Source organism: Pontibacter pamirensis (genome assembly GCF_010015475.1).
Lineage (GTDB): Bacteria > Bacteroidota > Bacteroidia > Cytophagales > Hymenobacteraceae > Pontibacter > Pontibacter pamirensis.
In genome coordinates, this window is record NZ_SSNI01000035.1 from 1 (window position 1) to 57,671 (window position 57,671).

40 protein-coding genes, 1 tRNA gene and 1 pseudogene (1 of these 42 running past the window's edge) are annotated in these 57,671 nt (G+C 49.2%); 30 read left to right on the forward strand and 12 right to left on the reverse strand.

The window, feature by feature from the left end:
- Nucleotides 1-548 precede the first annotated feature (548 nt).
- On the forward strand, nt 549-1,343 hold the full coding sequence (locus E1919_RS21255; RefSeq protein WP_162055437.1) for a DUF5602 domain-containing protein: 795 nt from the start codon (nt 549-551) through the stop codon (nt 1,341-1,343).
- Between the two features lie 419 nt (nt 1,344-1,762).
- Here the strand turns inward: E1919_RS21255 and E1919_RS21260 are convergent, their stop codons facing one another.
- Entirely contained in the window at nt 1,763-2,395 is a 633-nt protein-coding gene (locus E1919_RS21260; RefSeq protein ID WP_162055438.1) for a DUF2911 domain-containing protein, read from the reverse strand.
- A gap of 353 nt (nt 2,396-2,748) precedes the next feature.
- On the opposite strand from E1919_RS21260, the gene E1919_RS21265 reads away from it, so the two are divergent.
- Complete coding sequence (locus tag E1919_RS21265) at nt 2,749-4,872, forward strand: copper-translocating P-type ATPase (protein WP_202915964.1); 2,124 nt, start codon at nt 2,749-2,751, stop codon at nt 4,870-4,872.
- A 30-nt stretch (nt 4,873-4,902) separates the two neighbouring features.
- Nucleotides 4,903-6,285, forward strand: a complete 1,383-nt coding sequence (locus tag E1919_RS21270) for a TonB-dependent receptor (RefSeq protein WP_162055439.1) — start codon at nt 4,903-4,905, stop codon at nt 6,283-6,285.
- A gap of 361 nt (nt 6,286-6,646) precedes the next feature.
- Here the strand turns inward: E1919_RS21270 and E1919_RS21275 are convergent.
- Together E1919_RS21275 and E1919_RS21280 are read right to left on the reverse strand one after the other, a co-directional pair.
- A pseudogene (locus tag E1919_RS21275) lies at nt 6,647-7,632 on the reverse strand (IS481 family transposase).
- A gap of 227 nt (nt 7,633-7,859) precedes the next feature.
- Nucleotides 7,860-8,189 carry a hypothetical protein gene (locus E1919_RS21280; RefSeq protein ID WP_162055440.1) on the reverse strand — a complete coding sequence of 110 codons (330 nt, stop codon included), beginning with the start codon at nt 8,187-8,189 and terminating at the stop codon, nt 7,860-7,862.
- Nucleotides 8,190-8,697: 508 nt separating this feature from the next.
- On the opposite strand from E1919_RS21280, the gene E1919_RS21285 reads away from it, so the two are divergent.
- From E1919_RS21285 to creD, 5 genes are all read left to right on the forward strand, one after another.
- Nucleotides 8,698-10,008, forward strand: a complete 1,311-nt coding sequence (locus E1919_RS21285; RefSeq protein ID WP_162055441.1) for a site-specific integrase — start codon at nt 8,698-8,700, stop codon at nt 10,006-10,008.
- 163 nt (nt 10,009-10,171) lie between these two features.
- Entirely contained in the window at nt 10,172-11,176 is a 1,005-nt protein-coding gene (locus E1919_RS21290; protein ID WP_162055442.1) for a type IV toxin-antitoxin system AbiEi family antitoxin, read from the forward strand.
- The gene (locus E1919_RS21295; RefSeq protein ID WP_162055443.1) at nt 11,151-12,017 is read left to right on the forward strand and encodes a nucleotidyl transferase AbiEii/AbiGii toxin family protein; all 867 of its coding nucleotides are present in this window, start codon (nt 11,151-11,153) and stop codon (nt 12,015-12,017) included. Before E1919_RS21290 ends, E1919_RS21295 begins: the two co-directional genes overlap by 26 nt.
- Before the next feature lie 356 nt (nt 12,018-12,373).
- A complete protein-coding gene (locus tag E1919_RS21300) occupies nt 12,374-12,844 on the forward strand; it encodes a JAB domain-containing protein (protein ID WP_162055444.1) in 471 nt (156 codons plus the stop codon).
- 478 nt (nt 12,845-13,322) lie between these two features.
- Nucleotides 13,323-14,648, forward strand: a complete 1,326-nt coding sequence (gene creD / locus E1919_RS21310) for a cell envelope integrity protein CreD (protein WP_162055446.1) — start codon at nt 13,323-13,325, stop codon at nt 14,646-14,648.
- Between the two features lie 407 nt (nt 14,649-15,055).
- On the opposite strand, the gene E1919_RS21315 is transcribed toward creD, so the two are convergent.
- From E1919_RS21315 to E1919_RS21325, 3 genes are all read right to left on the reverse strand, one after another.
- Complete coding sequence (locus E1919_RS21315) at nt 15,056-16,159, reverse strand: Fic family protein (protein ID WP_162055447.1); 1,104 nt, start codon at nt 16,157-16,159, stop codon at nt 15,056-15,058.
- Nucleotides 16,160-16,422: 263 nt separating this feature from the next.
- The gene (locus E1919_RS21320; protein ID WP_162055448.1) at nt 16,423-22,269 is read right to left on the reverse strand and encodes a carboxypeptidase-like regulatory domain-containing protein; all 5,847 of its coding nucleotides are present in this window, start codon (nt 22,267-22,269) and stop codon (nt 16,423-16,425) included.
- 39 nt (nt 22,270-22,308) lie between these two features.
- Complete coding sequence (locus E1919_RS21325) at nt 22,309-24,081, reverse strand: phytanoyl-CoA dioxygenase family protein (RefSeq protein WP_162055449.1); 1,773 nt, start codon at nt 24,079-24,081, stop codon at nt 22,309-22,311.
- A gap of 247 nt (nt 24,082-24,328) precedes the next feature.
- Between E1919_RS21325 and E1919_RS21330 the strand changes: the two genes are divergently transcribed.
- The 3 genes from E1919_RS21330 (at nt 24,329) to E1919_RS21340 (ending at nt 28,727) form a co-directional block, all read left to right on the forward strand.
- Nucleotides 24,329-24,739 (forward strand): hypothetical protein, encoded by a 411-nt coding sequence (locus E1919_RS21330; RefSeq protein WP_162055450.1) that lies wholly within the window; start codon nt 24,329-24,331, stop codon nt 24,737-24,739.
- A 136-nt stretch (nt 24,740-24,875) separates the two neighbouring features.
- Nucleotides 24,876-27,620: a DEAD/DEAH box helicase family protein gene (locus tag E1919_RS21335; RefSeq protein ID WP_202915965.1), complete on the forward strand. Its 2,745-nt coding sequence runs from the start codon at nt 24,876-24,878 to the stop codon at nt 27,618-27,620.
- Nucleotides 27,621-27,776: 156 nt separating this feature from the next.
- Nucleotides 27,777-28,727, forward strand: coding sequence for a hypothetical protein (locus E1919_RS21340; protein WP_162055451.1), 951 nt, complete (start codon nt 27,777-27,779; stop codon nt 28,725-28,727).
- A gap of 32 nt (nt 28,728-28,759) precedes the next feature.
- Here the strand turns inward: E1919_RS21340 and E1919_RS21345 are convergent, their stop codons facing one another.
- Together E1919_RS21345 and E1919_RS21350 are read right to left on the reverse strand one after the other, a co-directional pair.
- Nucleotides 28,760-29,923, reverse strand: coding sequence for a multinuclear nonheme iron-dependent oxidase (locus E1919_RS21345; RefSeq protein WP_237144733.1), 1,164 nt, complete (start codon nt 29,921-29,923; stop codon nt 28,760-28,762).
- 3 nt (nt 29,924-29,926) lie between these two features.
- Nucleotides 29,927-30,094 carry a chryseobasin-related MNIO class RiPP peptide gene (locus tag E1919_RS21350; protein ID WP_162055452.1) on the reverse strand — a complete coding sequence of 56 codons (168 nt, stop codon included), beginning with the start codon at nt 30,092-30,094 and terminating at the stop codon, nt 29,927-29,929.
- A 261-nt stretch (nt 30,095-30,355) separates the two neighbouring features.
- On the opposite strand from E1919_RS21350, the gene E1919_RS21355 reads away from it, so the two are divergent.
- From E1919_RS21355 to E1919_RS21365, 3 genes are read left to right on the forward strand one after another with little or no spacing between them, the layout of a single operon-like run.
- Nucleotides 30,356-31,117 (forward strand): nucleotidyltransferase domain-containing protein, encoded by a 762-nt coding sequence (locus E1919_RS21355; RefSeq protein ID WP_162055453.1) that lies wholly within the window; start codon nt 30,356-30,358, stop codon nt 31,115-31,117.
- Nucleotides 31,108-32,172: a nucleotidyltransferase domain-containing protein gene (locus E1919_RS21360; protein ID WP_162055454.1), complete on the forward strand. Its 1,065-nt coding sequence runs from the start codon at nt 31,108-31,110 to the stop codon at nt 32,170-32,172. The genes E1919_RS21355 and E1919_RS21360 overlap by 10 nt, the downstream gene beginning before the upstream one ends.
- Before the next feature lie 58 nt (nt 32,173-32,230).
- The gene (locus tag E1919_RS21365) at nt 32,231-33,649 is read left to right on the forward strand and encodes an RtcB family protein (protein ID WP_162055455.1); all 1,419 of its coding nucleotides are present in this window, start codon (nt 32,231-32,233) and stop codon (nt 33,647-33,649) included.
- Between the two features lie 376 nt (nt 33,650-34,025).
- Here the strand turns inward: E1919_RS21365 and E1919_RS21370 are convergent, their stop codons facing one another.
- Entirely contained in the window at nt 34,026-36,026 is a 2,001-nt protein-coding gene (locus E1919_RS21370) for a HEAT repeat domain-containing protein (RefSeq protein ID WP_162055456.1), read from the reverse strand.
- A gap of 83 nt (nt 36,027-36,109) precedes the next feature.
- Complete coding sequence (locus tag E1919_RS21375; RefSeq protein WP_162055457.1) at nt 36,110-37,333, reverse strand: DUF6438 domain-containing protein; 1,224 nt, start codon at nt 37,331-37,333, stop codon at nt 36,110-36,112.
- A 210-nt stretch (nt 37,334-37,543) separates the two neighbouring features.
- On the opposite strand from E1919_RS21375, the gene E1919_RS21380 reads away from it, so the two are divergent.
- The 14 genes from E1919_RS21380 to E1919_RS21445 all read left to right on the forward strand — a co-directional run bounded on the left by E1919_RS21380 (nt 37,544) and on the right by E1919_RS21445 (nt 51,150).
- The gene (locus tag E1919_RS21380) at nt 37,544-39,061 is read left to right on the forward strand and encodes a TROVE domain-containing protein (RefSeq protein WP_162055458.1); all 1,518 of its coding nucleotides are present in this window, start codon (nt 37,544-37,546) and stop codon (nt 39,059-39,061) included.
- A gap of 518 nt (nt 39,062-39,579) precedes the next feature.
- A tRNA-Lys gene (locus E1919_RS21385) sits at nt 39,580-39,654 on the forward strand.
- A 154-nt stretch (nt 39,655-39,808) separates the two neighbouring features.
- Nucleotides 39,809-41,185, forward strand: coding sequence for a 3' terminal RNA ribose 2'-O-methyltransferase Hen1 (locus E1919_RS21390; protein WP_162055459.1), 1,377 nt, complete (start codon nt 39,809-39,811; stop codon nt 41,183-41,185).
- The gene (locus E1919_RS21395) at nt 41,182-43,728 is read left to right on the forward strand and encodes a polynucleotide kinase-phosphatase (protein WP_162055460.1); all 2,547 of its coding nucleotides are present in this window, start codon (nt 41,182-41,184) and stop codon (nt 43,726-43,728) included. The genes E1919_RS21390 and E1919_RS21395 overlap by 4 nt, the downstream gene beginning before the upstream one ends.
- 171 nt (nt 43,729-43,899) lie before the next feature.
- Nucleotides 43,900-44,397, forward strand: a complete 498-nt coding sequence (locus E1919_RS21400) for a hypothetical protein (protein ID WP_162055461.1) — start codon at nt 43,900-43,902, stop codon at nt 44,395-44,397.
- Between the two features lie 24 nt (nt 44,398-44,421).
- Entirely contained in the window at nt 44,422-44,616 is a 195-nt protein-coding gene (locus tag E1919_RS21405) for a hypothetical protein (RefSeq protein ID WP_162055462.1), read from the forward strand.
- Nucleotides 44,613-44,855 (forward strand): hypothetical protein, encoded by a 243-nt coding sequence (locus E1919_RS21410; RefSeq protein WP_162055463.1) that lies wholly within the window; start codon nt 44,613-44,615, stop codon nt 44,853-44,855. Before E1919_RS21405 ends, E1919_RS21410 begins: the two co-directional genes overlap by 4 nt.
- A 435-nt stretch (nt 44,856-45,290) precedes the next feature.
- On the forward strand, nt 45,291-46,256 hold the full coding sequence (locus tag E1919_RS21415; protein WP_162055464.1) for a hypothetical protein: 966 nt from the start codon (nt 45,291-45,293) through the stop codon (nt 46,254-46,256).
- 86 nt (nt 46,257-46,342) lie between these two features.
- The gene (locus E1919_RS21420) at nt 46,343-46,678 is read left to right on the forward strand and encodes a helix-turn-helix domain-containing protein (protein WP_162055465.1); all 336 of its coding nucleotides are present in this window, start codon (nt 46,343-46,345) and stop codon (nt 46,676-46,678) included.
- A gap of 69 nt (nt 46,679-46,747) precedes the next feature.
- Nucleotides 46,748-47,926 carry a primase-helicase family protein gene (locus tag E1919_RS21425; RefSeq protein WP_202915966.1) on the forward strand — a complete coding sequence of 393 codons (1,179 nt, stop codon included), beginning with the start codon at nt 46,748-46,750 and terminating at the stop codon, nt 47,924-47,926.
- A 239-nt stretch (nt 47,927-48,165) separates the two neighbouring features.
- Entirely contained in the window at nt 48,166-49,098 is a 933-nt protein-coding gene (locus E1919_RS21430) for a toprim domain-containing protein (protein WP_162055467.1), read from the forward strand.
- A gap of 60 nt (nt 49,099-49,158) precedes the next feature.
- Nucleotides 49,159-49,647, forward strand: a complete 489-nt coding sequence (locus E1919_RS21435) for a plasmid mobilization protein (protein WP_162055468.1) — start codon at nt 49,159-49,161, stop codon at nt 49,645-49,647.
- Entirely contained in the window at nt 49,622-50,572 is a 951-nt protein-coding gene (locus E1919_RS21440; protein WP_162055469.1) for a relaxase/mobilization nuclease domain-containing protein, read from the forward strand. Before E1919_RS21435 ends, E1919_RS21440 begins: the two co-directional genes overlap by 26 nt.
- Entirely contained in the window at nt 50,569-51,150 is a 582-nt protein-coding gene (locus E1919_RS21445; protein WP_162055470.1) for a hypothetical protein, read from the forward strand. The genes E1919_RS21440 and E1919_RS21445 overlap by 4 nt, the downstream gene beginning before the upstream one ends.
- 337 nt (nt 51,151-51,487) lie before the next feature.
- On the opposite strand, the gene E1919_RS21450 is transcribed toward E1919_RS21445, so the two are convergent.
- Complete coding sequence (locus E1919_RS21450; RefSeq protein WP_162055471.1) at nt 51,488-52,552, reverse strand: hypothetical protein; 1,065 nt, start codon at nt 52,550-52,552, stop codon at nt 51,488-51,490.
- A complete protein-coding gene (locus E1919_RS21455; RefSeq protein WP_162055472.1) occupies nt 52,531-55,824 on the reverse strand; it encodes an NACHT domain-containing protein in 3,294 nt (1,097 codons plus the stop codon). Before E1919_RS21455 ends, E1919_RS21450 begins: the two co-directional genes overlap by 22 nt.
- A gap of 641 nt (nt 55,825-56,465) precedes the next feature.
- Here E1919_RS21455 and E1919_RS21460 point away from each other — a divergent pair.
- The gene (locus tag E1919_RS21460; RefSeq protein WP_162055473.1) at nt 56,466-56,657 is read left to right on the forward strand and encodes a hypothetical protein; all 192 of its coding nucleotides are present in this window, start codon (nt 56,466-56,468) and stop codon (nt 56,655-56,657) included.
- A 754-nt stretch (nt 56,658-57,411) separates the two neighbouring features.
- Nucleotides 57,412-57,671, forward strand: the 5' end (the start) of a protein-coding gene (locus tag E1919_RS21465) for a vanadium-dependent haloperoxidase (protein ID WP_317168254.1). It continues 730 nt past the right edge of the window; only the first 260 of its 990 coding nucleotides appear in the window; its start codon is at nt 57,412-57,414; the stop codon falls past the right edge of the window.

The window sequence follows — 57,671 nt, forward strand, 5'->3', positions numbered from 1 at the left end:
GGATTACCTGACCACGGACAACCTGTTTTATGCCACTAAAAGGGCGCTGGCCGCCGTGGGGAAGAATTTGTTTATTAGCTTCTCTGACTATAGGATGTAGTTTAATGTAATTTTGTCTCAGTACTTACTATAGATTGATAATAATGTATAATAAGTAGATGATTTTTAATTTTACTTTTAAAGTCAAATAAAAGAGATGATTGAAACTCCTCCCCGGTTTACTGGAAAAGGAGTTTCGCTTATACCTACTCTTATGTTAATTAGAACCGATTTCTAAGCATGGTGCCATTTTGAATAAATAAGGGGAGCAGGCTGTTAGAATAAGAATGCAGATCATTAAAACGCTGCAGGAAAGTCAACTCTAGGTAGTTATGGGTGCTTTAACTCCAGAAAATTATTAGTGAAGACCAGTTAAAACTTAGTATAATTATACACATTTTTTAATTACACTAAATATATTTACCTTTTATTCTGCCCTTGTCACTCCTGCTGCAGATCCCTTACAGCTGGCTTTACTCCTATTGTTAAACATTTAAACAAAAAAAACTATGATTAACTTAAAGAATTACAGCCATAGGCTGTTAGGGACATCTCTGCTGCTTTGTCTCCTGGCCATGTCAGGGTGCGAGCTTGAAGATTTTATACAGCCGGAGAAGCCAAGAAAAGTTGTCCATTACGGGCCTGCAACCACCCTGTTGGGGGGTACTGCCCGTACCTGGGTAGAAATGGTGAATGGCAAGCCTGCAGCGATTGGGGTTGAGATGTCTGAGGAGGTACTGCAAGACCTGCCGGAAGAGATGGGAATGTTTTTTCTTGAGCTGCCGGGACAGGCACACGCTACAGGAATAAAATCAGTTATGTTAGACTGGAACCCGATGGGGCATGAGCCGGCCGGGGTGTATACTGTTCCTCACTTCGACTTCCACTTCTTCAAAATCACAGAAGCGCAGGTTAAGCAAATACAGCCAGGTATTGACGAAGGGGCCTACAAACTGGTTGAAAGAGGAGTGTTCCCCTCTATCTATACCTTTGGCCCTGAGCCGTTTGCTGTTCCGAATATGGGTGTGCACTGGGTGGACGTAACCTCACCGGAGTATTCTCCTGCTGGGTTTAGCAAAACCTTCATCTACGGGTCTCACGGTGACAGAGTGCACTTCTTTGAGCCAATGATTACCCTTGCTTATTTTAATGACATGGAAGCAAATGAATCAGTGGAGACACCTATTCCGTCTCTACTCAAGCATGAAGAGGCTGGCTACTATCCTGAATCCTACACCATAAAGCATAGCGCGATGAAGGGGACTTATTCTGTTGCTCTGACTGACTTAGAGTGGCGTAACTGAGGCAAACAAGAAAGAGTTTCCTAGCCAGTTTGGGTAGGAAACTCTCTCCTCCTTTACATAACTTACGTTATATAACAAGGAATGCCCTTCCTAATGAGGGGCATTCCTTGTTATAGCCAAAATGCTACTCCATGATAATTAGAAGAAGCAAAAAGGTATAGGTGCCATACAGGCAAATTGGCTCTGCATGCTTCGCGCAGCTCAAATAGGTTGTTTAGGAAAAGTGGGTGTGGGCTGATGAGCTTTCTGCCCAAGTTACTTCCGCAGCACTGCCCCTCCACTCCATTGCAGGCTCTGTTTCTGCAAAGGCCTGTTCATTAAGAAAATTGAGCCTGTCAATACCGCAACCTGTTTTATAAGAGCAGGATTATCAGCAGCAAGAAAGGGCGTGCCCGAGCGCACAATAGGGTTTTTTTAGCCTAAACGCCCACCGGAAGCGACAGCTTCAGCTTATCCCATGTCATGACAACAGCCCCCTGTTCATTATTCTGGGGTACGATTTCATAACGCAGCCGCTCCTGGTGCTGCTCCACAGTTTCAGGTTTTACCGTAAAGCGAACCACGTCTTCTGCTTCCGAATAGTCATCTGCCAGGTGCTGCTCCCAGTTCTTGTTGATGATGACAGTCCACTCCTGCTCCCCCGGAATGGTGAACAGCGCATATTTCCCTGCCGGCAGCGGCTGTCCTCCAATCGTAATCGGCTGGTCCGTCTGCAGGCTGGTAGCCGAGTGCGCCCCCGTTACCCACACCTGGTTGTTGGCCACCAGGCCACCCCAGATCACTCTGCCGCGCACAGCAGGAGAATGGTAGGCAACCGTCAAATGGGCAGGCCCGATCCTCCCGTGCGCCTCGGCTTTCAAGCTGCCCTTCAGGGTATCAGGCTCGGACTGTGCCTGTATGGCCAACGCTCCATCCTGCGCTTCTGCCTCATGTGCGGTGGCATGGTGGTTTTCCTGTTCTGGAGTTTCCTGCTCTGCTACCTGCTCGCTGCAGGAAGCAAGTGTAACACTAAGGGCAACAGCGAAGAGGCCGCTGCGTAATTTGATTGTCATATAAGGTTTATCTCGATGTGTAGAAAGTCTTTTGTGCCAGCGAAATAACATCTAAACTGGCAATTTTAAAAGCGCTTATGGTCATGTTCTGCGAGCAGAGGCAGTTTGTCCCTATAAAATAGATGCCGGCATTTCTCTCTTCTCCTGCCACAACATACTGCTGCACATCGTCAAGCAGTTAAACATGTAACAACTACACGGAAATGTGTAACAGAATCCTGGCTTATTCCTGCTAATTTGCTTCAACATAAGCAGGACAAGCAATCACAGTGGTGCAGCTAAATCGTATAGATTGTAGTGTTGCCGCTAATGATTTACTTATTCTGCAGAACCTGAACCAAAAGTTTCAAGCCATGAAGGAACATCAGGAACACCACCACCAGCCTGCAAAGTCACAGGCGAAAAGCAAGGCCGGAAAGGTAGAGGAGCAGCTGGAGGAGAAAGCGCTGCATGGTCACAGGGAAGCCATGCCACATGGAGAAGGAACCCCACCGCCTCACGGGGAGCATGTAGGGCACGGTGGCGGAGGGCACGACCACCACCGCATGATGATTGAAGACTTCAAAAGGCGCTTTTGGATTTCGCTTGTGCTGTCGGCACCGGTGATTGTGCTCAGCCCGATGGTGCAGCACATTCTCGGGTACTCGCTCGATGTGCCCTACAGCATGTACATTGCCTTTGTCCTTTCCAGCATCATTTTCTTCTACGGCGGATGGCCTTTCCTCACGGGGCTGGCGGAGGAGGTAAAGAAAGGCGCTCCGGGTATGATGACGCTGATTGGCGTGGCCATCACGGTGGCTTATCTCTACAGCACGGCCGTCACTTTTGGCTTAGAAGGCATGGACTTCTTTTGGGAGCTGGCCACGCTGATAGTGGTGATGCTGCTGGGGCATTGGATAGAGATGAAGTCCGTGCTGGGTGCCTCTAAAGCGCTGGAGCTGCTGGTAAGTATGATGCCTGCCGAAGCGCAGGTGATTCGGAACGGGCAGCCAGTAACAGTAAGGGTGGAGGAATTGAAGCAGGGAGACATCATCTTGGTAAAGCCTGGCGAGAAAGTACCTGCCGATGGAGTGGTAGTGCAGGGGGAAAGCTACCTGAACGAGAGCATGCTGACGGGTGAGAGCAAACCTGTGCAGAAAGACAAAGACGACAAGGTAATTGGTGGCTCCATTAACGGCAACGGCTCGCTGCAGGTGCGCGTGGAGAGTACCGGCAAGGACAGCTACCTGAACAAGGTCATCACCCTGGTGCAGGAGGCGCAGAAGACAAAGTCTGAAACGCAGCGTCTCGCTGACAAAGCTGCCAAATGGCTGGCCTACCTGGCGCTGACGGCAGGCTTCGGCACACTGGCTGCCTGGCTTCTGGCTGGAGCCGAACTGAACTTTGCCCTGGAGCGCATGGTGACGGTGATGGTCATCTCCTGCCCGCATGCGCTCGGGTTGGCTATCCCGCTGGTGGTGGCTATTTCCACGGCCGTATCGGCAAACAACGGCCTGCTCATCCGCAACCGTACGGCTTTTGAAAACTCCCGCAACATCACCACTATTATTTTCGATAAGACCGGCACCCTGACCCAGGGCTCCCATGAGGTAGCGCAGGTAGTGGTGTTTCAGCAGACTGTAAACGAACAGGAGTTACTTAGATTGGCAGCTGGCGTGGAGCAGCACTCAGAGCATTATATCTCCCAGGGTATCCTCAAAAAAGCGAAGGCGGAGGGCATCACCGTACCTGCCTCCGAAAATTTTAACTACCTCCCCGGTAAAGGGCTGGAAGGCACGGTAGAGGGGCATGACGTGAAGGTGGTTGGCCCGAACTATATTAAGGAATATAATGTACAGGTGCCCCAAAGCCAGGCAGAGGAGGGCGTGGAGACGGTGGTGTATGTGCTGGTAGCCGGTCAGGTGGCAGGCTACATCACGCTCCGGGACCAGATACGCCCTGAGTCTGCAGAAGCCATCCGGGTGCTGAAGGCGAACGGCATCAAAAACCTGCTGCTGACCGGGGACAACGAGCGCGTGGCTAAAAGCGTGAGCGACAAACTGGGCATGGATGGCTACCTGGCTAACGTGCTGCCCCACCAGAAGCAGGAGAAGGTGAAGGAACTGCAGCAGCAGGGAGAGTTTGTGGCCATGACAGGAGACGGCGTGAACGACGCCCCTGCCCTGGCCCAGGCTGATGTAGGCATCGCCGTAGGCTCCGGCACAGACGTGGCGGCAGAGACAGCCGATATCATCCTGGTCAACAGCAACCCGCAGGACATCGCCTCCCTCATCCTCTTCGGAAAAGCCACCTACCGCAAGATGATACAGAACCTTATCTGGGCCACAGGATACAACATTATAGCACTTCCGCTGGCAGCAGGCGTACTATACAACCAGGGCATCATGATCTCCCCGGCTGTCGGTGCCGCGCTGATGAGCCTGAGCACCGTAATCGTAGCTATCAATGCACAACTACTGCGAAGGCAGATAAAGTAACTTATACAGAAACAGCATCTAACACAACCTATGAAAACAACCATAACCTTCCTGTGCTTCCTGGCCACAGCCGTTTTGGCGCTTCCAGCTAAAGCGCAGCACCAGGGGCACCAACAACAGCCCAAAGACACGGCGACCCATCAGATGGGGCAGCAGGACCATTCGCAGCACATGGGCATGCAGCACGGAAAGATGCAGATGCCCATGTCTCATGCCTTCTCCCGTAACCTGCCTATGAGCCGCAATGCCTCCGGCACAGGCTGGCTTCCTGATGAGTCACCCATGTACGGCAATATGTTCCACCGGGGCAACTGGATGCTGATGCTGCACTACAACCTGTTTCTGCGCTATAACAAGCAGGACGTTTTTGAGGCGGGTGAACGTGGCGACAGCCAGTTTGACGCTCCGAACTGGTTTATGCTGATGGGGCAGCGCTTTATAGGGAACAGGGGGTTACTCCGGTTCAGCGGCATGATATCCCTGGACCCGCTTACGGTGGGCGGCAACGGCTATCCGCTGCTTTTCCAGACAGGGGAAACCTTCGAAGGCTCCCCGCTTATAGACCGCCAGCACCCGCACGACCTGTTCAGTGAGCTGTCCGTTGGGTACACGCATATGCTATCGGAGGAGGCAGACGTGTTTGTGTACCTGGGCTACCCCGGTGAGCCAGCCCTGAGCAATGTGGCCTTTATGCACCGCCCGTCAGCGCTCAACAACCCGGACTCGCCGCTGGGTCATCACTGGCAGGACGCTACCCATATCTCCTTCGGGGTGGCCACATTGGGAGTCCGCTACCGCAATCTTAAATTGGAAGGTTCCTCCTTTACAGGCCGGGAGCCAGACGAGGAGCGATATAACTTCGACAAGCCCCGCTTCGACTCCCGTGCAGTTCGCTTCACCTACAATCCGTCCACCAACTGGAGTATGCAGGCGTCAACTGCTTTTGTAAAGAGTCCGGAGGTGGCGGAGCCTGACGAGGATGTGTACCGTACCACGGCGGCTGTGCTCTACGGCAACATGCTGAGTGGTGATAACCGCTACTTTACCGCCTCTGCCAACTGGGGCTATAACTATGTTGATGCTCATCACAAAGAGCACTCCTTCCTGCTGGAGTCCAACCTGCAGAACGACAGGTTTGCCGTCTACGGGCGCTACGAGTTTGTACAGAAGTCGGCAGAGGAGCTGGGATTTGAGGAGGAGGCCTTCGGGCATGATGAAACCTTAGGTGTCAACGCCTTGACGGTAGGAGCCAACAGGCAACTCATCGAGGTAGGTACCGTGAACGTGAATTTGGGCGCACAGGTAAGTGTTTTTAGAGCGGCAAGTGGACTACAACCATATTATGGGGAGCTACCGATCAGCGGTCAGGTCTACCTGCGTCTCTTCCCAAGAGTGATGGTGCCCCGTTCGTAGGGGCTTAGCGTCTCTGTGGGATGGAGCACTCTAAGACCTTTCATTCTGTCAAAGTCCCACTGTTCCACCGGAACAACGGTTAAGAAACAGCCTTACATAATACGGCTCTTAAGTCTAAGCTGCAACCAATCATTGTGTCTCTTCAACTTTAAAAAAGAGGCAGATGCTTGCTTAAAATACATGCTACGTAAGATCGTGATGATTTACCCTTCTTCAGCTCAGTCTGTTTCACCCTCCACTTGCTATAGAAAAAGGATGAAAATGGACTTATAGATACCGGTCGTACAACCTCTTGACACTACCCTTTGTAGTGGTTCTATAGATCCGCTACACTTTTAGGCCTGCCAGAAGTTAGACATTCCTAATTTCTGGCAGGCTTTCCTTTTTTCTTGTATTTGCTCAGCCTTCTCTCCCAGCCATAGTTCTGCTCACGGATCGGTTCTCTGGCCGGATCATACTTTGCCTCTATGTCTTCCCATAGCGGAGTCAGGGCTGACTTTTCGGTGACAACATCCATAGGCGTTCTGCCCTTCAGGGAACTGTGGGAGCGGTACCAGTTGTAATGGAACTGCCATTCCTCCAGCCTGTCGTTGAGGCATGGATCCTTCAGGTTAGCCGTCATGTAAAACTCCTGCAGGTCCGTCTGGTGGCTCCTCTCTACCTTACCGTTCAGGTGGGGAGAGCGAGGTTTGATAGGCCTGAACTTGATGCCGTACTCCTGCAGTATCTCCTGGAAAGCGATACCGAAGAACTCCTTGCCCCTGTCGGTTTGCACCCGCTGTATGGGAAATGGCATTTGCTCTACCACCCGCTCGAGAAAGTCCACAGTGTTTTTGGCCGTTCTTCTGGAATAGGTGTGCAGTACTCTGAAGCGGCTACAGTCGTCAATGGCTGTATACTGGTAGATACCCGTACCAATCTTACAGACATCCATCTGCACCCTTTCTCCCGGAATCTCTTTAGTGTAGCGCTTAAACTCCTTCTTCTTGCGGTAGCGCTTGAGCAATTTCATATCATACTTCTCAAGCACCCTGCCACAGTGGAAGGAGATATCCTAACCTGATAGTGCTGCAGAAGGTGTGAGCAGATCCTTATTTTGCCGTAGCGGCAGGTGTCCCTGATGTCCAGAATCAGGTTGATTACATCATCATCCCATTTTTGTCGGGCTAACCTGTGGGGCCTTCTGGAACGGTCCGCCAACCCTTCATCTGGCAGGCGCTTGATCCATCGGTGCAGAGTGGAGCGGGCGATGCCACACCGAAGAGCAGCTTTGCTGACAGAGCCTAGCTGCTGGTAAACCCTTATCCAGTCTTCTCTGGCTTTCTGCTTCTGCTCCTCTCTTTTCATAGCGACACAGGCAAAAAAATAGCTGTGGATTTATGGATAACTCTGTCAAGTTACCCACAAGTCCACAGCAGTAATAATAGTAATATCTTGAGATTGAATCAACAGGTGAAAATGTAGCGAATCTATTGAACCTTCACAATTTAAGCAATGGTTGTGAGCGGCTATCTATTTTCAACAGGTGGTCGCTTATACTCATTTCCCGCTCTACAACTTTTTAATGGTCATTTCTAGACCATTAGCTTCTGTAAAGCAGCAACTATCTCCATTTTATTTCCGGATGCTAACTCTTTACCATCAAAAGGTCCTGTACGGTTGCTCCGGTCATATAGATAGTACGGTTTGATAACTGAGAAGAAAGTACCTGAAAAGTCTCCCCAGCCCTCTATCATTAGATTATGCTCCCTGTTTATCCATAGCCAGCCCTTTCCCCGCTCTTCGAAGCCAAGTTCCCTGAAATGGTCTCTCTGTAACTCCCTTATTTCTTCATCCAACTGTCTTTGGGCCTCTTCATCAAGCTTACCGTGGTAAAATTCGAGTTTTTCTGATGTTGTCTTCATTGCTTTAAATTAGCCATTACGTTCAGAAACTACAAACGAATAAAAAGCTACAGAGTGAATGTTTAATACAGATTAGTTGTAGTCGATGCAGGAGGAGTTGGTGAAGTTTATGGCACTTTATACCTGCTCATAAAACCATGAAACACCCATAAAGGCACTATAGTATTTATAAAAATTTAAAGAATTTGACTGTGCAGCGCGTGTGCAGTAAAATACCATCTAGAAGACATCGTGTGCAGTAGTTACTGCACACGGCATAAAAAAACCCTCTCTACATGCTGCAGAGAGGGTTTTTCATTTACTTCCTGTGATCCCGTTTGGATTCGAACCAAAGACCTACTGCTTAGAAGAGGTAAACAAATGTATTTTTCATAGTTATCGATATTTATACATGTTTATCAAAATACTGTAAATCAATAGATTATAAAATATTTATTTTTTGTTAATTATTGCTATTTCAATCCTTTGTGTGCAAATTGTGTGCACATACTTTTAAGTGCACACAACTATGATAACTGCATCAACCTCTATCATGCTGGATACCAGACGCCCTTTGAAGGGCGGTACTTATCGTGTCAAACTAAGGGTTACCTTTCAAAGGCAGCGAAAATACTACGGCACGCAGTACGCCCTTACTGAAGAGGAATTCTCCAGAGTACAGGGGGAAAAGCCAAGGGGTAGGTTCAAAGAAATGCAGCTAGCTTTACAGGCTGTGGAGCAGAAGGCTGTAAAAGCGATTGAGAAGATTCCTGTGTTTTCATTTGATGCCTTCGACAGGAAGTTTCTTGACCTACCGGCTCGCAGCGATGTCTTTGCGGCCTATGAACAACGCATCATGCAGTTGGGTCAGAACGGACAGGCGGGGAACGCCAGCTTTTACGAAACCGCCTACCTCTCCTTGCTCTCCTACACCCTGAAAGAGCCCCCTATTACCCGAAAAGGGCTGTCCATAGAAAAGGCAAAAGAAAGAAAGGAAGCGCTGTTGAAAAGAAAAAAGCCGCTGTTGTTTACCGCTGTAACCGTAAGCTTTCTCAACAGCTACGAAAAATGGATGCTTAACCGCGGGAAAACGCTTTCAACGGTAAGCATGTATTTAAGAACGCTACGCACGCTGTTTAACGATACCATTGAAACCGGTGACTTGAGCAGGGACTATTATCCCTTTGGCAGAAGGAAGTACAGGATGCCATCCGGCAAGAATGTCAAGAAGGCCTTGGTGCTCTCCGACATAGAGAAAATATTCAACTATAATCCTGTACACGCCAGTGAGGCGAAATCGCGCGATTACTGGGTGTTCTCTTACCTGTGCAACGGTATTAATATTAAAGATATTGCCCGGCTGAAGTACAGGCAGCTGAGCCGGGAAAGCATCACGTTTATCAGGGCCAAAACGGAGCGCACTTCCCGGCATGACCTCAAACCAATTGTAGCTATCCGCACCCCTGAGATCAACCGGATCATAAAAAAGTGGGGCAACAAACCTGCATCAGCTGACACCTATGTCTTCCCCATACTTACGGAAGGGATTACCCCTGTGGAGGAGCTGGCCAGGGTAAGGCAGGCAACTAAGACAATAAACAAATATATTAAGCGGGTCGCAGCTGATGTCGGTATTGAGAAGAACATCACAACCTACACAGCCAGGCACTCCTTCTCCACTGTACTCAAACGCGCCGGCGCCCCTACTGAGTTTATCTCCGAGTCGCTCGGCCACAGCAATCTGAAAACAACTGAAAGCTACCTGGACAGCTTTGAAGATAACGTAAAACGGCAGTACGCGCTACACCTTACCGCATTCAGGAATGCTGATAAGTTATAATCATCAGTACTTACTTTGGCCTAACTGATAGAAGTCAAACCAAATAAAGCCTCGTGCCTTGAGTATGCTTGAATAGTCAGGACACTAAGCACTTCTTGCTTTGATGAGTCATGTTCACTATATTTGCTTGTTCATGCATAATGAACAAACAAATATAGTGAACATGACTGAAGAAACAATTGTTAGCTTAGCAATAGAGAACCTGGAGAAGAACACTCCTATTAAGGTTAAATGGCTGAACGATAACAAACCTGACGGTTTGGATGGGGCTGTTGCTATTCGTTACAAAGAGGAAGAACTGGAGCTGCCTGTCGAGGTAAAGCAGGAGCTGCGGGCAAGCCATGTTTTACAGTTAGAGAAGACAGCCAACAAGCACAATGGTGACATCATGCTCATTGCCTACCGGATAGAGCCAAAAGCAAAAAAGGAGCTCCAAAGGCTGGATATACCCTACCTGGAGAGCAACGGGAACCTCTTTATCCGTAAGGGGCCACTCTTCCTTTGGCTGGAACACAGCAAGCCGTTAAAACTGGACAAGCAACAGGGGAACAGAGCCTTCACTAAGACAGGGCTACGGACCGTTTTTCACTTCCTGCGCTTTGAAGAAGACATCAATCTGCCTTACCGTACCATAGCCGAAATAACCGGCACAGCTTTGGGCAATGTCTCTAATATTCTGAAAGGTCTACAAGACCAAGGCTTCCTGCTCCCTCTTAACCAACGGGAGTACAAACTTCAGAAAAAAGAAGAATTGTTGAACAGGTGGATAATTGGTTATCAGCAGGATTTGAAACCGTCACTACATGTAGGTACCTTCAGGTTTCTCAAGCCAGACGACTTCCACAACTGGAAGCAACTGCCCCTGAAGGCCGGGCACACCTGGTGGGGAGGTGAACCTGCAGCGGATCTTTACACAAATTACCTGCATCCGGAAGTTCTGACGATTTACACATCTGAGAGCAGAAGTGAGTGCATCAAAAACTACCGCCTTATTCCGGATCCAAAGGGAAATGTAAACGTGTATGAGAAATTCTGGAGCAGGGATGAAGGAAACGACAACATAGCCCCTCCCCTTTTAGTCTATACTGATTTGATGATAACAGGTGACAGGAGGTGCCTGGAAACGGCAGAAAAGATATACCATGAGTTCCTACAAGACAAACTATAGCCAACTCCGGCAAAACCCGGAAACGGGAGACATGCTGCAGGCGCTGGAGCGGGGCTTCAGCCGGTTCAACATTGATTTCTACTTGATTGGTGCGGTTGCCAGGGATGTATGGATGCGGGCTATCAACGACATTACACCCAAACGGACTACAGGGGATATTGATTTCGCTGTTCTGATAAACCAGAAGGGCAAGTATGAGGAGCTGAAGGAGTACCTGGTTGAAAAAGAGGGCTTCCGGCCTTATCACCAGAACACTTTTGTGCTCCTCTGGAGGAACGGGCAGGAAGTTGACCTAATGCCATTTGGCAGCATTGAACAGAACGGAAAGATAAGAGTAGAGGGCACGGGGCTAACAACACTGCACGTAGCTGGCTTTAAGGAGGTATATGAGGCAGGTCTGCCGGAACTAGAGCTTGAAAACAGCCACAAATTCAAGTTCTGCACCGTACCTGGAATTGTATTGCTGAAGCTGGTCGCCTGGCATGATCGTCCTGAGGTAAGGGGGAGCGACATACAGGATATTACAGATATTCTGCTCCACTATTTCGAAATGTTCAGCGAGGAAATATTTGATCACCACAGCGACCTGTTTGGAGAAAGTGATGATGAGAACTTTCTGACAAAGGTAGCCGCACAGTCATTAGGGCGCGAAGTGGGCAGAATTGTGAGGAGAAGCACCTCCCTTTCAGAAAGAGTAATGCGGATACTGGAGGAAAACACCAAAAGTGCCGCCACCAGTCGCATTGCCGCTATCATGGCCAACGCAACAGGCGGAACTGTGGAAGACTACATGGAGTTGCTGAAACTGTTACAAAAAGGGATAGAAGAAACTGCAGGTTGATAACAGCTCTTCTTATAGACAACAAAAGCCATATCAGATTACAATCAGGGTGCCCTTAGACAATTGCAAACGCAGCCCAGACACAGTTGTGGTGATACTGGATTACAAGAGCAACCTGAACTGCTGAACATTTCCCAAAATGCCTTTCCCCATACAAAACAAAGCAAAAATCCATTGGCATTCATTCTAGTGCAAAGATAGCCTTGCGTGCCGGACACGGGACAAGGTAGTCCTGGAAAAATGGGTATCCCAAAGGGAGCCCTCCGCATTTTTCCAGGCTCCACCTATGCCCTTAGTCCGTCCCGAAGGCAGGTGGGGCACCATAATCAATTCCTCACACTAAAAAAACAAAGATTATGGAAAAGCTCACTAAAAACTCCTCCTTCTCCAAAGTGGCAGAGATTAAGCTCTCCTACCGCGCAAAGGTAAAACCCTCCGACAGACCGCAGGTCACCTCTTCCACCGACTGCTACAATGTGCTGAAGGCAAGCTGGGACACAGGCAAGATTGAGTTTGTGGAACAGTTCAAGGTCATGCTCCTCAACAGGGCCAACAAGGTGCTGGGTATCTATGAGACCTCCACAGGGGGCGTGGCTGGCACGGTGGCGGACCCGAAGCTCATCTTCGTGGCTGCCCTGAAAGCCTGCGCCTCCTCCATCGTCCTCTGCCACAACCACCCCTCCGGCAACCTCAAGCCAAGCGCTGCTGACCTGCAGCTGACAAAGAAAATGAAACAGGGTGGGGAACTACTCGACATCGCGGTACTGGACCACATTATCATCACCAGCGAGAGTTATTACTCTATGGCAGACGAAGGGCTCTTGTAGCCCTTTTTGTGCTCATTAAAATAAATATCACAGTAAAGTACACCTCACCTTATGCTGTCGATCCGCTCCTGCAGGACACGTGTGCTCCACCGTTCCTGTACGCTAAGCTCAGTTTAAAAAACTCGCTTCGGCTTATCCTACATGGTGGCTAGAATGTGCAGGTGCGTCCAACTCAATTGTGATCTCAGTGCGTTCACAATCTGATCTTCCGGAAAAGTGTTCGCAACGCATACACAGTGCCACAGGTGGCGCTCCGACCAACCTTCGCAAACAGCCCCAGAGGCTAGAATCGCAGGTACTGGTTTTGATACTCTCACCGGAGAAGAAAGAATAGAGCATTTATTATATAACAAAAATTCAATGTATTATATTCGCTGCCTTGTTTCCGGTTACACGGCACCCATAGGCTGGCTGGGCGGAACAGCGGCGTATATGCAATGGTCATAGCCGGATTTAAAACAACAAGCGGCAGGAAAGTATGCAACCATTGAAGAGCAATATTTATTTTAAGATAGGAACGGTCGTAATCATCACACTGCTGTTGCTCATTCCAACCTCTATGATCGAAGATCTGATTCTAGAGAGAGAGTTGACACAAGATGAAGCCATCAGGGAAGTGAGCTCTAAATGGGGAGAAGAGCAGACAATTTCAGGGCCCTTCATCTCTATACCCTATTACAGATACGTCAAGGAACTTTCCAAAAAAGACTCAACAGAGAAAATTGTTCAAATTAAAGAATATCTCCATGTTCTGCCGACACAACTCAATATTTCAGGAAACATCACTCCTGAAAAAAGGAGCAGGGGCATTTACGAAATCGTAGTCTACAATTCCACACTTGATATCTCAGGGTCGTTCAGCAAAATTGATCTTGCGGCAGTTGACGTACAGCCGCGTATTATTCTGTTTGACAAAGCAGAGTTCGTAGTCGGCATTGATGACCTCAGGGGAATAGAAGAGCAGGTGGACCTAACGTGGAACAGGGAAAAGATCTCGTTCAATCCCGGGGTTTCGTCAAACGACGTTGTGAAGAGCGGGATCAACGGCCTGGTTCGTTTGGAACCCAACGACAGCACCTCGTACAGTTTCAGTCTGCGTCTAGACCTCAAAGGAAGCCAGCTGTTATACTTTACTCCGGTAGGAAAGGTGACTAACATTCGTCTGGCTTCCGAATGGCCTAACCCGAGTTTCAACGGTGCTTTCCTCCCTGATAAGAGAGAGGTGACAGAAAAAGGCTTTGAGGCAGAATGGAACGTGCTACACCTGAATAGAAACTTCCCCCAGATTTGGACAAGTGACCGCCACTCAGTCAGTGACTCCTCCTTCGGGATTGACTTGCTTCTTCCGGTTGACAACTACCAGAAATCCTACAGGTCAATCCGGTACGCAATCCTGTTTATCGGGTTCACCTTTTTGGCGTTCTTCTTCATCGAGGTGCTCAACAAAATCTTCATTCACCCGATCCAGTACATCCTAGTTGGAGTGGCCCTGGTAGTTTTCTACACTCTTTTACTTTCTCTATCAGAACATTTGAAATTTAACATCGCATTCATTGTATCAGCCGTTTCGACTCTTCTGCTCATTGCAGGCTATATTCGCGCAATCCTAAGGTCTTCAAAGCTGACAATGCTGATCTCCGGGATTCTGTCAGTACTTTACACTTTCATTTTTGTGATCATTCAACTGCAGGACTATGCTTTGTTAATTGGAAGCGTCGGTATCTTTATTATCCTGGGGCTTGTGATGTATTTCTCCCGCAAAATTGATTGGTATAATTTAAATCTCGAGAGCAAGGAAGAATAGACCGGCTGGCCATGGCAATGCAAGAGGATAGTGCCTACGAAATGCCTCGTTAGACACAGAGCTTTCGAATCAAAAGTCTGTTCTGTGGGCCCGGTTCTATACAGGCGACCCTGAGCATGATGCCGAGCCGTAAAACTTGTCCAGCATAGAGCGACTCATAGGATGCGAACAAGGAAGGCTGTTATATTTAACAGGAGAGCCTGTAGAAGAGGGGCATTGGCTACTGTCTGAGGTAAAGCATCACAGTGATTCTTTTTTTCTCAAGAAGCTCTTGCTTCCTACTGCTGTGTCTTAACTAGAGTGTAAAAATAAGAACACCTTCAACAAGAAGTATCTTTTTATTAGCTTAAGCAGGCAAACAGCTCAAGGTGAGTACTACTCAGTAGCAAAAAAAGCACCTTTATAAATTAAATATTTAGAATATAGCGGGTACTCCGACCGCCACCTTCCTGAAGGAACGCTCCCAGTTCCAGAAGGTGCTGCAAATCTCTTGTTGCAGTCGCCTTGGAGGTTTTGGTGATGGCTATATATTTTCTTGCGTTCATACCTCCCTCAAAACCCTCCGACCCTGCGTCAAGCATCCTTCTTACAGCCTTTATTTGCCGTTCATTCAGCAAGTTGTTGAACCGGTCAAAGAACTTGGATTTCTTCAGAATGAAATCGACAAGGCTCATGGCCTGTTGCTGTGACTTTAGAATAACACCTACAAAGTACATTACCCAGGACGTGATGTCGTTGCTTTTCTGGGCCTGCTCCAAGGCATTGTAATACGCCTTCTTATCTGCCTCTATTGTCCTGGAGAGGCTAAGCAACACCGGACGTCCCAGAGTTTGCGACAAAGCTTTTTCTGCTAGGACGCGCCCGATTCTGCCATTGCCATCTTCAAACGGGTGAAGGGTCTCGAAATACAAATGTGCAACCGCCGACCTGACAGGGGCTTTCTTTAACTCATTGCCTCCTCCAGGTGCTGTATGATTGAACCATTGAATGAACCTATTCATTTCATCCGGTATGCGGGAAGAAGGAGGAGCTTCAAAATGTACCTTTTCTTTGCCAAGGGCTCCTGAAATAACCTGCATCGGTTCCTCACGGCTGCGCCACACCCCGACATTGATTTGTCTCTGCTCTTTTAAAAGCATCGTGTGCCATTGGAAGAGCTTTTCCTCTGTCAAGGCATCCGCATAGGTTTTACGGGCATCGGTCATCAGTTCACCAGCCCCTTGTGCCATTTTATCTTTTGTAGCTTCAGGGGTTTGATTAAGGCCGAGGTTATTGCGAATAGATGAAACAACGTCCTGGCGGCTAAGGTACTCGCCTTCAATTTCTGACGTTTTGATAGCTTCAGCCACCATTAAGTCGATCATAGCTTCCAACTGCACCGCTTCAGGCAGGGCCTTCAATATCCCACTGACATGGCCCGTCAACTCTGCGAACTCGAAAAGCATGTCTTCTACTTCGCTTACATCATACCTGAATTCAGGCCAGTCGGGTTGTTGCCAATTGTAGATCATGAGCCGAATATAACACTTAAATGGCTCAAATATAAAATAAATTTGAGCCGAATAGAGAATGTAATCGGCTCATGTAAACTTGAATGCGCTAAGGCAGGAAATAATGGCCAGCATCATCCTTACTTAGCCCGACTTTGTGCCAACATACAGGGACAGGCTGAATCACCTTTAGCAGGTAGTCATTAGACCTCTTTCAGAATAATGCCATCTCCAGCTGCCGCCGGGGTGTTAGCATCTCTTCACTTGACTTGGCTCCAGAAGGGTTACCTCACCACGACCTGCTTCATCCTGTTTCTGCCGAAAAAGGTAGGGAAGTACATCAACCCTGCCCTGGCAGGGTTAAGGGTATACGAACCTGTGTAGCGGGGCAAAAGCTTTAGAGTGAAAGTGTGCTTTCCTTTGGGAAGCCTGTCACAGAAGATACTTACTTTATTCCTGAAGTATTCCCGATGCACTTCGTAAGCGTCTCTTCCATTTTTTGCGTCATAGGAACAACTGGCGGGAACCGGCACTTCTATCATCACATAGTCGGCATCCGCTTTTACTTCTACCTCCACAACCATTTCCACTGGTGTTCCGGCCTGTAAAACGTTCTCTCCATTTGTCCCTTTCAGAGAACTGGCCACCATAAACTCTTTTTCTACCGGCTGCGGCACTTTGTTCCAGGTGGTCTGGTAAGCAGTAAAGTACAGCGGGAGGTTACCCTGCTTTTTTACCACCAAGGGTCGGGTCGCCGCAAAAACTGTATCTGTCACGATGGCTTTGCTCTCAAAATTTACAGGACCTGAAAAGCTTAAGTTGCTCGTAGGCAGATTAGCCGTACCGGGTGTTTCCAGGAGCAGTTCCGGCAACAAAGTCTCCAGCACACGCGCTGACTCATATGTATTGCGCCAGTGCCCGGCGCGGCGCTCGTTTAACAGGTAAACTTGTATTTGTGAAAGCCCCTGCGCGTTGTTTCCTGCCGCCCGGAGTATTTCGTATGCAAGCAAAGTATTGGAGATATTGTTGTTGAAAAGGTTATGCTTCTCCTCTCCCCAAAAGATGCCACCCAGCATTGTTTCCTTCTTATAACGCTGCAGTGTGTCCAGCTGCACCGGAAGCTGAAGGCGCTGCCGCATGCGCATCAGGCGCAGCTTATCTTCCAGCGTCTGCTTCCGGTTCTTTTCGAGCTCCTTCACATAGCGGGCAAAATCAACGTCAACCTGCAGCTTAAACAATGTTTCAAGCGAGGTTAGTTTATTGTTATAGTCTCCCCGCTCCAGCAGGTAAACCATGTAGTCGACTAGTTTCTGTCCTTCATACCGAACAGGATAGCTTTCCTTTTTAGCCATCACCAGGGCTTCTACTACATGGTTGGTAATCCAGGCATAAGCCGGGCCGCTTTGCCACCAGGCCCAGGCGCCCTCCTGCAGCTGTGTCTTCTCCAGGTGGCGTATCAGCTTCCGCACCATCCGGTCATGCGCAAAGGGCTGACCTAGCTTCTCTTGAATACGCTTCTCTAAAAGCAACGCGATCAGTTTAGAGGCTGCCTGCTCGCTGCACCAGTATTCATATTTGTGCAGGTAGTCGATTTCATCCAGCATCACCTGCACCAGTTCTCCCTGTGCATGCAGCCGCACCGGCCCCTTCGCCGGATCAAAAGTGAGTGTAAAGGTTGTGTCGGTGGAGAGTGGCAGGAACTGGCCTGTTGTTTCTTCAACTCCTTTCGGATAAACACTTAAGTAGCGTCTTTCGCCATCTGTAAACCCACTTTCCTGCCGCAGGCTGTACTGCACCTCCACTGAGTCTGGTGCCACAGCAGGAGCGTTGATGTGCAAGGTATCAGTAAAATTTCTGTTCAATAGCTTTTTCTCTTCCTTCACCGGCTTCCCTCCTACTTCAAACCTGGTGGTTACTATGGAAGAGTCTGGCAGGTAGTTCGAGGCTTTGCCGATGATGTGTGCCTTGTCTCCTTCTACCAGGAAACGTGGCAGGTGCAGGGTGGCCATGACGGCCTTAAAGGATTTGATATTGCCGCTGTAGAGGCCACTGTGCTTTTTATCATCCATGCCCAGCACGTAAGTATTCCAGCTGGTCACATCATCAGGGAAAGTAACGGTGAAACTTGCCTCTCCCTGGTTATTTGTTATCAGGCGCGGCTGCCAGACAGCATAATCCGAAAAGTTATTCCGGATGGAAAGGGCTTCACTGTTTTGCTGCAGTGCATCAGTACCTGCAGCAGATGCCAGTAGCCCTCCTCCCTTTTTTGTTGTGATGATAATGACTCCTGCCGCTCCTGCTGCACCATACAGAGCTGTGGCTTCATCCCCTTTTAGGACCTTTGTGGAAAGGATATTGTCAAGATCGCCTTGTGCGCCGTTAAAAGGAACACCGTCTACTACTAAAAGCGGCTTCGCACTTTCGGCGTTCATCGTGGCAGCGCCACGCACCACAACTCCTGCTGCCTTACCGTTCAAAACGGACACAGTTGAAGCGGCGACTGCCCTGCTTTCCTGACGGCCATACCCTGTGACAACCACTTCCTGAAGCGCCTTCACGTCCGGCTCCAGTACAGGACTTACCCTGTTTCTACCATTTACACTTTCTTCCCAGGGGGCGAAACCGATAAACCCGAAGACAAGCACGCCATCCGCCGGGACGTAGATTCTATAATTACCTCCGGCATCTGTCAAAGTTCCTGTCTTAGTGCCCTTTAAAACAACCGTTACGCCTGGTAAGGGCGAACTTGTTTCTTTCTCCGTTACCACACCGGTAACCAAATGGCTGTACTGCTCCGCGCCGTCTGTATAAGTAAAGGTGGTTTCCTGCGCCCTTTGAAGCATTTGCTGTTGCTCCTGCTCCTTGTCTTTGTCGGCCTTCCTTTGCTGTTTCACCCGCGTCTCCACAAGCTGAAGCAGGTATGCTCCTGCTGCTGAGGAGTCCACTCTGTCCGAATGTTTGAAGAAGATTTGCGTCTGTCCATTCGGCTTCACCGCTACATTTGCTGTGGCAAAGGCCCCGTTTACAAAAGCCAGCGTAAGGGTATAGGCAGCAGGCTTCAGGTTGTATAACACGCTGTTCTCCCTGGGGTAAATCAAAAGCGAATCAGGATAGCCTGCTTCATGCAGCAGCACCAGTTTTACCTGTTGCCTCACTGAATCCGGCAGATCCCACCCTATCCTGCCCATGCCTTTTTCTCCTGCATGCATGTCGTTTGAGGCATACACCCTACCCAGCAAGCGCTCGTACTGCGCGGCTTCCCAATTCTCATGTATCTTCCTGTCTGTTAGAGCTTCCTGATGCAGCAGTTCTGATTGCTGCCACTTTTCCCAGCTTCGGATGAAAATCTTTCTGTCTGGTAGTTTTCCTTCACGCATCTTCAGCAAATCAGGGGCGAAATTATAGCTGTAGGCCGGCTCCATCATGAAATTGGTCCTAAAGCCGTTCAAGCGTACATACTGCATCCAGGAAGGGCTGAAGGGTCCTGCCAGAAGGCTCTGGCCTCGCTGAAAATAGTGCGGCAGCCTGTTGTAGTTATTTTTCACAAGCAAATGAACACGGTTCCCCTGCTTCAGGTAAGCCGTATTTTCCCTATCCTGCTGCTCTACATAAAAGAGGTAGCGGTACAGGTTCTGCTGTTCAGCGGCCGATAGCTTGTTTTTCTCAGCCTCATGGGCGAAGGGATTATCATCCTCTGTAATATCTGCGCTGACAACGAACTTGCGTTTGTGCTGCAGGTAAACACTATCAAGCGTCACCAGTTTATCGGATGTTCTGAGCTTGATGGTGTGGTAGCCGCTATCTGCTGCAAAGGCATAGGCAGGCAGCACATCGGTTTTAGAAAAATACACAGGCACTTCGTCCAGGTACACCACATGCACCGGTACTATCCTGCCTGCATCCACTACAAAGGGAGAAACCTGGGTGATGCTGTCTCTGACGGTGGCATAATCAGTAAACAAGCCATCCTCGGGGAAAAGGAAGTTATAGTAGGCCATGCTGTCCAAACCCATGCGGCACCCCCAGTAATCCCAATCCATTTGTTTTTGTCCGCTCACGCCACTATCCTCTATCACCAGCTTTCGGGAAGCCTTCTGTTGTTTGTACCTGTCCCAGGATGGAAGATCGGGTACGCCCTGGCTTTTAAATTTAGAAGTGAGCGCATAAGCTGTCAGATCCACACCCGGCACGGCCTTGCCTGCTGCATCTTTTACCTTGATACGCATACTGGCCTGCTGCCCCGGGTAAACAACTGCTGGTTTCTGCAGGTCTATTGTCAGCAGATGCTTTCGGTGGGGGGCATCCTCCTTCAACTGATACATTTCCCCTGCCCACATATAGTGAACAGCGACAAAGCACGGCTTCTCCCCTTTAGCTGGCTGCCGGAAAAAGAAGCTACTTTCATTCCCCTGCCCCCGCGCCACCATTTTCTCACCGCGGTATACAAAATACCAATAAGGCAGGCGCCTCGGGTTCCGAAGTGAAAAGAACAGGGAATCACTTGTCCGGTAAGCCTGAAGTGCAACCAAAGGCTCTTCTTCCTCAGCCAGGTATACATCAGCATCCAGTTCACCCGCTGTCACCTCATAACCGGTAGCATAAGCATTCAGCGGAACAAGGGTGGGTAGCTGCACACGCATCGAAAACAAGTCATCGTAGTCCCTGTTGTAGGCGCTTACGCTGGCTTCTTTCGGTGCTATCTTTCCGTTTTCGAGGTACTGCACCAGGAGGCTGTCCTGCAGCAAGGAAAGCTTCAAACGGCCTTTTGTGTAGTGGTAGCTAGCATTTTCTGTTTTGCTGCTTCGTTCGTTACTGGCATTCAGGAAAGCGGCAGTTACCGTATAGTCGACAGAAGCCTTCGGGAAAACAGTGTCCGGAATGGAGATGACTGTCTCGCCCACCGCATCCAATGGTTGTTGGTACACCCAAAGGGTGTCAGGTATGAAAAGAACTGCTGCTTCACTTTTCACTACGCTTTTGGTGAGGAGGGCGACCTCCACCCGGGCATCCAGCAAATTAAGTCCGTTTGCGTTCGTGCCGCGAAGTATCAAACTGTTCTCCTGCCCTGCCTGGTGCTCCTTGTGTTTCAGGGACAGGATATAGGTATTCTCTTTCAGCTCATAATCTTCGTAGTGGAAGCTCCCTCTGATGTACGTCATCTCTTTTTTCCCTGGCTGAAGGAGCGCAAGGGTATAGCTCTTGTCCAGTACCAGCTTTAAGGAGTCATGCAGTACAAAGTAGCCTCCGTAGGCCCCTTCCCGGAAAGGCTGCACTTCTCCCAGGCTTTTTTTCTCCTCACCATAGCTGCTTAACTGCAGGGCAACTTTTTCATTCACAGGTTCTCCCTCCTCTTCTACTACAAACGCTTTGTACATTACCGTGTCTCCAGGCTGGTACATCGGTTTGTTTGTGACTAGATAGCCCCTGTACTTTGAGCTGAACGAACGACGATACCGGGAATCAAACAAGGAAAAAACACGCCTTACCCAGCCCTGCGGACCATGCCAACGAACGGAATTATAGACATCATAAAAAGGACGCCAGATAAACCGGATAGGTGGGGCGCTGGCTATCTTGCTTATAAAGCTTTGGTCGTACGTATACTCCTCTTCTTTTTCCAGTTTTTCAAAAAGCGTAAACCCATTCAAAGAAAGGGAAAGTAAGCCTTTCCGGGGAGTTCTCTTCAGCCGGTATGTTTGTGTAGCAGGGTCGTAAGTAGCCTTTTTTCCTTTCAGCCGCACCTCCGCATTCGCTATGCTGTTCCCCAGGCTGTCATGCACCAGCACGGCTAAAGCCGGCTTTACCTGCAGCAGCTTCACGAATATTGGGGAGTAGGTTCTGAGGTTGTACACCAGCTCAGGGCCGGCGCTATGCATGAAGAGATAGTGCCCCTGGGGCAGCTGTTTCGGAAAGCCCTCCTGCACTGCGAAAGAATCGATGGGTGCGTGAAACTGGGAAGCGTTTACTGCCTGAGGCCCGTCCTTGTATATTTTACAGGCTTCTTTGTTGTTTACCTTATAAATGTAGGTATAGTGACTTCTGGTTCTGGCTTTTTCCAGTTTACCCTGGGCCTGCACAGTGCCGGTACAAAAAGAGATAAGCGCCAAAAGGGAAAGGAACAGTTTGAGCATAGCACAGCCTAATGAACCAATAATATATAAATTAATATATTAATATTCTTTAAGCTGCTGCAGATTAAGCTCACCAGTCTCCTCCCGCTCCAGCCACTCTAACTCCCCGGGAAGTTCTTTGTTGTTGAACTCCAGGTGAATGACGCGGCGGTGCTTGTTGTTTTCTGTTTTAGAAGAGGCATGCAGTGTCAGGGGTTTCATCAGATGCACCCCGCCCTTCTGCACTTTGCAGCATTTGCTCTCTGTCGTTTCTCTTACTTCCGCTATCTCCTCATCAGAAAGTATGCTGAAGTGTGTCTTCGGTATCACCTTCAGCGCCCCGTTCTCCTCGTCCGTATCGTCCAGGTGAATACGCAGCGTGAAGGCACTGTGCAGGTACTCCACCAGCGGACGCACGCTCACAAGCCCGGCCTTGCTTGTCCAGCCACGGAAACCCGCTGTCTCCACCTTCTCCTTCACGTTGATGGGCACGTCCTGGTGCCAGGTCACGTACCAGTTCGATTTGGGCGGCTTATCAAAATAAATGGCCTTTGTCAGGAAGTAATCTGCACCGAAACCTTCCCGGATCAGCGTGCACAGGTTGCTGTTGAAAAGGAGATGCTTCAGGTTTGGAATCTCCTGCAAAAGACCGCGAATAGCAAAGAGCGCATCCGTTCTCCGGAAGCGCTCCTGGTCTTCTGTGGCCCGGGTGATAGTAGAGAGTATTTTGCCTACTTCCTTGCTGGTGTACATGTTTTCCAGCACGGCATAGCCCCGGCGTTTTACTTTGGTGATGCTGTGTTCCAGCTCCGTCAGGTTCAGCTCCTTCTCATACTGCTCGGCAGCGTTGCGCATTTTATCGTGTATGCGGCGTTTCAACTTGTGTGGCTTCAGTACTTTGATGCAGTCCCCGAAGCCCATGATTTCCCGCTCCAGCTCAAAGTTAAGCTGCACGTGCAGCCGGATAATGACACCGTTGCTGGTCTTTTCCACCAGTTGCTGTGAGTGGTGCATGGGCTTTGTCAGCACGTACGGCGCGTTTTCCCTGTTGATGTACAGTTCCACCTCCTCCGGCCCCTCATGGGGGTTTACCGACACGCCCAGTACATGCTCAAAGTAATCGGGAAGTTTTAAAGAAGAATTTTCCAGGAAAGGCTCATGCGACTCCCCTACTTCCAGGATGCGGTCGAGGGCCAGCACCAGCACAGGCTGGCTTCTCTTTTTGATGCCCAGCACAAACCAGCGGTTGCGGTACTCCTTCAGGAAATAGGGGTAAAACGTGAAGGCATGCGCTTCCCGTGCCTTGAATGACTGGTAGGTCAGCTGCACAGGTCGCTTTTTAATGATGGCCTGGTAGAGGGCATCGATGTGCTCCAGCCCCTTCAGGTTGTCATTCTTCTCCAGGTCTATTACCGGTGGCTGCTTTGTTCTGGCCGTATGGATGCGGTCCTCCAGGCGCTGCACCATGCCGCTGAGCTCGTGAAAGTGCGTGAAGCCCTTGAACTGCCGCAGGATTCCTGCTACTTCTGTCAGCTTCCCCAGGTCCTGCTCAGTGAGCGGAATGTTGGTGATGGAGTATTCCGGGTCTTCGTAGGCATAATACTTTTTATCAATCACAACGATAGGCGCATTATAGCCCAGTTTGTCGCTGCGCATAAGCTGCAGGTCCATCTGTACTGTGCGCCGGCTGACGCCTTTGTCGATGCCCTCATACTCATACAAGGCATCGGAGCAGGCGTCTATCAGGTCCTCCAGCGTCCACTTCCGGTATTTGTTCCGGAGGCAGTTGTCGAGGGTACGGTAACGAATGAGGGCATTCCGGTTTACAGGCATAGGTGTGGGTGTTTCATCAAGTGTCGGTCCGGATTCTCTATACTATGGCAGTCGCCTGAATCATGAGAAACCTTACAAAAGAAAGGCTACCGCACGATGCTGAAAACAGCAGTTATGGTTGCCGACCCAAATAAAATAAAAAGAAGGAAAACACCTATATATAGAAAAAAGTAATTACTTTAAATCCTTTATATTTGACTGTCACTCTACATTAACCCGTTTCGCTGTAACCCGGAAGCATAAAAGCATGAAAACTATTCAACTGGCAGTTCTAATGGGATTTGTGCTGCTCTTTTCCTCCTGTAAAGATGACACTGTATCGCCAGTTGATTTAACTGGTGATTGGCAATCAGAGGAAATATATGTGAATGGGAAGCTACAGGAAGGTAGCAGTACCTCTACCTGGCTACTTCTGAAAAAGGATAACCTGTTTCTCAGAAACTACATACCGGGTATATGGTCCCTGAACAAGGGAAAGCTTATGTTAACCCCAGATAAGGATTTAGCAGTTCAGCCATTGCAGTATGAAATAGTACATCTTTCAGACGCTTCTCTTACGCTAAAGATAACCTTAACTGAAAGGGACTATCTCCAGGACTTTGAAGATACAGAGGAGCATGAGCAAATTACTGTCACCGAAAAATACAGAAAGAGATAGCCTGCAACCACACATTTTTCTACTAGCACTGTACCAGCTGTTATGCCAAGTACTTGCTTCTTATATTCATCATAACCTACACCGAAGCAGCGCCTGCTAAAAGCCGCCACTTTGAGAAGAAGGCTCATAAAAAGCCTTGAAAACAAACAGAACATCAATGGAAGAGTTGGTAGAAAAAAGAAAAAGAACAGAAGAAATCAAATTCAAATACAGCTGGAGAAAGTATCAGCAACGCGTGCTAAATGACTTGCAGGATCACTTAACAGACCAGCATTTACACGTAATTGCACCACCAGGCTCTGGCAAGACTGTTTTAGGCCTTGAAGTGGCCTTGCGACTCAAAAAACCAACTTTAATTCTCGCTCCGACCATTGCTATTCGCAATCAGTGGATACAGCGTTTCTGTGAGCTCTTTCTTCAAACAAACTCTACCCCTGACTGGATTTCGAGAGACATTCGCCAGCCAAAGTTTATGACTGTTGTCACTTACCAGGGTCTTCATGCAGCCTGTAACAACCTCCGCGCGGAGGAAGGTGAAACAGAAGAGCTAGAAAATAATAAATCTACTAACCGGAACCTGAGCAACATAGTTAACGAGCTAAAATCACAGAACATTAAAACCATTGTGGTTGACGAAGCACACCATCTGAAAAATGAATGGTGGCAGACCTTGACAAAAGTCAAAGAGAAGCTTGACCCGGTCATTGTTGGCTTAACTGCCACTCCCCCCTATGACGTTTCGGCTACGGAATGGCAGCGGTACATTAACTTGAACGGACCTGTCGATACAGAAATTTCGGTGCCTGAATTAGTTATTGAAGGTGATTTATGCCCACATCAGGACTATGTCCATTTCTCGTTTCCAACGGAAAAGGAGAGCACAAGCATTCTAGCTTTCAGGCAAAACATAGAAAAACTGTTTCAGGAAATAAAGCTGGATGATACCTTGATAAAAGCAATTGAGCATCATCCTATCTGGTTAAACCCGACCGCACACTTAGACTGGATTTACAACAACCTCTCCTACTACTCCGCCTGCCTCATTTTTTTAAATGATAACGAAAAGGAAATTCCAGAAACACACCTGGAGGTAATTGGTGACAAGAAACTTGCAATTCCCAAGCTGGGCTATAGCTGGGTAGAGACTCTTTTAGATTTTTATCTCTATAAGGAAAGAGAGCATTTTAAGGCTTATGAAGAACACCGCAGGAGCCTGGAAAACAGACTCAGAAAGTACGGTGCCATTGAAAGGCGGCAAATTAATTTTACCTACAACAAACGGGTTACTGGGTTTTTAACCTCCAGCATCAGCAAGCTGAACGGAATCAAAGAAATAGTAGACTTTGAGTATAATCAATTAGGTAAGAATTTACGGCTGGTTATTCTTTCCGACTATATCAGAAAAGAATTTTTCATCAATGCAGATGAAAACAAGCTGGAGTTGAACAAGATTGGCGTTATTCCAATCTTTGAAAAACTAAGGCGGGAGAACCGTCAAAACAAAAAGATAGGTCTTCTTTCGGGGTCACTGGTTATCATTCCCAAAGAAGCATTTACCACTTTCGAAGCAAAAGCCGCTCAACACGGCATCACACAAATCAGCTCTTCGCCAGTTCCTTTTGATGCTAACTATGTTTTAATCAATCCGACTGAGCAGCTTAAACACGACATCGTTCATGTCGTTACACAGGTTTTTCAGCAAGGAGAAATTGAAATCTTAATTGGCACCAAGTCTTTGCTTGGCGAGGGTTGGGACGCACCAGCCATCAACTCTTTAATACTGGCCAGTTTTGTCGGCTCTTTTGTTTTGTCGAACCAGATGCGCGGCAGGGCTATCCGAACACAGCACGGCAACAAAGAAAAAACAGGAAATATCTGGCATCTGGTGTGTGTTGACCCGTCTTCCCCAACAGGCGGAGACGATTTTGATTTGATGAAAAGAAGGTTCAGAAGCTTTGTAGGTGTGTCCTACAAAGAAGAAGTCGGTATTGAAAATGGCATCGGGCGTTTGAACCTGCCTGATAACATGCATCGAAAAGAAGAAGTTGAGAAAAAGAATCTAGAAACCTTTACGCTGGCAGGTGATCGCGAATCCCTCAGAAAACGCTGGAAGGCTGCCCTTGAGACAGGTGTTAGCCTTGAAGAAGAAATAAAAATACCGTTTCCTAAAGACAAAAACTACAAGGGAGTTAAATCCATGTATTTGCACAAGACCATAGCCAACCTGATGGCAACACTTGGTTCAGGATTGCTGGGTTTTGGTTTAGAGAGTATACAAGGACTCGGACGAGCAGCAAGAAACATCAAAACAATACAGGACCTTTACTTCTTTCTAGCCATCCTGGGTGCTATAGGTGTCGCTCTTTTCGGAAGTCTTACCTATAAGACGCTAAGACTTTACATACAATACCGGGATATCTCTAAAGACATACAACAAATAGGAGATGCACTTCTGAATTCACTGGTAAAAGCAGGCGCCATTCTTACCAATAACTCAAAGCTAAAAGTTGTGTCTTCAGTTGACAACTTTGGTGCTGTATACTGCCACCTCGAAGGCGGAACAACATTCGATAAATCTACTTTTATCAACGCTTTGCAAGAGGTGATTGCACCTGTTGATAATCCACGCTATGTCATTATCAGGAAGAGTAAGTTTATGAAGTTCGTCAAGCAAAAGGATTATCATGCTGTTCCGGAAATCATTGGGCGCAACAAGAGCTTAGCAGAACACTTCAAAAGCCAATGGGAAAGACTCGTCGGAACCTGTGACCTTGTCTTTACCCGCACTATTGAAGGAAGAAAGCTATTGTTGAAGTCAAGGGTAAACTCATTGACATCACAGCTTGGAAATGAAGTGGAGCATGTAAACAAATGGAGATGATAAGAAAGTAGCATCAAAACTTGATAAGATTCCCGGTTAAAAGAAGCTTTTGTTGTTTCCTCTTTTTCTGGATCAGAACATTCCGGGCAGAAAGCCTGGTACATCTAAAATAGCCTTGTTCAAAATTCATCACCGCTGTTCCTAATATAAAACAATATGAAATTAGCCAGATTCATTATCCTCTTCATCACCACCTTTCTTTTTCAGCAGAACCTCATGGCAGAAACATGGGATGAGCCGTGGCAAAAGGAGATTCTGAAAAAAGCTGACTATTTTGTTCTGGCAAAAGTCCTGGCTAAAGGCGACACACCAGAAGCAGAAATAGAAGTTGTCAAAAGTTTTGGAGATAAAAGCTTAAAGGGGAAGGTAAAAATAGCTGGCTTCTACATGCTCAACATGAGGAGCGCGTCCGGGCATGGACTGCACTTGCCATTGAAAGCTGGCGCAACTTATTACCTGCTGCTTAAGAAAGGCGAGAAAGGGAACTACAGTTTACCGACTCCCACTTCAGGGTATGCCTTCCTTGACAGTGGTAATGTACATGCAACTTACAGGCACAGCTACCATCAAGCACTGGTCCCTCAGGAAGTCTATGAGAATACATACTCCCAAATCTGGAGCTACTTCAGGACTGGGAAGTACGAAAATTCTAAAATTGCAGACTTTATAAAGGCTAACCTGGCTAAAGCCCCTGCAGGATTTGAGGAGCAGGAAATTGCCACCTTCTTTCTACAGCATGTAGCCATGGAAACTGCCTACCTGCTTGACAAAGAGATTCCGCTTCAAACAGTAAGAAAATTTATTGAGACAGAACACTTCCATTCCAGGGTATCGGCGCTGCGGCTTTTGAGTAATACTATTTCAGCCGAAGTCGCAAAGTACCTCTACAATTTTATCATGGAGGATGGGAACGATAATTTTGAAAAAGTCACAGCCATCCAATCTCTTTGGAAAGTGGGCGGTACCGAATACAGAAACAAACTGCTGGCAATACAGGAGGAGCTATCTGACGAAGAAACAGGTTTTGGCGGAAACATCATGGACCCGCGGGTAGCAACCCATTTCCCCAGCCCCAGAGGAGCAGTTGCAGAACTAAACAAAAGGTAAAAAGAATCAGAATCCTTCCGGCAGCTGTTGACTCAGGATTGCTTCTTCCACTTTTGCGCAATGCTGACAGCAGTCTCCAGCATGTGCGGCGCCCAGCTCTCAATTTTCCAGTCAGAACCAGCCAGGGAAGATGTAAGGAGCAGCCGTCGGGCTTCTTCGTAGGAAGGTGCTGTTTCCAGGATGTGCGAGAGCTGCAGCTGTTGGTTGTGGAGCATGTCATCCTCCACAGCAGGACCCTTCTGTAGAGGCTGTACCGGTAGAAAAAGATTATCAACATCCCTGGACAGGCTGCTTCTACTCTTCTGTACCAACGCCTCCATCTTCAGAAAATCCTGACGGAAGCGGATTCTGCTGCTTTCGGTCTTCAGTCCGTTTCCCAATTGCTCCAGCACGACATATCTTAGGTTAGGGCACTTGGGTATTGTCAGTGCCAGCAGCTGGAACACCTCCTCCGGCACGGCATCATCATGTGTGTCCCTTCTTATCTTCTTTTCTGGTTCAAGCACAGAAGCCTCCCAGCTGCCTCCTGAAATATGGATTTCCCGCACACGTTCCAGCGGGTACAGCGTGATCAGGTCTTCGTAAGAAATAACGAAATTATGGAGCTGGCAGTAGAGGTTGTGCAGGTCCAGTATAAGGAAGCCATTCACAGGCGCTACCAGCTTGTCCAGGAATTCGCCATGCTGTTTCACTTCGTCCAGCGAGTAGGAAAAAGCCAGGTTCTCGAGCCCGACCGGACATTGGCAGGCCTCATAGATGCGGCTTAACCTGTCCTGCCCGATGCGCAAAGTGGCGCTGGTGTACGGCACATGGAGAGGAGCACCGGAATGGAAATTCTGCCCGGTAAAAAACCCGAAATGCTCAGTAATTTGGTCGAACGAATATTGGGAGGCTAATTGCTTCAGTTGTTCCAGCCAGTGCTGCTGCTCCTTCGTCCACTTGCCAGAGAGCAGGGAAAAGAATACCCCGTGGCCAACCAGCCTGTTTTGTTGGCTATAAGCAAGCAACAATTCTGTGAACCAGTAAGGCACCTGCGCTGCCCAGTAGAGTGTATCGAAAGACCATTCAATGGCCTCTACCCTGCCTTCTTCCAGCAAAGGAAAAGCGGCCGATAGAATATCCGCATCTAAGTTACAAGCAATTGTTGATAAAATTTCCGGCTCTTTCCCCACAGGATGTAGTTCTTTCCTGTCCAATGCTTAGCCCATGCCACAAGCCGGGCAGTTGTCCGGTACTTTCACAACCTCTTTCCCTTTCTCACCGCCCTGCTCTGTCCTGGGCCCGGGCAACTCTTCTTGTGTACAGCCTGTGGTCTGTACTGTAATGCCAACCAGTATGGCTCCGAGTAACGCTTTAGGTAGTTTCATGGTGATATCGCTTATTTGGTGCTGGTACAAATTTCTTCTCTCGTCTGGATGACCCTCATCCAGGAGCAAGGGTTGCATCTGTACTCAGAATAAGTCTGCTACACCACTCTGCCTTGTGAGAGCCCATTTTTTTTGTGTCCCGGTCTTAGCCCTTCAGGAGCAGCGGGAATTTATTTCATGAAACACAGAAAATAAATTCTCCTGCGCAAAAACACTGCGTAGCGCTCCTCTACCTTTGAAACAGCAACTACAATAACAGCCATGCAGGAACAGATACAACAGAAGCTAAAGGAATTAGAAACACAATACAAGGTGCAAATCCTGTTCGCCTGCGAGACGGGCAGCCGCGCCTGGGGCTTCCCCTCCCCCGACAGCGACTATGATGTGCGCTTTATTTACCGGCACCCAAAAGACTGGTACCTCTCCATCGACGACAGGCGCGACACCATCGAGTACCTCAGCGGCGACCTGGACCTGGTGGGCTGGAACATCCGCAAGAGCCTGCAACTGCTGCGCAAGTCCAACGCAGCGGTGTTCGAGCGCATGCAGTCGCCGATTGTGTATGTGCAGCAGACGGATTTCCGGGACAGGCTGAAAGAGCTGGCTCCCTCCTATTTCTCCTGCCGGGCAGGCCTGCACCATTATATGAGTATGGCCCACAACTATTACAAAGCCTGTGAAGCCGGGGACATGGTAAAGCTGAAGAGTTACTTTTACCTGCTCCGCACCACGCTGGCCAGTCTTTGGATAGTAGAGCACAAAAGCATTCCGCCGCTGGCTTTCCGGGAGTTGCTGCCACTGGTGAAGGACCAGAAAATCAACAGCACGATTAACAGCATGCTGGAGCTGAAGGCAACTGTGGACGAGAAATACCTGCACCCGAAAGAGTTGAAGCTAGAGGCCTACCTCAAAAGCACCCTCGACTACTGCGAGGCGAAGGCAAATGAATTTGAAGCACAGAAGGGCGAGACAGAGTCGCTGAACCAACTCTTCAGGGAAACGATAGAACAACCATGGCACTAACCATAGACGAGCTTAAGACAAAAAACCTGCTGCTGTTCGAGTGCATCAGCGGCAGCAGGGCCTATGGCTTGAGCACCCCCACCTCAGACACCGATATCCGGGGTGTGTTTGTGCTGCCCGAAGAGGATTACTTCGGACTAAACTACGTGGAGCAGCTCAGCAACGAGAGCAACGACATTGTGTATTATGAGCTGCGCCGCTTCGTGGAGTTGTTGGCTAAAAACAACCCCAACATGCTGGAGCTGCTGAGCATGCCCAAAGATTGTATCCTGTACCAGCACCCGCTCTACAACAGGTTCAAGCCGCAGGACTTCCTCTCGAAGCTATGCAAGCAAACCTTCGCAGGATACGCCCTCACACAGGTGAAGAAGGCGAAGGGACTGAACAAAAAGATTGTGAACCCGGTGGAACCGGAGCGCAAGTCGGTGTTGGATTTCTGCTATGTGGCGCAGGGACAGGGTTCTGTGCCGGTGCAGGAGTTTCTGGAGCAGCAGGGCCTGCAGCAGGAGGATTGCGGCCTTGCCCGCATCCCGCACATGTCGGACCTGTATGCGGTGTTCCATGACCCAGGTACAAACCTCAGGGGCATTGTGCAGAGCGAGGAATCCAATGATGTCTCGCTGAGTTCCATTCCCAAAGGCCTGCAGCCGCTGGCGGTGATGAGTTTCAACAAGAACGCCTACTCCACCTACTGCAAGGAATACAAGGAGTATTGGGAATGGGTAGAGAAGCGAAACAATGCCCGCTACGAAAACACGCTCTCGCACGGAAAGAACTATGACGCTAAAAACCTGATGCACACCTTCCGCCTCCTCGACATGGCCGAAGAAATCGCCAGCCAGGGCCAGATCATCGTGCGCCGCCCGAACCGCGAATTCCTGCTCCAAATAAAAGGCGGTGTTTTTGAGTATGCGGAATTACTGGCTATCGCGGAGGAACGAATTGCTAAAATGGATGAACTGTACGAAAAGACTAATTTACCGGAGGAGCCGGATATACTGCTGTTGAATGAGCTGCTGGTGGAGGTGCGGAAAAGTTTTTACAAGAAAGTTTAACTGCGCAAAAAGGCTGCGTAGTAGGCTTCTTCCTTTGTATCATACCAAAAGAAAAACTATGAACGCACATCAACTCACAGGAAAAGATCTTCTTAAAATCGGCTATGTTCCCGGTAAAGCCGTCGGCACAGCACTGGCCCTAATCGAGACAGCATTTAAGGAAGTATCGAAAGAGGAGCAGTTAATACTACTATCTAAGGTACTCTCCTCGCCCTCAAAATACCAGGAAGATGAGCTTTGGGCACCGCTAGCAGAGGACTTGCTGCCACCGAAGCAGGAAGAGGTTACCCCTCTTTTGCCCGGCGCTAAAGACTATGTCATTTATGGGGCTGAAGGTATTGAGGCGGGTGCACTAAAACAGATGGATGTGGCCATGCGCCTTCCTGTAACAGTAGGCGGGGCACTGATGCCGGATGCGCACCAGGGGTATGGTCTGCCGATCGGTGGTGTACTGGCAACACAAAACGCCGTGATTCCCTATGCCGTGGGCGTAGACATTGGCTGCCGTATGAGTATGAGCCTTTACGCCATACCACCCGACATTCTGACGACACAGCCAGCGCAGCTAAAGAAGCTGCTGCTCGACAACACGCGCTTCGGTACGGCTACTTTTAAAAACCCTCAGGACCACACTATCATGGAGCGCAACGAATTTGCTGATATAGCCGTGGCGAAGGGCCTGAAAGACCGGGCCTTCAGACAGCTAGGTTCCTCGGGTGGCGGTAACCACTTTGTGGAGTTTGGCACAGTGGAACTGCACGATCCGGAAAACGAGTTTAGCCTACCAACAGGTAATTACCTGGCGGTGCTCTCCCACTCCGGCTCTCGCGGCCTGGGTGCCAGCATTGCGGGGCACTATACCAAAGTAGCCATGGAAAGTTGCCGCCTGCCGCAGGAGGCGCGCCATCTAGCCTGGCTGGACCTGAACACAGAGGCGGGGCAGGAGTACTGGCTGGCCATGAACCTGGCCGGTGACTACGCCTCGACCTGCCACCACCAGATACACCAGCGGCTGGCGGCGGCACTAGGTGAACAGCCGCTTGCGGTGGTGGAGAACCATCACAATTTTGCCTGGAAAGAAAAAGATGCCGACGGAAACGAGGTAATCGTGCACCGGAAAGGTGCTACACCAGCGGGTCAGGGTGTATTAGGCATCATTCCTGGCTCTATGGCGACGCCCGGCTTTATCGTGCGTGGAAAAGGTGATGCGAATTCGCTTAACTCCGCCTCGCATGGTGCGGGCCGGGTGATGTCCAGGACTAAGGCCAAACAAACACTTTCCCTGCCACAGGTGCAGCAGTATCTTTTGGATGCGGGTGTGGAGGTAATAGGATCAGGCTTGGATGAAGCGCCAATGGCTTACAAGGATATCCGCCAGGTGATGCAATCGCAACAGGACCTTGTGGAGGTGGTGGGAACATTCACGCCGAAGCTTGTCCGCATGTGCGGGGATGAAAAGTATATGGAGAAGGATTAGTGTTAATGATTTGATCTCTCAAATGAAAAGCCCCTGCTGTAAATAATGGCAGGGGCTTTTCATTATACGGAATTACCGGTTATCGCCGAGGCATGGACTGCTACAATGGAATGCACTATATGAGGCTTCAGAATTACCGGATGAGCCGGATATGGAGAAGCTAAACAAGCTACTGGTGGAGGTGCGGAGGGAGTTGTATGCAGGTATGTTGAATCAACTTTAAAGCTTCTCATTTCACTGATGCACTACCAGTTAAATGATGCCCACATATGAGAGTGCAACAAAGTGTCTGTTTTATCAATGGCCTTGTGTAGACGATATGATAAGGTATTTAGCCGAAACATGTCGTCTACACGTAGTTGCCAAAAGTGCTACTTTACTTCTTCAGTTTTTCTTCTATCTGCTGAATAGCGATGTGTATCTTTTTTTGACCCACTTCATCTCCAGGAATGTCAGTTGCTGCAAGAGCTTTTAAAAACCTTAAGTCATTCTCATTTGGTAACGCAGTAGCATATTCACAAAACCTACCTAGCAAAGAAAAACGATCATTGAACCTGTTATCGACACCTAAGACGAAGGAGTCTTTCTGCACATTTACATTATGTATGGGCACCCCTAATCCCCTACTTATTTTGGTGCGGACACTGTCAAGAACCATAAATAAATTTTTAGTGTTCTCACCGCCACCCGCTAATATTTCATCCAAGCTGATGGATTGCTGCTCATCTTCCTTCAACTTTACCTGCACGATGAATTTGTCCTCAGTATTGTCATTTTTTGCTGTTCCCAATGTACTTTCTATAAATGCCAGAGTTTGCACCTCTTTTATATCGAATTCATGTAGTATATCTCTCACCCTTGAGTTTATAGAATCCTCTTTGGCAGATTTAACAGAGAAAAGCACAGGATCTTGGGCAAACTCATAGCTTAAACCAACCCAATGAAACAGCGACTTGTATATCAGTGGCCTTGCTTCCTCCACCTGGAGGTCAGTAAAGGTTTCGAAGTACTGGCGGAGCCATTTTGATTGGGCTGAGTTATCAACTAAATCCAGGTTTAGAAGAAATGAACTAAAATCGGATAACAGGAACCGGATTGTTTCTTTATCCCTAAAGTGTCCGAGACCACAACAGGTGGAGATGGCAAATTCATTTCTAGTCTGATCATTCCTTTCGTGTGATGAAATGTAGTCCATCAGCGCTTGCTTACTTTCCTCCAGGTCATTTTCAGAGATCAACATACTAATGTCGAAAATCAATGATTCAGTGCCTTTCTTTAGATGCTCATTCAAATAAGGGATGTATCCTTTGTTATCAAGCTTCTGTAAAGTGGCAATAACAAGTTTGAATAAATACTCATCTTCAGTCTCGAGTAGTGGTAGCAGATACTTTGCAGCTGGTTTGTACTTTAGCTCACCCAAGGTCCTTATTATCTCTACTTTTCCACCCTCTAACTCATTGCGCACCGGATCCATTATACTGGCCGGATAGATACCACCCGTACCCGCTTCTTTTAGCTGTGCAAGCAACACAGGTCCTACAAAGTCGGCACTCTCAGTTGATAACTGCCTAACAGCTTCACCTTGCACCACGCTGCTTGAGTCCTTGAGAAGTGTAATTAGAATTTCTCTTGACTTTTTAGACTTCGCCTTTCCCATACGGCGCGCAAGGGCGAGCCTAGTATTTAGATTTGGGGCATCTACTGCTCTCTTGAAGACTTTATTGTATGAACGGTTGCCCGTTAAGTGCAACATCATCAAGTATTGACTAGCCATATCCCATTGAGAACTGAGAAGACTTTTCTCAAGCTTATGGAGAAGCTGCTTTTGAAATTTCCTATTGGGTTCATTATTTACAGCAACAGCGAGAAATTCATCTAATTCAGAGAATGATTTTTCAGAAGATTGGCTGGAGTGGCTTGTGCTTAACAAATTGTAACTCACCCTTTCCCCCTTTACAAAAAAGTCTCCTGAGGTAGGTGACCAGACACGGTAAGCAAGCCCCTGCTGAATAGCATTATAAAAACTAATCAGCTCGGGCTCTTCTTCAATTAACTGTAGCCAATATTCCTTGCCTTCATCAGTCAGGGTATGCTTATTAAGAAAAAGTATATATTTTTCTCCTGTACGCATAGTGTCGATTGGGCCATACCTATTGCTGAAGCCTGAAATCCATATTTCATCCTTCTCTAAGATGCCTTTGTAGGACTTAAGCAGTTTGGCCCTTGCTCTGAAATCTCCTTCACCTGTTATTTGGAAAAGACCTATTACATCAGAACTATCAATCATCGTTTGCCAGGCTGGGTCATGCCATGTATCCGCCTTTACATATGTAAAGGACAGCAGCAAAAAGAGGCAGATGGTTAGGGTTTTGAACATTGAAATCTATTTTTGCATTATTGGCAACGTGCTTAGCTTTCCTGTGGCTCAACTACCGGAAGGTGTTGTTGGCCCATGGTATTTTACATTGTTAATACTCCCCCTTTTATTTTGAATTCTTCCTCTGAATAACTCCTGTCAAAAAAGTTAAACCCAATATCTATGGTTACAGGGTCTTCTCCCTCCACTATAAACTTAAAGTACCTACCATCAGTTGAAATCTCTTTCACTCTCTCCGCTTCAGAACTGTCGTACCCCTCACCTCTCATTTCTTCATCCCGAGAGGGAAACCATAAAGTGTTGTGCTTGAAGTTCAAGGTAAATCTTTCCTTAAATGAAATGTTCGTTTTCTTTCCTATGCGAAGGTAGTCCCACAGCAAGAAGCTCTCCGACTGGGGCAGCACTAACTCTTTACCATTCTTCTCAAACTTCAGAAAATGAAGTGCGGGATAAAAAGGCAAACTCGCTTTGTACAGTGGCTTTAGGTTTAATTGTTGGTAGAGATAGCGGAATGGGATCAATGCCCATACCAGTTCATTTGGCCCCGCATTTCCGTAATCTGATACTGTCTTATAGATACTGTCACCTTTGATGAAAGAAACAGTAATCTTCTCTCCATCCGTAAATCCCCCTGAAAATTCATCAGGAATATTATTGATGTCAGCCTTTCTAAAGTTGCTTTCTAACTCCTGATAAAGCTCCTCTGGAACAGAACCAGTATAAAAACCGGTTTTGGTTGTGTAGCGCTCGCCATAGAATGTCACCTGACCGTCAGAACTGATGATGGTGTTGGAAGCCTGACAAGTGCCATAGCAACCAGAGGTTGAAACTACTATTTTATCGAAGGTTGGCTCAGCATTCGAGCTGTAATTCTTTCGTACAAACGTCCAAGGCTCACCCCGCTCAGTTGCAAACGAGAGTGTATCTTCCGTGAGTTTAACAACCTTGAGGCCCCACCATGTGGAGTCTGTAAGATTAAATATCTTCAAGCTGTCTCCTTTTACATAATATTTTGTTTTAGAACCAAGATAGATAAGTTTTCTGTCTCTGCGTTCCTTACCACGCAGCATTCTATAATATCCCCTTTTAACATCTGCTATGCCGTTAGAGTCAAAAGAGAACCCCTGCTCAACCAGCCCAGCAATAGGAGGTGGACGTTCATTTCTCTTATCGCTACCCGATACTCCTTTCAAATCCGCTGGCAGCCAATGTCCGTACAACTCTGGCAAGAGCTTCTTTTCTTCGTTGCGCTCATGGCAATAAGAAAGTAGAAGAACGCTTAGTAAAACAAGGGCAAAATTTTTCATTGTCTATTGGGCAAACTACTTGGTATAAGATATGAACATACGGTTCAATGCCAATTTCAACAAACAACTCTATGTTCACATATGTAAAATACTATATTTTAACTCTCTACCCTTTAAATATTTTTTAAATTATTTTTACCTCCCCTCCTCCTACGCAAAAAGACTGCGCACTAGCCCCTGAACTTTGGTCTATCATATAAGGAAAAGGCCATGAAGTTCAACTTTCTCACACCAAAAAAGCACCAGACCACGAACTACGAAGGAGCGCTGGCCTGGAAAACAGGACCAGACGCCGAGCTGTATGCAGCCGTTGTGACTGCCTCGCTGAACGACAAGTTTTACGAGAGCAGCGACAAGCGCCTGGAGCGTATCCGGGAGCTCATTGCGCAGAACGAGCCGTCGTTTGTGGCGAAACTAGCGGTGTATGCACGCACGCAGATGCACCTGCGCAGCGTGCCGCTGGTACTGGTGGTGGAGCTGGCGAAAGTACACGCTGGCGATGACCTGGTGAGCCGCACCGTTGCCCGCGTGGTACAGCGCGCCGACGAGATTATTGAACTCCTCGCCTACTACAGCCTGAGCAACGGGCGCACGGGTACCAAGAAGCTGGGCCGCCTCTCCAAGCAGCTGCAGAAAGGACTGGCCATGACCTTTAACAATTTCGACGAGTACCAGTTCGCCAAGTATAACCGTGCCACAGACATCAAGCTGCGCGACGCGCTGTTCCTGGTGCACCCAAAGTCTAAAGACGAAAACCAGCGGGCACTCTTCGACAAAATAGCCGCCGATACGCTGGCCACGCCTTATACCTGGGAGACGGAATTATCGGCTCTGGGGCAGCAAGCGTTTGAGGATACCGCCACCAAAGCCGCTGTGGTGCGGGCAAAGTGGGAAGAGCTGCTAGACAGCAACAGGCTCGGCTATATGGCCCTGCTGCGTAACCTGCGCAACATCATGGAAGCAGAGGTATCGGGTGCGCACATGCAGCGCGTATGCGCCACCCTCTCCGATGGCCGCGCTGTGCAGAAGGCCAGGCAGCTGCCGTTCCGATACCTGGCGGCTTACCGCGAGGTGCTGCAGCTGAAGTCCGGCTTTACTGCACTAGTGCTGGATGCGTTGGAGGAGGCGGTACAGGTAAGCGTGCAGAACATGCAGGGCTTCAGCGAGGAGGTGCGCGTGGTGGTAGCCTGCGATGTGTCGGGCTCCATGCAAAAGGCTGTTTCTCCAAGAAGCAAAATCCTGAACTACGACATCGGGCTCATGCTGGGCATGCTGTTGCAGCACCGTTGCCGGAATGTGATAACCGGCATGTTCGGCGACACCTGGAAAGTACTCAACCTGCCTCGCAAGAGTGTATTGGCCAATGTGCAGGAGTTCTACCGACGCGAAGGTGAGGTAGGCTACTCTACCAACGGCTACCTGGTCATCCGTGACCTGGTTAACCGTCGCGTGAAGGCAGACAAAGTGATGGTCTTCACCGACTGCCAGCTCTGGGACAGCACAGGCTACCACCAGAGCCTGACCCAGGAGTGGAAGAAGTACAAGGCAGTGGCACCCAATGCCCGCCTCTACCTCTTCGACCTGGCGGGCTATGGCTCCTCGCCCATCAACCTGCTGCAGGAAGATGTTTTCCTCATAGCGGGCTGGAGCGATAAAATATTCGAGGTGCTGGAGGCAATAGAGAACGGTGGTACTGCCCTGGAGAATATTGAAGCAGTAGAACTATAAAACGCAGGAGGTGCCGTAGGTGCGTGGTACTTCGGTGAAGTCTTACATGGACGAGCAGGTTCAAATCCTGCAGGCTGCCAACAGCCTTGTCACGGGCCGCTTGTTGCCCTCCTGCTTTTAAGATTTTAAAATGAGCGGTGCCGTAGGCTGGAGTTACTTCGTCAGGGTACTGGAGTTGCAGGTTCGAGTCCTGCTTCTCAGGTCAGTAAAGGCCAGGAATAGTGAAAGGGTAACACGCCAGTGAGTACAATTTATAGGTCTCCGGCCGCCTTTCGCCCGCTCATTTTAGATATTGAAGTGGTGCCGTAGACAAGGGTTACTTCGTGTGTCGCAGGTTCGACTCCTGCCAGAGTCACCAGGTTCTGTAGCTCAGCTGGTAGAGCAACGCCTTGCAAAAGGTTTAGGTCCCTTGTCGCCTGTCGCCCGCTTTTTATAAACAAAACAGAGTGCCGTTAAATGGAGTTACTTCGCCTGTCACGCAAAATCCAACTCCATTTGCCTGTCGCCTCTGTCTTACTGGAACAGGTGCCGTAGGCAAGCGTTACTTCGACTTTTAATCGAGAGGCCGCGGGTTCGATTCCCGCCACGTTTCAAGCGTGTAGCTCAGTGGTAGAGCACTATGTCGCTTGCCATCTGTCGTCCTGCTTCTTTTTTACCTGAAGCTACCTTAGGCCCGTAAGCCCGGGGAGTTTCGGGTAAAAAACCTATATTGAATTTTAAATATATCTCTAAAAAGAGAAAAATCAGATGCTTTTAGAAATCACGACCACGCATTCCCCGGCCACAGACCTAGGCTTCCTGCTACACAAGCACCCGGACAGGCTGCAGTCGGTGGAGCTGGCGGCGGGAAAGGCGCATATCTTTTACCCCGAAGCCACCGCAGCACGCTGTACCGCCTGCCTGATGCTCGACATCAACCCGGTGGACCTGGTGCGGGTGCGGAAAGGGAATAATGCCCTGCAGGACCAGTACGTAAACGACAGGCCTTACACGAGCAATTCTTTTCTGAGCTCCGCTATTTCCAAGGCCTTCGGCTCTGCCCTCAACGGCAGGTGCAACACCAGGCCGGAGCTGCCGGAGATTTTTATGCCTTTCACTTTGCGGCTCAGCTCCCTCCGCGTGGATACGGACCTGGAGATGGTAGAGCGGTTGTTTGTTCCGCTGGGCTATGCGCTGCAAACAGAGACGATTCCGCTGGACATGGCTTTCCCGCAATGGAGCCAGAGCAGGTATGTGAATCTGACACTGAAGAAAGTCTGCCCCCTGCAGGAACTGCTCTCGCATGTGTATGTGCTCATCCCGGTGCTGGACAACAGCCGCCACAGCTATGTGACACAGCATGATATCGAGATACTCCTGCAGAAAGGACAGGGCTGGCTGGAGCAGCACCCGGAGCGCGACTGGATTACGCGCAGGTTCCTGCGCAACATCCGCACCATTGCCAACGAGGCTATCCTGCGGCTGGCAGGTGAAGAAGTCATGCCGTCTGATGAACCCAAATCTCCGCTACAGGAGAGCCTGCACCAGCTGCGCCTCAACCGGGCTTTTGAGCGGCTCCAGCAGAGTGGTGCGCAACGGGTGTTGGACCTGGGCTGCGGTTCAGGCAAGCTGCTGCGGTTGTTGCTCAAGGATGGGCAGTTCCGGAAGATAGCCGGCATGGATGTTTCCTTCTCAGAACTCCAGCTGGCAAATGAAAACCTGCACCTGGACGAGGCCTCCCCTGCCCTGCGCGAACGGCTCTCCCTGTTTCAGGGCTCCGTCACCTACCTGGACGAGCGCCTGAAAGGATACGACGCCCTCGCCATGGTGGAGGTAATCGAGCACCTCGATGCGGAAAGACTACCGACCATGGAACGTGTTGTCTTCGGCTATGCGGCCCCAGACACCGTGGTGCTCACAACGCCTAATGCAGAGTACAACGTTGTGTTCGAACGGCTGGACCCGGAGGCTTTCCGCCACCAGGACCACCGCTTTGAATGGACGCGGGAGGAGTTTCAAAACTGGTGCGGGCACGTGTGCGAACGCTACGGCTATGAAGTGCGCCTGGAGCCAGTTGGTCAGGAAGAGCCTGAAGTAGGTGCACCCTCACAAATGGCGGTATTCAAAAAGAAAGGAACAGCATGAAAGAAATAAAACTACCCGAAATAGCTCTTGTACTGCTGGTGGGCCCAAGCAGCGCAGGCAAGAGCACGTTTGCAAAAAAATACTTCCTCGGCACCGAAGTCATCTCTTCCGACTACTGCCGTGCCCTGGTGTCAGACGATGAGAACAATCTGGAAGCGACAGGCGATGCCTTTGACCTGCTGAATTTCCTGGCTTCCAAGCGCCTGAAGCGGGGAAAGCTGACAGTCATAGACGCGCTGAACCTGCACAAGGATGACCGGGCAAAGCTTGTACGACTGGCAAAGGAGAACTACGCCCTGGCTGCTGCCATCATGCTGGACACACCTATCCGGCAGCTGCAGGAGCGGCACGAAGTGCGCCCAGACCGCAACTTTGGCCGCCAGGTCATCGAGAAGCACTACGACATGTACAGGCGCACGCTCAAGAGCATCAAGCGCGAAGGCTTCAGCTACACCTACCAGGTTAGTCCGGAAGAGGAGCTAAGCATCGTGCGCCAGCCACTCTGGAGCAACAGGAAAGAAGAGACAGGCCCCTTCGATATCATCGGCGATATACACGGCTGTTTTGATGAACTGCAGGAACTGCTGACCGAGCTTGATTACAAAGTGGAGCAGCAGGCAAACGGGCATTACCAGATCAGCGGCCCTGCCGGAAGGAAAGTCATTTTCCTAGGCGACCTGACGGACCGGGGACCAAAGTCGCCGGAGGTGCTGCGCCTGGTGATGGACATGGTAAACAGCGGGCAGGCCTTGTGCATACGGGGCAACCACGACGATAAATTGCTGCGCTACCTGCAGGGTAAAAGCGTGAACCTGGACAATGGGCTGGACAAAACAGTGCAGCAGCTTGCCGCTACACCGGATGCTTTCAAAGAGAAAGTAAAAGCATTCCTGGACGGACTGATTGCGCATTATGTGCTGGACGAGGGGCAACTGGTAGTGGCGCATGCCGGTTTGCCGGAGCCAATGCACGGAAGGGCAGCCGCTGCTGTACGGGCCTTCTGCCTGTACGGGGAGACGACGGGCGAAGTAGATGAATTCGGCTTGCCCGTTCGCCATGACTGGGCGAAGAACTACCGTGGCAAGGCAAACGTCGTGTATGGCCATACGCCAGTGCCAGGCATCGACTGGCTCAACAACACCCTCAACGTCGACACAGGCTGCGTATTCGGCGGCAGGTTGACTGCGCTGCGCTACCCGGAGCGGGAGACAGTTTCGGTAGAGAGCAAAGCCGTATACAGCGAGCCGGTAAGGCCGGTTATGCCAAATACAGCGGCACAGGCGGCGCAGCAGGAATACGATGATATCCTGGACATCGGTCCGCTAAGGGAGAAGTACATCGTGGAGACAGGCATCGGCAAGCGCGTTATTGTGCGGGAGGAGAATGCGGTGGCAGCCCTAGAGGTGATGAGCCGTTTTGCCATCGACCCGAAGTGGCTGGTATACCTGCCGCCTACCATGTCGCCACCCGAAACGAGCCAGCTGCCCGAGTACCTGGAGCACCCCCTGGAGGTGTTCAGCTACTACCGTAAAAACGGTGTGCGGAATCTAATTTGCGAAGAGAAGCACATGGGCTCCCGCGCCATCGCCGTGATATGCAAAGACCCGGAAGTGGCGGTGAAGCGCTTTGGCATGCACTCCCCTGCCCCAGGTATTATCTACACCCGCACAGGCCGCCGCTTCTTTCAGGACGAAGCAACTGAAAAGGCTTTCCTGGAGGTACTCCAGCGAGCCCTCACGGCGGCGGACTTCTGGGACAGGTTCGAAACGGATTGGGTGTGCCTGGACGGGGAGCTGCTGCCCTGGTCATCCAAAGCGAAAGACCTCATCATAAACCAGTACGCGGCCGTAGGAGCCTCAGCTTCCAACGCACTGGAAAGAGCGCATGACGTGCTGCAGCAAGCGCAATCTCGTGGCTTGGAGGTAGGTGTCATGTTGGAGAATGTAGCACAGCGGACGCAGGCCATCGACAAATATATTGCTTCCTACCACCACTATACCAGCGAAACGGAAGGTATTGAAGGCATGGCCTTCGCTCCTTTCCACATTCTGGCAACCGAAGGGAAGGTGCATGCAAACCAGCAGCACACCTGGCACATGGAAAAACTAGCGGAAGTATGCCGCCAGGACGAGCTTTACCTCCTGATGACCAGCCACCGCTTCGTGAACCTGGAGGATGAGGAAAGTATTAACACCGCCGTCAGCTGGTGGACAGAACTCACAAAGGCAGGTGGCGAAGGCATGGTGGTTAAGCCGCTGGACTTTGTGTCAACCAACAAAGACAGGCTGATACAGCCCGCCATGAAGTGCCGCGGCAGCGAGTATCTGCGCATTGTCTACGGCCCGGAGTATGACCTGAACGGCAACCTGGAGCGCCTGAAGCAGCGCCACGTAAAGGCGAAGCGGGAGCTGGCCCTTCAGGAGTTCGCCCTGGGCCTGGAGTCGCTGGAGCGCTTTGTGCGGAAGGAGCCGCTGCGCCGCGTGCATGAGTGCGTGTTCGGCGTGCTGGCACTCGAGAGCGAGGCGGTGGATCCGAGGTTATAAGAGTAGTTTATCAAAAGCTATTTTGGTACTGCCAGGTTTCAGTGGTGTTTCCCTCTACATCATTGAAGCCTGGCAGTTCTCTTTTCTCTGCGTTTCTTTGTCGCCACAACTTATCCATTATTTCTTTGTGACTATGTTGAATTCATAAGAAAAACCTTAATTGCTAGTCCAATGGAAAACACCAAGCTCACCCGGCAGGAGCTGCACAGGCAGGTGTGGTCAGAACCCATGATCAGCATTGCCAGAAAATTTGAAGTGTCGGATTATGAACTGCGTAAACTGTGTAAGAAGTTACAGATCCCTACTCCGAGATCAGGACACTGGCAAAAGGTCAGGACTGGAAAGACAGTTCCTGTCCCTGAACTACCCGCAGATGCTTCAAGAGAGCAAGAAATTGATTTGAGAGCCATTACTGCACCTAGAGGCTCTTTGAAGCCTTTGGCTCTATTGCAGAAGGAAATTGAAGAGAATCTGAAAGGCATGCTAAAGGTACCAACCCGCCTTACCAATCCAGATAAGCTTATTACTGCATTCCAAGCCAACATCGAGGAGCGAAGCCGAAAATACCGTTTCACCGGTTTAATTAACCCACATTATGGTTTCATGGACATAAAAGTCTCAAAACGTCTCCTCTCTCGTACGCTTATTTTAATGGACACCCTAATATAGGCCCCAAAAGCCAGAGGCCACACAATGGAGGTGGGGAGCTATGGGAACAACATTCGTGTCGGGGAGGAAAGGTTTGAAGTCGCCATCAGAGAAAAGCTCAAAAGATCAGATGAAATCAAAAAAGGAAATTACTCCTATGATTACACTCCAACAGGATTACTTGTACTCTGGGTTGGCAGGCACTGGAGCGGGAGAGAGTGGCAGGATGGTAAGCAATGATGTTAGAGAGCAGGCTCTCCAACATCATTGCTTACCTGGAGCTAAAGGCTAAGAAAGAAGAGGAGTTCAGGCTGAACGCACAGAAAGCCAATGCAGCCCGTCTTGAAAAGGAGCGGATATTACGGGAGCAGGAGGCACGCAAGGAACAGGAGCTGGCCAGTTTCAAGAGGCTGCTTCAGCACTCGAAACGGTGGCATAAGACCCAGGTGCTGCGGGAATACATAGCTTCTGTAGCCTAGCAGGCCAAGGCAACTGATACTTCAAATCATGAATTGAAACAATGGCTCGTGTGGGCAAAACAAAAGGCAGACTGGTATGACCCTCAGGTAAACAGCCCGGATGATATAGACAAAGACACGCTTTCGCCTAAAAAGAAAGCTTCATCTTAAAAGTAAAGGCATCTCTCGCCACTTCATTATCTTCTTTTCAGCTGGTCTTAGAATTAATACAAAAATGTGTGCCTCTATGAATATGTAGAAGCACCAGTTCATGCCTATACCTACATCACGGCTCCTGTTGCTTTAGTTTATAAAAGCTACTGCGTGTTCTTTGTTGTTGTTACGCTTTGGTTTATATTGAGATAGTGAAGAAGTAGAGACAAGCTACCAACACAGGTACCTTGAACCTTCCTTCGTTTCTCAGCTCCCGGATGGCCGTCATAAAACCACCGCATCATGAAGCACCTGAAGAAGTTTCTGACCCGCCTGCAGACCTTTGAGCTCCACCTTGTCGAGAGGAAGATGCCTGTAGGCCCTTTTGGCCAACAGGTGAAGACAGGCTACGACCTCAGGCATGAGACGCATTACGACGAGGCCGCTGTTTTCGAAAGTGAGCTCAAGCTCCTCTCTGAGATGGCCGCACTCGATCTGCTTTCCCTCCACCACAGGCAGCTGCAAGTGGTTTTGGAGCAAATCACCGGGATAGAGGAGCGGTTTAGGGCCTTTTGGGTCAACTTTCACAACCACACCCTGGACTATGGGCAGGTCTATCCAGCTGGTTACCTGCATCAGATGAACCTGCCTGACCTGTTTGTCATACACAACCTGCAGCCCTTCTATGCGCACGTAGAGGTTCGCGAGGAGTTGGTCGATGACCTGAGTGAGTCGGTCAAGCTACGGGAATCCTTGCTGGCCAAATTTATCCGGAGTGTAACGGCCCTGCTACCCGCCCCGGAGGAGCAGGATTCTCTCCCGCTTGAACCCGCCCCTGCCAGGCCTGTTACAGGTTATCCTCACTTTGTGGATGGGGTAACGGAGAAGCTCTTTGAAATCTTCAAGGGATATTTCACCCCGGAGGACCAGGAGCAGCTGCTGCCCCTCCTGCAGGAGAACCAATCCCCCTCCTCCCCCCTGCTCTTTCACGGGAACGGCAATCAGCTGGCCGACGCCTTCAAACAGCTCTACGAAGCCAATCTTCTCGTGGGCTGTCTGAAAGGAGAGCTCGAGGCATGGATATCTGCAAACTTTGCTTATGTGTACCGAAAGCAGCAAAGAACCCTGCCGCCTAACTACCTGGCCGCCATCATCTCCTCCAACGCCAAGCCCTGCCAGTCTCCTATCCTGGACGTGCGGAAGCAGCCGGACGGCACCTACACCGTCTTTCCCGTTGTCCGCACTCAAAAAAACTACACTATCCAGTAAGATACAGGTAGGATAGGGCATGACCTTCTTGCAACCCTTCCAAACAAGTCCCTACCATTGCAGCACAAACCAAAAACAATGCTGTTATGGAAAACTTCACCTTTGAGCAACTGCCGCAGGCCATGCGCCTGCTGCATGAGAAAATGAATCACCTGGAGCGCCTGCTGGAGGAGCGTCACCCCCAACAGGAGCAGGAGGACATCTTCAACGTCAGCCAGGCTGCCGCCTTCCTCCATCTTTCCGTTGCCACGCTTTACATGAAAGTCAGCCGCAGGGAGGTTCCTGTCAGTAAGCGGGGGAAGCGGCTCTACTTTTACAAAAGCGAGCTGGCTGAGTGGATACGGCAGGGCCGGAACAAAACCGTTGCCGAGATAAGGCAGGAAGCAGGGCAGCTTATTCTCAGCAAAAGAAATAAGGTCTGACCTTTAATCCACTGGCTCATGGAAGAGACAGAACCCTTCGCCCTGGGCGCGCCGGAGAGCTACATCCGGGTGCAGACCTCCTACTACAAGCGCTGCCGCCAGCCCACCATCCAGGGAGACTATGTGGAGCTGTGGATTCCCTGGTCTTCAGAGACACTCCGCCAAGACCTTCCGCGCAAGGAGGTAAAGAGGATTCGCCGCTTCGACGGCTTCTGCTGCGTGCCCAGCCACCTGCACTACCAGGAGGCGGTGGGAAACTTCTACAACCTCTACCATCCGCTGCCCTGGCAGCCGGAGGAGGGCCCCTGCGAGCAGACCCTGTTCTTTCTGAGGCACATCTTCGGAGAGCAGTATGAATTAGGGTTGGATTACCTGACACTCCTGTACCGGAGCCCCACGCAGCACCTGCCGGTGCTGTGCCTGGTGTCCCGGGAGCGCAAGACGGGAAAGACCACCTTTCTCAACCTGCTCAAGCTCATATTCGGCCGCAACGTGACCTTCAACGGCAACAGCGACTTCCGGTCACAGTTCAACTCCGACTGGATGAACACACTCCTCATCGCCGTGGACGAGGTGCTGCTTGGGCGTAAGGAGGACTCGGAGAAAATCAAGAACCTTAGCACGGCCCGCACCGCCAAAATAGAAGCCAAAGGCAAGGACCGCCGCGAAACAGAGTTCTTCGGCAAGTTCGTGCTCTGCTCCAACAACGAGGAGGACTTCCTGGTGATTGAGCCTACCGAGACGCGCTACTGGGTCAGGAAAGTGCCGCCGCTGGAGCGGGAGAACATCCACCTGCTCAGCCAGATGAGGCAGGAGGTCCCGCAGCTCCTGCACCTGCTGCTGAGGCGGCCGCTGTCTGTTCCGCAGGGGCTGACGCGTATGTGGTTCTCCGAAAAGCAGCTTCGGACGGACGCGCTGCTGCGCGTGATGCAGGGCAGCCGCAACAAGGTGGAGACAGAGCTGCTCCTGCTGCTCCGGGAGCTTTTCGAGGCCACCGGGGACGGGCAGATGTGCTTTACGGCAAAGGACATGCTTGAGCTGCTCCGGCGGCACATGCCCCGCCTCTCGCGGCAGGAGGTGCGCCGGGTGCTGCAGCGGGAATGGGGCCTGGTGCCGGCAACGAACAGCCTGAGCTACCAGACCTACCGTTACGACGCGCAGGGCGAGCCCTGCCAGGTACGGCTCACCGGCAGGTTCTACAGCGTTTCCCAGAGCTGGCTCAGGCAGCGGTTTGATGAGGACGGCTGATTCCGCCTGCATCCTACTGTATATCAATCATTTACTTACTCATCAAGGTGTTTTTTAATTTGATGAGAAATGATGAGAACGATGAGTTTCCTCATCATACAGAAAAAGCCTGATGAGGGCATGATGAACATGTATATTACTTAGATTCAACCCCTTGCATAATACCCTCATCACCCCATCGGAATCCCGCCGGGTCTCAGGATGTCAGTTTTTAAGCTTGCTTATGAAAGGAAAAAGATATGAATATTCAGCAGATCAACAACGCATTGTCCATTACGGACTACCTGGCCAGTCAGGGCATTCAGCCTGTCCGCAGGAAGGGGGGCGACTGGTGGTACGTCTCCCCTATCCGCCCCGCCGAATACTCTCCCTCCTTTAAGGTCAGCACCAAACTCAACCGCTGGTACGACCACGGCACCGGGGAAGGCGGAAAGGTATTTGACCTGGCCCTGCGCCTCCATCCCACCGGTACTATCCAGGAAACTATCAAAAGCCTCTTCAGCCAGTTTTTTCTTTCACAAGCAAATGATGTTCCAGGCCTAAAGCAGGGTGAGCGTCACCCAGCCAAGGTCAGTCAGAACAGGGCGCATGCTCCTGAACCCGGCATCACTGTCCTGGACGTGCAGGAGCTGGGCCAAAGCAGTCACCTTACCTGTTACCTGCGCAAACGGGGCATCCGGCTGTCCACCGCCAAGCCCTACTGTAAGGAAGTGAAATTTGTCATAGAAGGCAGGGAGTACCAAGCCATCGGGTTCGGGAACCGCTCCGGCGGGTACGAGCTGCGCAGCGCCTGGTTCAAGGGCTCCTCCTCCCCCAAGGACATCACTTTCGTGGACAACGGCTCCGGCACTGTCTGCCTGCTGGAAGGGTTTATGGATTTCCTCTCACTGCTGGAGCTAAAGTCGCAGCACCCTGACAAGTCGAACTTCCTGGTTCTGAACTCTGCCTCCCTCACAGACAGGAGTCTTGGGCTGCTACGGCAGCACCAGGGGGTATACTTCTTCCTGGACCGGGACCAGGCCGGTAGGCGGGTAGCGGAGTCGCTGCAATGTTCAGGAGTGGAGGGCATCGACTGCTCCGCCTTTTACAACGGCCACAAGGATGTGAACGAATATTTGGCAGCCAGGAGGAACAGGGCAAGACGGCATCGCCGAAGGCCCGGCCATCTATAAGGCCTTCCTCTTCAGAAGCTTTTTTAAAGCGTCTCTTAAGTAGGGAGCAAGTTTGTGTTTTTGTCATACAAAAACCTCCTCACGGCCAGTGGCCACGACCTGTGTTCCCGGTGGTCGCAACAGGGAAACATCATATCACCTCAAAGAAAGAAGGACATGGAAACGAATGCAGCCGAGCGGCAGGGCCCGCCGCTAAAGAAAGGTGGCCGCCCCACCAAGAGAGTGAAGCGAAGCTGTACAGTGGTAGTGCGGATGACGGAGACAGAGCGGCTCCTGGTAAATGGTAAGGCCCGGGAGGCGGGCATACGCACCTCGGCATGGTTCCGGGCGGCGGCCAAAAAGGCGGTAGTAGTGGCGCGGCTCCCCCCCGAGGAGGCTGCCCTGTTGCGCATGCTCTCAGGGCTTGCCAACAACCTCAACCAGCTCGCCCGCCTGGCTCACCGCGAGGGGCTGCTCTCTGTGCAGGGTAAGTGTCGCCAGGCCCTTGACGAGATAGACCGCCTGCTTCAAAGTCTACGTAAAGATGATAGGAAAAGTGATAACGGGTAAGAGCTTCTCGGGCTGCGTGCGCTATGTGGTGCAGAAGGAAGGGGCTCGAGTACTGGATGCGGAGGGTATCCGGACGGATACCGTCTCTGCCATGGTCGCTGACTTCAACCTGCAGCGTAGCTTGAACCCGGAGCTAGGGAAGGCGGTGGGCCATATTGCTCTGAGTTGGAGCACGCAGGATAGGGACAAGCTAACACCTCAGATAATGGCTGAGCGGGCACGGGAGTACCTGGAGAAGATGCAGATCAGGGACACACAATACCTCATCGTCGAGCACCGCGACCGGGAGCACCCGCACCTGCACATCGTCTACAACAGAGTAGACTTCCAGGGCAGGACAATCACAGACAAATTAGAGCGGAGACGCAACGCCAAGTTGTGTCGGGAAATGACCATCCGCTACGGCTACTACTTGGCGCCGGGCAAGGAGCAGGTGAACCGCCAGCTCCTCACGGGGGCTGATAAGCTGAAATATGAATTGCACGACACTATCAAAGAGGCAGTGGGCAAGGCAAAGAACTGGCAGGAAATGGAACGGCTGCTCCAGGCTAAAGGCGTCACCCTCCACTACAAATACCGGAGGGGAACAGACCAGGTGCAGGGCGTAAGTTTCTGCGAAGGGAATCTCAGCTTCAGGGGCTCCAGGATTGATAGGAGCCTGAGTTACGGGGCCATCAGCAAACAGCTGGAGAGGAACAGGCAGCAGGAACAGCAGTTCACAACTGCTCTGAGGCCGCAAACCTCATATAACCAAAGTCCTACTCCCTCACTCATCTCGCAGCAGTCCTCTTCGCTTTACACCATATTTATCCCGACCAGGGACTTACTGGCTCCCTCTATTGGAGAGGCTGAGCAAACAGCACACATGGTTGAATATGAACTGAGGAAGAAGAAACGTAAAAAGAAAAGGAGAAGACACCTATGACACCAGAAGAACTAGAGGAAAGAATGGCCGACACGGAACGCGTGCTCGCCCTACACGGCAAGCGGCTGGAGAAACTCGAGCAGCAAACCATTTCTGAGAGAGACAAGCCTGAACAAGCAAATATAGGACAGGCAGAACAGGCGCCTAATCCCTGCGCCCAGTTTGAGGAGTTGAAAAAGATTCTGAGGCGGCAGGACCTGAGCGTCCAGGCGCTGCAGGTTCACACCCTCATCAGCTCCTTCCGCGACACCATATCCAAACTACCGAAGGTGCTGCCCGTCCGACACCACCACCACTTCGAAGATAATTCCAGGGGCTTTGTGACTGGGGGAATTATTCTATTACTAACAACTGCTGTTTCAGTCGGGCTTAGCTTCGGTCTGTACAGGGAGAACAGCAGGCTTGTGGAAAGCGGCGTAAAACTGAAGATGATTAGGCAGGTTTATCCGGGTGCAGCCTTATGGGTAGACTCTACTTTTGCCCGAAATCCGGAAGAGGCTATAAACTTGGTTGAAAAGCTGGTGGAAGAGAGTGATACACTCCCATTGCAAGAGAGAAAAAAAAACACATCATTATAAGCTTTGGGTAACTCTAAGGTAGTTATTCAACTTTGCTCCTGGGGAAAACATAAATAAACTTGTCGTGGTCCTATAGATCCGCTACACCTACTGAACAGAGAATTTTAGTATTTTATCTTGCCTGTCATATTTCTGAAGCGCTTCCATAATATATATAAAGACTGAAATTACAGAAATAATGGTGGATTTTTGGATAACTCTATCGAGTTACCCACAAGTCCACCATTATAGCAATAGTAATAACTTGAGATTGCTTCAAGAGCTAGAATGTAGCGTATCTATTGAACCTTCACAGTTACTCACTAATGAATAATGTTTGATAGTAGCAGGTTATAAGTTAAATTACTTCAAATAGATGCTTCTCTTCTTCACTTCTTACACTATCAGCAGGTAGGCGAATGTCAAGCAACAATGTTCTTATAGAATAGCGTGGGTCGACATCCTGTGTTTGTCTCTTCAGTAAATCATGCAGTTCAGGCAAAGACTTTTCTTTGACAGGCTTATTATGGTATTCGCCATAGTGCCAGCCTACCAAATAAATGCCATGTTTGTACCTTTGGTCCCTAAGATAAGGAACTAATTGATCGTTAAGCGCAGTCTCTACCTCTTTGTTTTTACTCAGTTTGACCTCAATTACGACTGTTACTACGTCAAATTTGTTGCCCGTTGCATCCCGAGAAAAAGCCTCAATGTAGATGTCCGTGCGTTGCCCACTTTCAGGACCTAAGGACGGTCGAATCTCTACTTCTCGCTTAACCGATATATCTGCCCTTTGAAGATCTTGCGTGAGATGACGACGAATAACGTTGGAAAGAAAATTCTCATTTCTTACTTCATAGCCCAGTGTTTTACGTCTATCCGCTGAATCTTTAACAGGAATCCATAGGACTTCCGCGGCGATCAACTCATTGTGCAGGTCAGCTTGGAAGCGTTCCAATGATTCTATAATCAACTCCTGTAGGTCAGTTGCTGACTTTACCCAACGGCGGTTAGCTTCCTTACCGAGAGAAATCAACGCATCAGGAGTTATAGGCTCCCATGAATTACGTCGCAAGTTTTCCCTAACCTGATCAAGGCGTACTCTAATCCAATATGGCTCTCCCATTTGGGTTGACAACTGCTTGAGTATTTCCCAAGCTGCCACAGAACCACGAGAAGCTAATTCAGTCACCGCACCTATGCGCAGCATAGCGAAGTGTCCTTTAGAAGAACCTTCCCAATCATCTACATCCTCAGGCGTAAGCTGAAAAGCGTATGTGAGCCATAGGATGAAAGCAAGTAATTGCTCTTCATCAAATAGTGTCAAGAATTGAAAATCTTCCTGCTTTGAATGGCTGAAGTTTCTATTTATTACTGTTGCGGCAATATTTGGCTGAGCACTTAATCTAATCCACAAGTCCATGAATCATGATGTTTTTTAAGTAGCCATCTATACGCTGCAATTGTTAAACGAGGTCTTTCTAATACCTGTGTTGGACAATCAAAAGGCTTCAAAACTAATTCACTTGCGTAGTCCAAAGCAGGTTGATAGCCCGCATTTAACATGTCAACCAATACTGAAGCACTAAAATCTTCCCGCCACACATTTGATTTGATGGCTATAAGTATTTTTTCTGGAAAATTAGCTTTTGGTAGTACTTGATACCAACTTTTGAAGTGGTAATAACCACTCCCATCCTGATTATTATGATGTGCATCAGCTTGTAGAAAAACTGCAGAATCGATAGCAGTGGGGGCAATAGTCGCAGCCAATTTAGTTAATTCAAATTGATGATTTCTATCCAGAACACTTTCTAATTGAACCAGAAAGCAGGCCCAATCTTCCCAAAATTTTTCTGAAAGGCTCTGTACACAAACAATACGCTGGCTCTGGCTTAGCAAAAGTGCCCGGTAAAGGGAAATGGAAAAGTTATTTACACCACCCCCTAAAGTATAAGATTCTTTAGGGGGAATAGGATAACGAGACACGACATCATAAGCCAAGTCAACTACCTGAGAATGTTGCACCGTCGACAGCTTTGCCCAGCGGTTAGACAAACTAATATCATAATAAGTAAAAAAATTTGTTTTGGTTTTATGTGAACTTATGTAGTGAAGCAACATGTGCCATTCATGAAATGATGCAGCACTTCCCTTTGCTAGTATCTTTTGAACAGTTCTTCGCCAATTAGTTTTTTTGTGAAGTGTAAGCTTACGTCTTTCCTTCTTATTTCTTATTTGCTTTCTTTTACCCTGCTCTCTTATATTATAACTTTTCTTATTTCGTACCGCCTCATTACTGGTTAATTTAACAGCCTTGCACCATGGAGAGAAAGCTTTTCTACTTGACGCAAACTTACGCTTAGCCTCATGTAGTTGATCATATCGTGTTCCGTAGTTTGTCTCATTATTGCCTAAAGTTGTTTTCATTAAAAGGAACATCAGTACCTGTGTAAGCCATTCCCTCTTCGAGGCAGTCAGGGGAGTAGAAAGCAAAGCATAAATTTTATCCCAGTCATCCTGCATAAGCAGAGCAGGAAAATTATTCATACTGTTCACAAGACTGTAAGCTTCCGGCCGAATCTTTCGATGCAACAAGCTTTCAAACAAAGTAAGCCGAGCTTCGTCAGTAGTTCCCTCTATACTGAATGGTTTAAAGTACTTGTCTGCAACATTGAACAAATCAGTCATGGAATCCAGAACCCTCGGCTCATACAAAAACTGCCAAGCCTGAGACAATACAAGATGATTTATTCTATCCCAGAAATCTTCATCTGAGTTTTGGTAATCAAGAACAGGTGAATTTAGTACTAACCAATGAAGACCGGAAATTACAGAGTCTAAGGAGAATTCTAATTCTACTCTTTCTATTTGATATAGAAAAAGACGATAGGAGCCCAAATAATTACTCTCTTTCTCTGGAGTTAGCAGGGGGAATAGCTCATCAGGATTAAGATGAGTCGGCCATAAAATACGCAGCAGGTCCCCCCGGAACTCATCACTAATATCTTCCTCTGGTATTTGCGTTTGTAGGGACCGCAGAGCTTCTCGGGCGTTATCATCTGCTAAATGAACTAAGAGGCTCAATGCGATGGAGCGTATAGAAAAGGGTAGCTGTTTATCAAGAGCCTGAGTAACCAGCGCAGGAACTAATTCCTTCACTTTACAAGCCAAAGCTACTTCAACAGCAAACCTTTGGGTTTGTCCAGGTGCTGCTGAATCAGTCAATATAGGTCTCAACTGCTCGACAAGCTTCGGATGACTCAGATGCTGCAGAAAGTTTCTTTCGCTGCTCTCCCGATAAGGGATGTATGACAGGTTACTCATCCAAACAATAAGACGCGCCACCAATGCAGCTCGCTGTGTGTTGCTCACCCGGCGTAGATCAGAGTGGGTCAACGCTATTGGGTCAAGCTCCAGAATGTCATGCCAGCAAAAAGGTTGAAGCTCTGCCAGCCAAGCAGCCGTCTCTTGCAAAGCAGGGACTATACCACCAGACGGATCTGCTGCTGATCGGAAAAGTGCACGCAAAGCTGCGGATGGCATTCCCAATTGCTTTAAATACCAAGCCGCCAAGAATTCTGCATAAGATTGGTGGGTCCATACTATACAACCATTTCCCAAATCAGTAAAAAGTCCTGTGTTTCTAAATAAATCGCGGATTGCTGATTCGGTAATTGATGCTCCCCTCCCCTCCCATTCAACTGTTTGGCCAGCTCCTACTGAATATGGGTCCAGCTCATTTGGCCCAATAGTTCCAGTAACTGGCTCAATATGTATTTGACGACGGTTAGTGAGCACCGCCAGATATGCCAAGTATCCTGCTAATAATAAGCGAGTGCGACTACTTACCCTATGTTGTTCATTACGGTCACGATCAGGCATTTCACACAAAGCCAAACAGCCTCGTTCGTACAAGCCTGCACGTCCAGCAGTTTCAGAAATACCAAAAGTAGGCTTGTTTGCGCGGAAAAGATTAATTAATAGCTGCAGCGTTACAGGGCTACTTGCAAGTGGTTGTGCATCTACTTCTGCAATTGCAGACAAGAATTGCTCAGAATCAAATCCTTCTTGCTCTGCTGCTTTTTTCACCTGTTGCTGGCTAAGCGGACTAAGCAGCAACACAGCAAATTCAGTAGAAGGTGGTTTTTTTTGCAATCCCCAAAGCTCCTGTAATGCTTCAGAAAAGGCGACAGGCCACACTGCATTCCGACAGGTAATTCGAAGACGTAAACGCTGACGATCAAAGCGTCTTAGTACACGTAAAATACCTTCTTGTAATTTATTGATACTTAAAAGTCCTTCGTCTAAACTATCCAGCCATAAAGTAAGAATGGAATCATTATTCTTCCACTTCTCGACTTCAGGCGAATTTTCTAACTCATACCGAAGGCTCTCTTCTGTATTAAATGTACCAAGGTTAAGAAATAGATGTTCAGTTAGCCCCAAGCAAGCCACCTGTTGCTTTTTCCACTCATGAGACTTCCCAATACCAGGCTCTCCCAATAATACTGCACACTTCAGATCCTGTCCGAGAGACTCCAACGTAACACCTTTCGGTATCTTCTCAAGACCAGGGCCCATTTCTGCGTCTACTATGTAACCAGATCTATCAACTTCATAATGGTGCTTCTGAGAGGTAGAATCTGAACTTATGGTAAGCCAGCGGCGCTCCCAAGGATAGGTATTATTCATTGAAAACAATGGTAATTCTGTATTAATTTAGGTTCGCAACAGTAGGCATTAGGCTCCCTGCTAAGGTACGACTTACAGCACTAAGAATAAACTTTCAGCAATACTTACGAATCGCAGCACTTGTCAAGTGCCTGTTTGATGCGGGCAATACTAAAGATAAGTACTGATGGGACAATATCAGAAAAACAGACTTGCTGTGTGCAAATTGTGTGCACATAAAAAAAGCACTTACAAGTTTTACCTTATAAGTGCTTGATAATGAAGTGATCCCGTTTGGAATCATAATAATTTAGTTAAAAATCTCATTTTTAGATACTTAATTTTTTAGTGTAACGCAATTTGTAACTACAATTTTTCTATTTATCGCTATAGTCAGCACCTAAGAGCTTGTTACCTTCGCAAATTTATAAGGTCTGCAATATTCCACCAGACTGCTAGGATTCCATTTACTCCCTCCGGTCTTGTATGTCACTAATGGCCTCTCCTTGAAGTATCCATCTGCAAAAATCAGGTTGCGGTCTTGGGAGTTTGAATTAATAAACTATTCAAACTCCCTCCTCCTCTGTGTAGTCATCTTTGCTTATAGGCTGGAGGTTCTTCCATACTGACATAATATTTCTTCCCCTTTTGTAAACAAAGCCATGATACCACTGAGACTAGAGCGTAAAGGAAATAGAGTCCCAGCTCTATGGGTGGCGCCTGCTTTGCGCGGGAAAGCCACTGTTCCGGCAGCTGTACCGCACCACAGTGGATGCCATCGAGCAGTCCACTGTGGTGCGGTACAGCTGCAGCAGGCGCTGGAGAGCCAGGTGGACTCAGGGCCTACACGGTAGGGATACAGCTAAAATCCGGAGAAAGGAACAAGAGAATGAGGAAAAGGAACAAATCAAATATTACTCACTTATGCTATTGAATATGTTAGATGTTTAACATAAAACTTGTTATAGGTGAACCGGCATTCCCCCTTCTGAGGCACCTGTTTTAGGAGATGTTTTATTGCACTTTTACAGGGTAGCCACTGCCTCAAAGAACAGCGCTGGAACGTTTCGACAGTTGAATTTAAAAAAAGGGGGGCCTATATTGTAAGCTTTTAAACACTGGGTACTGCCGAAATGGAATCTTTTACGGTAATAGAAAGGTTCCTTCAGTAACCACAGTATTAGATATTTGCTATCGCTTATTATACACGTTCTATATGCTCACTCTTTCCAAAGCAAAAGGCCTTGCTCTTTTAGTCCTCTTCGCAGCCCTCTTCAGCGCCGCAGGCTGCACCAGGACATCACCGGAGGAGTACAACAGCAGAGCTGCTGACCCTGATTTGCTGCACCAGACTTCAAAGCAGCTGACCACCGTCATTATCCGCGACATTTTCAAGCCGCCGGTGGCTAGCCGGATATATTCGTATGCCAACCTTGCCGCCTATGAGGCCATGCGCCCCGCGGAAGCTGAATACCCCACTCTTGCTGGCAGAATCAGGGATTTCACACCAGTGCCCGCTCCTGAAGAGGGTGCAGAGTACTGCTACCCGCTGGCAAGCGTCAAGGCCTTTATCGCCGTGAGCAAGGCCCTTACCTTCTCTGTTGACATGTGGGACGAGTACGAGGTGGAACTAACCAAAAGTATGTGGCGATGGATATACCCCAGGATGTGTACGACCGCTCGGTGGCCTACGGAGAGCTGGTGGCCAAACACGTGCTGGACTATGCTGAGAAAGACAACTACAAGTACACGCGCGGCTACCGGCACGTGCTCACCTACTCAGAGGGTGATTGGGAGCCCACTCCGCCAATGTATGCGGAGGCCTGCGAGCCGAGGTGGAGCGCCATCCGCGCCTTCACCCTCGACTC

Coding starts and splice junctions, on each gene's coding strand:
- E1919_RS21315 (WP_162055447.1), bottom strand. CDS start 16,159: ATGATCTACAATTGGCAACAACCCGACTGGCCTGAATTCAGGTATGAT.
- E1919_RS21265 (WP_202915964.1), top strand. CDS start 2,749: ATGAAGGAACATCAGGAACACCACCACCAGCCTGCAAAGTCACAGGCG.
- E1919_RS21330 (WP_162055450.1), top strand. CDS start 24,329: ATGAAAACTATTCAACTGGCAGTTCTAATGGGATTTGTGCTGCTCTTT.
- E1919_RS21420 (WP_162055465.1), top strand. CDS start 46,343: ATGGAAAACTTCACCTTTGAGCAACTGCCGCAGGCCATGCGCCTGCTG.
- E1919_RS21270 (WP_162055439.1), top strand. CDS start 4,903: ATGAAAACAACCATAACCTTCCTGTGCTTCCTGGCCACAGCCGTTTTG.
- E1919_RS21290 (WP_162055442.1), top strand. CDS start 10,172: ATGACTGAAGAAACAATTGTTAGCTTAGCAATAGAGAACCTGGAGAAG.
- E1919_RS21370 (WP_162055456.1), bottom strand. CDS start 36,026: ATGTTCAAAACCCTAACCATCTGCCTCTTTTTGCTGCTGTCCTTTACA.
- E1919_RS21375 (WP_162055457.1), bottom strand. CDS start 37,333: ATGAAAAATTTTGCCCTTGTTTTACTAAGCGTTCTTCTACTTTCTTAT.
- E1919_RS21350 (WP_162055452.1), bottom strand. CDS start 30,094: ATGAAACTACCTAAAGCGTTACTCGGAGCCATACTGGTTGGCATTACA.
- E1919_RS21405 (WP_162055462.1), top strand. CDS start 44,422: ATGGAGGTGGGGAGCTATGGGAACAACATTCGTGTCGGGGAGGAAAGG.
- E1919_RS21455 (WP_162055472.1), bottom strand. CDS start 55,824: ATGAATAATACCTATCCTTGGGAGCGCCGCTGGCTTACCATAAGTTCA.
- E1919_RS21280 (WP_162055440.1), bottom strand. CDS start 8,189: ATGAAGACAACATCAGAAAAACTCGAATTTTACCACGGTAAGCTTGAT.
- E1919_RS21355 (WP_162055453.1), top strand. CDS start 30,356: ATGCAGGAACAGATACAACAGAAGCTAAAGGAATTAGAAACACAATAC.
- E1919_RS21440 (WP_162055469.1), top strand. CDS start 49,622: ATGATAGGAAAAGTGATAACGGGTAAGAGCTTCTCGGGCTGCGTGCGC.
- E1919_RS21380 (WP_162055458.1), top strand. CDS start 37,544: ATGAAGTTCAACTTTCTCACACCAAAAAAGCACCAGACCACGAACTAC.
- E1919_RS21360 (WP_162055454.1), top strand. CDS start 31,108: ATGGCACTAACCATAGACGAGCTTAAGACAAAAAACCTGCTGCTGTTC.
- creD (WP_162055446.1), top strand. CDS start 13,323: ATGCAACCATTGAAGAGCAATATTTATTTTAAGATAGGAACGGTCGTA.
- E1919_RS21410 (WP_162055463.1), top strand. CDS start 44,613: ATGATGTTAGAGAGCAGGCTCTCCAACATCATTGCTTACCTGGAGCTA.
- E1919_RS21460 (WP_162055473.1), top strand. CDS start 56,466: ATGATACCACTGAGACTAGAGCGTAAAGGAAATAGAGTCCCAGCTCTA.
- E1919_RS21255 (WP_162055437.1), top strand. CDS start 549: ATGATTAACTTAAAGAATTACAGCCATAGGCTGTTAGGGACATCTCTG.
- E1919_RS21430 (WP_162055467.1), top strand. CDS start 48,166: ATGAATATTCAGCAGATCAACAACGCATTGTCCATTACGGACTACCTG.
- E1919_RS21415 (WP_162055464.1), top strand. CDS start 45,291: ATGAAGCACCTGAAGAAGTTTCTGACCCGCCTGCAGACCTTTGAGCTC.
- E1919_RS21320 (WP_162055448.1), bottom strand. CDS start 22,269: ATGCTCAAACTGTTCCTTTCCCTTTTGGCGCTTATCTCTTTTTGTACC.
- E1919_RS21285 (WP_162055441.1), top strand. CDS start 8,698: ATGATAACTGCATCAACCTCTATCATGCTGGATACCAGACGCCCTTTG.
- E1919_RS21295 (WP_162055443.1), top strand. CDS start 11,151: ATGAGTTCCTACAAGACAAACTATAGCCAACTCCGGCAAAACCCGGAA.
- E1919_RS21400 (WP_162055461.1), top strand. CDS start 43,900: ATGGAAAACACCAAGCTCACCCGGCAGGAGCTGCACAGGCAGGTGTGG.
- E1919_RS21365 (WP_162055455.1), top strand. CDS start 32,231: ATGAACGCACATCAACTCACAGGAAAAGATCTTCTTAAAATCGGCTAT.
- E1919_RS21300 (WP_162055444.1), top strand. CDS start 12,374: ATGGAAAAGCTCACTAAAAACTCCTCCTTCTCCAAAGTGGCAGAGATT.
- E1919_RS21395 (WP_162055460.1), top strand. CDS start 41,182: ATGAAAGAAATAAAACTACCCGAAATAGCTCTTGTACTGCTGGTGGGC.
- E1919_RS21325 (WP_162055449.1), bottom strand. CDS start 24,081: ATGCCTGTAAACCGGAATGCCCTCATTCGTTACCGTACCCTCGACAAC.
- E1919_RS21390 (WP_162055459.1), top strand. CDS start 39,809: ATGCTTTTAGAAATCACGACCACGCATTCCCCGGCCACAGACCTAGGC.
- E1919_RS21445 (WP_162055470.1), top strand. CDS start 50,569: ATGACACCAGAAGAACTAGAGGAAAGAATGGCCGACACGGAACGCGTG.
- E1919_RS21450 (WP_162055471.1), bottom strand. CDS start 52,552: ATGGACTTGTGGATTAGATTAAGTGCTCAGCCAAATATTGCCGCAACA.
- E1919_RS21340 (WP_162055451.1), top strand. CDS start 27,777: ATGAAATTAGCCAGATTCATTATCCTCTTCATCACCACCTTTCTTTTT.
- E1919_RS21260 (WP_162055438.1), bottom strand. CDS start 2,395: ATGACAATCAAATTACGCAGCGGCCTCTTCGCTGTTGCCCTTAGTGTT.